The following is a 56,940-nucleotide window of genomic DNA, read 5'->3' as shown; positions in this document are numbered from 1 at the left end:
CGGGGTGAAGCCCTGGCTCACGTAGTAATCCACCAGGCGGCCATTGTTGCCCGCCCAGCAGTCCACGCGCAGCAGTTTGCCCCGACTGCTCTCCTTCGCGAAGTCGAGCAGGCCGCTGCCGACCTTCCGCCCGGCGAACCGGCGGGAGGTCACCAGCAGCCGCACGTAGAGCTCCGGCTCGTCGACCCGGGGGATCCACTCGTCCGGCTCGGCGGCGACGACCATCGCCCCGGCGGGCTCACCGTCCAGCTCGGCGATCCACAGGCCGTTCTCGACCAGCTTGGTGATCCGCTCCACCCGCTTCGGCTGCTCGGACCAGGGCTGGGTTCCCCACTGGCCGGTCTGCCCGCGTTCGACCATCCATGCCACGGCCTCGTCGAGGAAGCCCAACACCGTCGGCGCGTCCGCCGGTCCACCAGCCCTGATCCGCATGCCGCCGATTCAACGACGAAATCGTTCGCGATGCAAACGGCTTACCGCTCGATGAGCTGCTTCTGGTGCTCGTCGATGTGCTCGCCCGCGGCGGGCGGCAGGCTGTCGAGCCGGGCGATCTGCTCGGCGGACAGCTCGACGTCGTCGGCGCCCGCGTTCTCGACCACCCTGGCGACCCGCCGGGTGCCGGGGATCGGGGCCACGTCGTCGCCCTTGGCCAGCAGCCAGGCCAGCGCCACCTGGGCGGGCGTCGCGCCGACCTCGGCGGCGACGGCGGCCACCTCGTCGGCGATGCGCAGGTTCTGCCGGATGTTCTCGTCGGTGAAGCGCGGGTTGAACGCGCGGAAGTCGCCCGCGTCGAACTGGTCGGTCGAGCGGACGGTGCCGGTGAGGAACCCGCGGCCCAGCGGCGAGTAGGGGACGAAGCCGATGCCCAGCTCGCGCAGCAGCGGGAGCACCTCGGCCTCCAAGTCGCGCGTCCACAGGGAATACTCCGACTGCAGCGCGGTGATCGGGTGCACGGCGTTGGCGCGGCGGATGGTGTTCACGCCCGCCTCGGACAGGCCGATGTGGCGGATCTTGCCCTCGTCGACCAGCTCCGCGAGCGCGCCGACGGTCTCCTCGATCGGCGTGTTCGGGTCGACGCGGTGCTGGTAGCACAGGTCGATGTGGTCGGAGCCGAGGCGCACCAGCGAGCCCTCGACGGCGGTGCGGATGTTCGCCGGGCTGCTGTCGGGCACGCCGATGCCGTCGGTGGCGTGGGAGATCATGCCGACCTTGGTGGCGAGCACGACCTCGTCGCGCCTGCCCTTGATCGCCCGCCCGATCAGCTCCTCGTTGGCGTACGGGCCGTAGACCTCGGCGGTGTCGATGAGCGTCACGCCCAACTCCATCGCCCGGTGGATCGCCCGGATGGACTCGTCGTCGTCGCTGCCCGCGCCGGTGTACCCGAACGTCATCCCCATGGCCCCCAGGCCGATCCGGGAGACGTCCAGATCCCGCAACTTGATGTGCCGCACAGCTTCTCCTCCAGTGCCTGGCGGTTCCCCGGGCGCAACCGCTTTTCCGCTTGCCGCTTATTGTCCACCCTGCGATTCGGTGCGCTTTCTTCGAGCGTGCTCGGTTTGGTGGATTTGCTTGACATATGGTGAATTCGGGAATGGGCCTCGGGTTCTGGGTCTGTGCTGGCGGGACTTCGCCGTGTCGGCGATCGCTCCGGTTATAGCCCTTGCGCTGCTTGACGGAGTTCCTCGACCACCCTGGTGGTGTCCCGCTCCGATTGTCCATAGTGGAGTGTCGGTCACTCGTTCGGAGGTACTGTGCCGGTGACAGTGCCGGTTGGCCGGGTGCGGTTGCTTCGGGCGGGGTGGGCGGGTGTTTGGGGTGGTGGGTACGCCGTTCGTGCCCCGATGTACCGGAATCGCACCGCGATCAAACCGGTGGGATACCGCGCGGACGCAGCATTTCAGCATGGTCGTTCATCCTGGTGCACCAACGGTTCCGGCTACCGACCGTAGTCAGGGAGCCGTCCGGGCTTGCGTGTCGTGCCCCTCCCGAAGCGCCCGGCTGAGCGGTGCGCGGGTGCCCCTACCCCGGCCGATCGCCGCGGCACTCCCACTGGCCCCGTCACTGACCGCACGGGAGTTGGCCGCGTTCAAGCTGCTGGGCCTCGGGTTCGACAACCGCTCGATAGCCCGCCACCTCTCCATCAGCGAACGAACGGCAAAGCGGCACGTGACCGCCATCCTGGAGAAGTTGGGCCTGGAGTCCCGCCTGCAGGCAGGCCTGGCAGCCATGGCCATGAACCTGACCACCCAAACCGACTCGGCTCCCACCTGGCTCGAGGACCGCCCCGTCGACCCCCACGCCTGACCCGTCCAAATGCCCACACCATCTGAAACAACCCCAGATGTCCCGATCATCTGAACTGCCGCCCCAGCCGAATGACGAGACCATCCGACCGATGGGATCACATGGTCTCGGCATCGAGCGCGCTTCGGATGATCAGGCCATCTGGGATGGTAGATGATCTGATCATCTGACTCTTTTTCGAATGATCGCGCCATCTGCTCGACGGTTCAGATGATCGCGCCATCTGATCCGCGGTTCAGATGGTCGGGGCATCTGGTGGGGGTTCGGATGGTCGGGGCATTTGAGATTTGGATGATCAGAGCATGTGATCGCATCATCTGAGGGGTGGGGCTTGGTGGGTGGGTGGAAGTGGCAGGTTGCCGCCAACTATGCGGTTGCTGAACCCGGGTGGGTGGTTCGGGCGCATTGGCCGGTGGCGCAGGCGTTGGTGCGGGAATTGGGGGTTCAGGCGGGGGATCGGGTGTTGGACCTGGGGGCGGGAACCGGAGTGGCGGCGGGGTTGGTGGCGGCGCAGGGCGGGCACGCGGTCGCCCTCGACTTCTCGGAGGCGCAGGTTCGAGCGGGAAGGGCGGCTGTTCCGGCGGTGCAGGTTCGGGTGGGGGAGGTGGCCGTTCCGGCGGCGCAGGTTCGGCCGGGGGAGGCGTCCGTTCCGGCGGCGCAGGCTCGGCTGGGACAGGCGACCGTTCCGGTGGTGCAGGCTCGGGCGGGACAGGTGACCGTTCCGGCGGTGCAGTGGGTGGTGGGGGACGTGGAGGGGCTTCCCTTCCGGGATGGGGTGTTCAGGCATGCGGTGTCCAACCTGGGAGTGATCTACTCACCCGCCCCGCAGTTGGTCCTGCGCGAGATCTGGCGCGTGCTCGCGCCAGGCGGGCGCTTGGCGTTCAGTGCGCATGTGGCGCATGGGTTTGGCATGAGGGCGGCTGCCTTGGTCAACGCGCACATGGGAGTTCCGGCCGTGGTCCCGGAGGGCGTGCGGCAGTGGGCCGATCCGTCGGCGTTGCAGGCGCTATGGCCTGGCGAGGTCAGGACACGCTCGATCGTGGTGCACGAAGAACACGCGTCAGTTGAGGCGTTTTGGGACTTCTCGGTGCGGGAGCGGCGGCATGTGCGGCAGGTGGTGCGCATGCTTGCGCCGGACGGAGTCGAGGCGTTCCGGCGGGAGTTCCTTGATCTGGCCTCCCGCTACACCGGGCCGGACGGGTTCCGGGTCGCGCATGAATATCTGGTGGTCATCGTTGACAAGTGAGTGGCATACCGCATTCAAACCGGGCGCGCCTACCCTGGCCGGACACTGCCAGCGGGGAGGTCGCTATGTCGGAGACTCGACCGGAAGACGAGCTCGAGACGCCTGAGGATGAGGACGAGACCGAGGTTGTCGCGCACGCTGAACCCGGGACGCCCTGGTGTGTCGGGTGTTTCGGTTGAGCTGAAGGGGCGCAGGGGGCGCGCCCGAACGGCGCGAAACCGGCATTTCTGCCGGTCCAATGCCTCCTTCCCCCGCGGTGACCTCGGCGGTTTCGGGAACAATGCTCAGCTATGCGGGTTCCCGGGCCGGTCGGGGTCGGGTGGTGGGTACGGAGGGCAGTCCGTGGGTGACGGGGCGAGCTCGGGCCTGAGGTTCGGTGTGCTGGGGCCGCTCGACGTGCGGGACGGGGCCGGGGCGGTGGATCCGGGGCCGTACAAGCAACGCGTGCTGCTCGGCGTGCTTCTCCTGCGGGCCAACATGGTCGTGCCCGTCGACCAGCTCGTGCAGGCCGTCTGGCCGGAGGGCCTGCCGCGGACCGCGCGCAAGAACCTGCAGGTCTACGTCTCCGCCCTGCGCAAGATCATCGGTGACCGCATCCACCACGCGTCCTACGGGTACGTGCTCGACGCCGTGCCCGACGAGGTGGACGCGCTGCGGTTCGACACCCTGGCCAATTCCGGTTACGCCGCCTACCACTCCGGGAACCTGCACGAGACGCGGAAGCTGCTCGGGGAGGCCGTCGCCCTGTGGCGCGACGAGGTGCTGGCCGACCTCGCGGGCAACCCCGTCATCGCCGCGGAGGCCGACCAGCTCGGGCAGCGCTACCTGGCCGTCTACGAGGACTGGGTGGACCTGGAGATCGACGCGGGCCGCCACCTCGCGGTCCTCGGGCCGCTCGCCCGGTTGGCCCGCAGGCACCCGTTCCGCGAGCGCCTGACCGCGGCCACGATCACCGCGCTCTACCGGGCCGGACGACGGCGCGAGGCGCTGGCCACCTACGAGGTGCACCGCCAGCTGATCGCCAGGGAACTCGGCATCGCGCCCAGCCTGGTCCTCCAACAGCTCTACCAGTCGATGCTGGCCGACGCGTCGAACCGCTCCCTGGCGCTCGCCCCCGCGGGCCGGGGACGCGTGCGGCCCGCGCAGCTGCCGCGCGACGTGCCCGATCTCGTCGGCCGGGCGGACCAGGTCGACGACCTCGTCGGCGCGCTGACCGGCCCGGAGAGCTCCGACGTCGCCGTCATCACCGGCGCGGTCGGCACCGGCAAGACCGCGCTCGCCGTCCGCGTGGGGCACCGGGTGGCCGAGGCGTTCGAGGACGGCCAGGTCTTCGTGTCGCTGCGCGTCCCGGACGGACGCCCCAAGGCCACGCGCGACGTCGTCACCGAGCTGATGCGCGCCACCGGCCTCGACGTCCCCGTGCCGCGCGACGACGGCGAGGCGCTGGCGGTGTGGCGGTCGTGGATCGCCGACCGCGCCTTCCTCGTCATCCTGGACAACGCGGTGAGCGAACGGCAGGTCAGGGGGCTCCTCCCGGGGAAGGGCCGCAACCGGACGGTGGTGACCAGCTCGCACCGGCTCAGCGGGCTGGAGTCGGTGCACCGCGTCGAGGTCGGGGAGATCTCCGAGGAGGAGGCGGGCGAGCTGGTGGGCCGCGCGGTCGGACCCGGCCGCGTGCTGGGCTCGGCGCTGCGCCGCATCATCGGCCGGTGCGGCAGCACCCCGCTGGTGGTCAGGGCGGTGGCGGCGAAGCTCGACTCGCTGCGGCATCTGTCCATGGTGGACTACGCGGACCGGCTGGAGTCGGCGCAGTCCGTCCTCTATGAACTCGTCGCGGGCGGCACGCCGGTGCGCGAGCGGGTGGCCCGGGTGTACTCCGACCTCGCGCCGCCGCAGCGGCAGGCGGTGCGCGCCCTGGGCGGGCTGCCGGGCGGGCCGGTCGGCGCCGCCGAACTCGCCGAGGCGTTCGCCGCGCTGCCCGAGCCCGCGACGCGCATCATCGACCGGCTGGTCGAGGCCAACATCGTCGGCGCGCCCGACGCCGCCCACTACGCGGTCCCCGCGCTCGTGCGGCACTTCGCGGCCGACCTGGCGCGCTGATCAGCGCGCCATCCCCGCCAGCATCCCGTGCAGCGACTCGATCAGCGCGACGCCCCGGCCGCGCTGCTCGTCGTCCATGTCGGCCAGCAGGGCGGCGATCTTGGCCAGGGTGTCGTACTCGGCCCCCTCGCGGCGCAGACCCGCGCGCGCGGCGCGGTTGCGCAGCAGGATGTGCAGCGACAGCGCGGCCTGGTTGGCGAACATCGCGAGCAGGTCGAGGTCGGCGACGCTGTAGCGGGACTGCGGGTGCGGGTCGAGGACCTGCAGCACGCCGATGGGCGCCATCCGGTGCACGATCGGCGCGGCCATGATCGAGTCGGGGACGTAGCCGGTGCTCTCCGCCAGGTCCCTGGCGAACACCTGGCTCGTGGTCAGCTCGGTGGCCGACATGGCCTGCCCGGTGGTGATGACCCAGCCCGCGATGCCCCGGTCCGCCGGGAACCGGGTGCCGACCAGGAAGCCCTCGCCCTCGCCGGACACTGCCTCGAAGACCAGCTCGTCGGCCTCGGCGTCGAACAGGAACACCGAGCTGGCCGCCGCGCCGAAGATCGACCGGGCCACCCGCACGATCGAGGTGAGCAGCTCGCTGTCCTCAGTGGCCGCCTCGGCCAAGGCGTTCGAGACCGCCGCCCCGCTCGCCGTCGGATCCGTGGTGTGACTCATCGGTTCGCCCTCCTCGCACGTTGGCTGCCGTCAGGTAAAGGACCGTCTTGAGCTGGAACACCGTCAGTCCTGGGTGCTTGCCGACGATCAGCGCGCACCGGCCCGCGACGTGCGGTGTGGCGAAGCTGTTGCCGGAGTTGCGGCTCACGCTGCCGCGCAGGCCCGCCACCGGGACCGCCTGGCCGCGGGCGAAGAACTCCACCGGCGGGTTCGGGTTGTAGAGGATCCGGTCCGGGTCGGCGCTGGTGTGGCTGCCCACCGAGATCACCGAGGAGAACCGCCACGGGAAGCTCTCGATCTGCGAGTTGTGCGCCGAGGCCACGATCACCGACCCGGCGAAGTACGCCTCGTCGACGAGTTCGCGCAGCGCCTGATTGAACTCCGGGCGGGCCGTCGACAGGCTCATGTTGATCACTTTGAAGCGTTGGCGGATGGCCCATTCGAGCCCGGCGAGCAGCGCCCGGCCGGTGCCGCCGCCGCGCTCGCCGAGCACCCGCACGCTGTGGATCCGGCAGGCGGGCGCGATCTGGCGGACGATGCCAGCGCACGCGGTGCCGTGGCCGAAGGAGTCGGCGGCCTCGACCTCCTCCACCTCGTGCTTCCCGTCGCGCTTCACCACCGCGTGCGAGCTGGCCACCGGCCCGACCAGCGGGTGCCCCGGCTCGATCCCGCCGTCCACCACGCACACGTCGACGCCATCGCCGGTCGCGCCGCCCCACGCCCACTCCGGGGTGATCAGGCTCGGCTCGCCGAGGTCGACCTCGATGGCGCTCTCGTCGGGGTCGAGCAGCCGCCAGGTCAGTCCGGTCATCGCGGGCGCCCCCCGAGTTCGCTGATCATCCGCCGGGCCCGCGCCGACCCGACCGCGTGGCCCTTGGCGGCGAAGCGGCGTTCGGCGGCGCGGGCGGCCGACAGCGCCGGGACCGGCCTGCCCAGCCGGGCGTGGGTGTGGGCGAGGTCGAGCAGGGCGCGCCCGTGGTCGGCGGGGGAGTCGGTGCGCCGGGCGGTCGCCACGGCCCGGCGGGCCAACTCGGTGGCGCGTCCGGGGTCCGGCTCGACGCGCGCGGCGACGCCGAGCAGGTTGGCCAGGTCGGCGCAGTCGTCGACGGCCAGCCCCCGCACCAGCTCGGCGGCGGCGCGGGTGTCGTCATCGGCCAGGTGGACCCGGGCGAGTTCCAGCCGGGTCTGCCGGACGAGCGAGTCGGCGCGCACCGCGCTCGCCGCGCTCAGCGCTTCCCGCAGCTGCCAGCGCGCCTGGTCCCAGTCGTCGCCGTGGGCGGCCACCAGCGCGCCGAGCAGCGGCCGGAAGAACCGCGACTCGGCGTACGACATCGCCGCCATGGCCTCCTGGGCGTCGGCCAGCGCCGCGGCCGTCTCCGCCGTCCTGGCCTGGATGGCGTGCAGCATGGTCAGCGCGAACCCGAGCGTGGCCTGCACGGCACCGCGGTCGCGGTGGGCGGCCAGCAGCGCGCGGCACTGCTCGGTGGCCCGTGCCGCGGGCAGCGGGCCGTGCCACAGCGACAGCCCGATCGCGCCGAGCGCGTTGGCCACCTCGCGGTCCGCCGCTGCGGCGAGCGCGTGCCGCAGCGCGGGCTCCAGGACGTTCAGCGCCCGGCCCTGCTCGCCCCGCCGCTGGTGGGAGCGGGCCAGGACGCAGCGCACGCGCGACAGCCCGAGGTCGTCGCCGTGGGCGTGGAAGACGTCGAACTCCTCGGCCGCGACCCGGTCCAGCTCGGCCATGTCCTGGCGGAGCATGGCCAGGTGCAGGCGGGCGTGCGCGGCGGTGACGGGCCGGTCGGCCTCGGCGGCCGCGGTGGTGAACGCCTCCCGCGCCTGCTCGTGCCTGCCGAGGGTCAGGTGGACCTCGCCCAGCCGCTGCAGGCACTCCGGCCTGCCCGGGTCGCCCGCGGTGGTGAGGTCGGCGGCCTGTTCCAGGAGGGTGAGCGCCCACGGCAGGTCGACCCGGCGCAGGGCCTCCGCGCCCGCCCGGTCGAGGTGGCCGAACGCCCGCGAGCGCAACGTGTCGGCCGGGAGACCGACAGCGGACTGGTAGCGGTGCGCTTGGGCGAGATGGGTGCCGATGAGCGCGTCCGACGCGGCGCGCGCCGCCAGGTGCTCGGCGTACCGCTCATGCAGCTCGCCCCTGCGCCGCTTGGTCAGCCCGCGGTAGGCGACCTGGCTGGTGATGCCGTTGGCGATGCGGTAGCGGCCGTCGGCCACGGGCTCGACCAGCTTGCGCCGCACCAGCTCGCGCAGCGCCCGGTCGTGGTCGCCGCCGTCGGCCAGCGCGGCGAGGTCGGCCGCGGCGAAACCGTCGCCGTCGGGGTCGACCACCGCGCCGAGGCGCAGGGTCGAGCGCTCGGCGTCGCCGAGCCGGTCGATGCGGGCGGCGACCAGCGCCTGCAGGCTGAGCGGGAGCCCGCCCGCGGTCGCGTCGTCGTGCTCGACCGCGGCCACGAGCTGTTCGAGGTACAGCGGGTTGCCGCCCGCCTGGGCCACGATCCACTCGGTGGTCGCGGTGTCGTGCGTGCTGACGTCGGCGAAGTGCGCGGCCAGCCGGGCGGAGTCCGGCGCGGACAGCCTGCCGACGACGGCCGTCTCCGCGCTGGGCCAGGTGGTCTCCCAGTCGGGGAAGGCGTCGAGCAGGTCCGGGCGGGCCACGCACACCAGCAGGACCGGCAGCGCGCCCAGCCCGGCGAGCAGCCGGTCCAGCACGGCGACCAGGGAGGGCTGGGCCCACTGGCAGTCGTCGATCACCAGCAGCACGGGCCGGGTCCCGGCGACCGCGGCGAGCAGCCGCGCCACGGCGGCCGCGGTCGCGTCGAGCGACGGCGCGGGCGTCCCGTCGCGCAGCAGGCCGCGGCGCAGCAGCGCGAGCGCGGGCTCGACGGACGCGACGCGCTCCACCTCGTACACCAGCGGCGCGACGCACTCGGCCAGCGCGGTGAGGGTGCCGCCGTCGCCGACCGGCCTGCACCGGCCGATCACCACCGATCCGGTGTCGCGGCGCAGCCACTCGGCGACCAGCCGCGTCTTGCCGATCCCCGGCTCGCCCACCAGGGTCAGCAGCCGCGCGGCGCCCTCGTCCACCACCCGGCGCCACGCGGCGTCCAGCGCGGCGAGGTCGGCCTCCCGGCCGATGAACGGCACGTCGAAGCGGCGCGTGCGCTCTGGGTCGGCGGGCGGCACGTCGACCAGCCGGAACACCTCGACCGGCTCGGCGACGCCCTTGAGCGACACCCTGCGCGGGTCGGCCACGGTGACCGCGCCCGCCGCCGAGCGCGCCGCCGCGCTGACCAGCACCTCGCCCGGCCCGGCCGCCTGCTCCAGCCGCGCGGCGATGTTCACCACCTCCCCGGAGACGAACGCCTGGCGCTCGCCCGGGTCCGGCAGCGCCACGACCTCCCCGGTGTGCACGCCGATCCGGACCCGCAGCCGCACGCCGTGGTCCCGGCGCAGCTCGGCGTCGAACCCGGCCGCCGCCTCGGTCATGCCCAGCGCGGCGACGAGAGCGCGGCGGGCGTCGTCCTCGCGGGTCTCGGTGAGGCCGAAGACCGCCATCACCGCGTCGCCGATGAACTTCTCCACGACCCCGCCGTTGGCGGCGATCACGCCGGACATCAGCTCGTAGTAGCGCAGCAGGACCGTCCGCAGCAGCTCCGGGTCGAGCGCCCCGGACATCTCGGTGGACCCGGCGAGGTCGCAGAAGACGACCGACACCACCTTGCGCTCCTCCGCCCCCTTCGGGCGGACCACGACCGCGGTCCCGCAACGCGAGCAGAACCGGGCGTCGGCGGCGAGGTCGGCGGCGCAGGATGCACAGGTCATCGCGGCTGCTCCCGGTCCGGGGACGGCTGATCCCGTTCCCGCAGGCTACTTCCGGCGGTTGCGGATCGGTTTGCCGTCGGCATGGCGGCGGGCTCGCCGTGCGGCAGGCGCACGCGCGCGTAGAGCCCGGCGAGCACCAGCAGGACCGCGGACACGGCGAACACCGTGTCGATCTGCCCGAACCGCACGCCCGCGACGGACGCGCTGAAGTCGACCGGCACCACGCTGGCGAACCAGCCCGCCGCCGTCGCCGCGACGACCGACGCGAGCCGGGTGACCGGGTAGAACACCGCGAACACCCGCCCGGTGTACTCCTGCGGGGCCGCGGCCAGCAGCAGCGGCGACATCGCGGTGTTGAGGATCGTGATCGGCAGGATCGTGGCGAACAGCGCGACGACGCCGAAGGCGAACCCCGTCTGTCTGGAGTAGACGAACAGCAGGACGCCGCCGATGATGAGCCCGACCCAGGTCGTGGTGCGCGCGCCGATCCACTGCACGACCCGGCCCGCGCACAGCGCGCCGACGATCCCGCCGATGCCCAGGGTCGCGCCGAGGAAGCCGTAGAGGCCCGCGGGCGAGCCCAGGTTCCCGGTCAGGAAGAACAGGTTCAGCGTGTTCACCGCGCCCACGCCCAGCTGGCCGATCACCGCGATGGCCAGCAGCGCCACCAGGAACGGGCTGCCCGCGAACACCTTCAGGCCCGCGGCGAACTCCGCGCGCAGGCCCGGCCGCGCTGCCCGGGCGGCCCGATCGACGACGACCTCGTGGCGCACCGAGCGGATCGCGGCGTAGGAAACGGCGTAGGACACCGCGTTGAGGACCAGCGCCCACTGGAACCCGATGCCGAACATCAGCGGCGCGGCCAGCGGCGGCCCGGCGATCGTCACCGTCGCCGCGGTCGCTTGGGCGATCCCGGCCGCCCGCGCGCGGTCCGCCTCCCCGGGCACGGTCTCCCGGATGGTGGCGAACCGCGCGGGCGCGAAGAACTGGCCGGTGGCGGTGAGCCCGAACACGACGACGTAGAGCAGCGCGAGCCACGCCCAGACCGGCAACGCGTCCCTGGGCAGCAGGGACACCGCCGTCAGCAGCGCCACCAGCCCACCGCGCACAACCTCGGTGCCGAGCATCGTGCGCAGCGGGTCCCAGCGGTCGACGAACACCCCGGCCAGCGGCCCGAACACCAGCACGGCCGCGCCCACCGACAGCTGGATGCCCCCCACGGCGGCGGGCGCCCACGACCGGCCCTCGGCCAGGTCGGTGGCCACCCAGAGCACCAGGGTCGTGCTGAACACGAAGTCGCCCAGGGTCGAGGTGGCCTGCCCGAACCACAGCCGGGAGTAGGTGCGGTTGATCAGGAACCGGCGCCGCGCCGTGGCCACGGGGCTATCCGCCGCAGGCGGTGGACGGCGGGATCATCGACGCCAGCGCCGTGACGAGCGTGGTGTGGTAGGCCTTGCGGAACAGCTCGACCGGGGTGGCCGTGTCCGGCGGGCGCTGCGCGGCGAAGCGCGCGGGGATGGCGCCGTCGGGCTTCTGCACGTTCAGCAGGGCATCGATGGCGGCCTGGCCGGACGCGGTGTGCCGGGGGTCGAGGCCCAGGCAGGACTGGGTGAGGATGAACTCGGCGATGAGGTCCCAGTACTCGATTGCGATGAAGTGGTGCGTCAGCTGCTCGGCGACGTCGCGGATGCGCATCAGCTCCTCCGGCGGCACGCCCATGTCGCGCACGCCGAAGTCGGTGATGTGGAAGACGGTGTGGGTGATCCGGTAGGCCGTCTCGATGTCCATCGGCAGGACGTCGGTCAGGTTGGCGAGGATGCTGTCGGCGTAGAGCCGGTCGTACGGCTCGACGTCGTGGTCCAGTCCGGCCAGTTCGGCGTAGTAGCGCAGTTCGAGGCGGCCGGACGGCGACTTCTTGGCGATGTCGACGTGCCCGTCCGGCGCCAGCCGCGCGAGCGTCGCCGGGTGCGTCGAGCCGGTCAGCCCGGCCGGGGCGAGCGCGCTGTAGATGAGCGCGAAACCGCGCGTGTAGGCGGGATTGTCGGCGAACTGCTCGGGAAAGTCCGGGTCGCGCCAGATCTCGGCGACGGCGTCGCGGACAGCGGCTAACTCGGGGTCGTCCGGGCGGACCCGGCTCCACAGCCGGTTCAGCAGCCCGATCTCCATGCACGCCTTGGCCCTCGGCGTCACCGGCAGGTCGGCGGCCGACGGGCGCAGGTAGCCCACGTTGGCGCTCATCCAGCGGCGCGCGCCCGAGGACAGCCGCTCCATGCCGAGGAACGCCGCCGCGGCGCCGTCGGCGCTCATGACGGCCGTGGGGTGCGGGGATGCGTCGTCCATCGTCGGCTCCTTGTCGGGTCGCTAGTTCAGTGCCGGAAGCAACACGCCCGAGCGCTCGACGACGTCGGCCGCGCGGGCGGCGCTGTCGGCCGCGGCCAGCACGCTGCCCAGCCGCGCCGCCCGGTCGCGCGGGCCGGGGTCGTCCCAGGCCGCGCGCAGGGCGGCGGCCGGGTCGTCGTCGGTGAGCAGCGGGGTCCCGACGCCCGCGCGGACGCAGGCCGCGCTGAGCACCGGCTGCTCCGAGCCGTTGGGGGACAGGCCCAGCGGCTTCCCGGCCAGCAGGGCGGCCAGCACCGGCGCGGACGTGCCGCTGGTCAGCACGAGCCCGGCGCGGTCGAGGAACGGGCGCATCCACGGCTTGCGCACCAGCAGGATGTCCGCCCCGGGCACGGGATCGGGGTTGGTGGAGCGGCCCTGCTCGACCACGGCCTGGAACGGGCCGCCGGTGAACGCTGCGTTGAGCCGGGGCCACTGCGTCCGCCCGCCGAAGAAGCGGCCGAGGTGCACGTAGACGACCGGCTTGCCCACCTCGTCCAGCCGGGCGAGCTCGGCGTCGGCGCCCCGGCCCGGCGTCGGCTCCCAGGCCAGCGGGCCGACGTGCCGCACGCGGTCGGGCAGGACCGTGCCGGGGTACTCCAGCGACGGGTGGCCGCGCAGCAGCAGGGCCGTGCCGTGCAGCGGGTCCGCCGACAGCGGGCGTCTGCGGGCCGGGAGCCCGGTGTGGGCGCGCAGGTCGTCGTAGATCCGGAGGGTGTCGCGGGTCCGCGCGGCCCGGGTGGTCGCGGGCTGCGGCTCGTCGTCGCCGCCCGAGCGGTAGTTCCACAGGTACGTGGTCAGGCCGAGCACGAAGACCGGGAGGTCGAGGATCTCGCCCGCCAGCAGGGCGCCGTGGCACAGCACCGAGGTGACGAGCACGTCGGCGCCGACCTCGCGGGCGGCCTCGCGGGTCGCCTCGACCTGCGCCGCGCCGCCGTCGCGCCACCGCACGACCGAGAACCCGCCCGCGCCGCCGCGTTCCTCCGCGGCCAGGAACGGCAGCCCGGCGTGCGCGGCGACCGGGGCGGCCGCGGCGCGGCCCAGCACGTGCGCGGTGTGGCCCCGGCGGACCAGCTCGCGGCCGAGCGCGATGGCCGGGTACAGGTAGCCCGCGTCGCTCAGCGGGCACAGCAGGACGTTCACAGCCTGCCGGTCGCGTCGAGGTAGTCCAGCAGCGCGGAGTCGACGCCGTCGCGGAAGGCGGCCAGCACGTCCGCGCCGTCGGTCTGCCGGTAGGAGTCGCCGCAGCCGATCCAGCGGTCCCGGGTCTGCTCGGCGGGCAGGTAGCCCGCGTCGACGGTGCCGACCTCCCAGCCCGGCTTCCCGGCCGTCTCCCAGCAGCTGGCGAGGGTCCCGTCGGCGTTGACCACGCCGCCGCGGCTGCCGTCGCCCGGGCCGCAGGTCGCGCACAGCGCCTTGGGGCCGGGCCGGTTCACCGCGAACCCGCGGTCGAGGGCGGCGCGCTGCCAGCGGACGAACCGGGCGATGAGCTCGTCGGTGTGGGTCAGCTGGTTGTCGTATCCGATCCCGATGTCGCCGACCTGCGCGAAGTAGATCGAGCAGCGGGCGGTGTCGACGGCGTCGGCCAGCCGGTCGATCATCGCGTCGATGCCGTGGTGGTTGTGGTGGGAGACGTTGACCCGCAGCGTCCACCGGATGTCGGTGACCTCGGTCGCCCGCACGATGTTGCGCACGATGGTGTCGAACGTGCCGCCGGTGGAGCGGCGCACGCGGATGCGGTCGTGCTCGGCGCGGTCGCCGTCGAAGGTGACCTGGATGTGCTTGAGCCGCAACTCCGCGAGCTGGGCGGCCAGCTGGGGCGAGAGCAGCGTCAGGTTGGAGACCATCCGCGCCGAGGTCAGCCCGTGGTCGGCGGCCCTGGCCAGCAATTCGATGCAGCCCCTGGGGTTGAGCAGCGGCTCGCCGCCGAACAGCAGGATCCGCAGGTCGTCCAGGCCGCTCGCGGCCATCTGGCGATCGGTGAACGCCAGGATCGAGGTGATCGTGTCGGAGGTCAGCCGGGCGTGGGCGATGCGCGGAGGCCTGCTGCCGCCGCCGGTGTCCTGGCTGGTGTTCTGGAAGCAGTACCCGCACCCGAGGTTGCAGTCGGTGCTGGTCAGCACGGTGAGCGAGTAGGAGTTGTCGGCTCTGGCGGTCATCAGGCCGCTCTCGTCGAGCCGCCGCAGCGCCTCCGGCCGCACCGTGCCGTCCTCGGCGATGTGCCGCTCACGCAGCCGGGCGATCCCGCCGGGGCCGAGGAACCACCAGTTCCGCTCGCCCCTGAGGACCCGCTCCCCACCCGCCCGACTGATCTGGCCCAGGCTCACCGCGACCTCCGTGTGCATAGGAATGGCGGGCATCCGGCCCCCTCGCGGGAGCCGGACGCCCTGCGCGACGCCTGGCGTCAGAGCGCCTGGCTGTTGTTGACGACGCACCAGTCCTCGGCGTCCGCGCCGTGCGCGACGACCTCGACGTCCTCGGCGTTCTCCTCGGTCTGGGGGGTCTCGGGGCTCTTGTCCTCGGACATGCACTCTCCTCGTGGTGTCGCGCCGCCCCGCCGCTTGTCCGGCGGTTCGGCAGGATTGCCGGGGGTTTCTCCAGTCTTGCCCCGTTCCCGAACCCGGCTCCATGCGACTTTCGGGCAGTAGACGCGCGCCACGGGAGGCTATTAAGCTCAACGGTTTTGCTCGACGCCGCATTTGCTGGATGCGGCTGGTCCACTGTGGACGCTATTGGTCGAGCAGGCGCCAGGTGGCGAGGGCGATCCTGGCGCGCAGGAGGCCCGCCGGGTCGGTGAGGGGGATGCCGACGGTCCGCCCGAGCTGGTCGAGCCTGCGGACGACGCTGCTGTGGTGCAGGTGGAGGACGTCCGCGGCCCGGCGCGCCGAGCCCTCGGCGCAGTAGGCGTCCAAGGTGTCCAGGTCGTCGCGGGCCAGCCCGGCGATCGCGGCGACATCGGGATTGGCCCGCGCGGTGTCGCGGGGGATGTCGGCGAGCAGGGCCAGCGCGCCGAGGTCGTCGTGGTGGACGACGGGCTGGCGCGCGGTGCTGAAGCGCAGTGCGGTGCGGGCCTGCGCCCAGGACCGGTCGGGACGGTCGGCGGCGCCGATGCCCGCGCGGACGCCAGCAGGGAACGCGTCCGGGTCGACGGTGGCGGCGAGGATGACGCCCACGTCGCCCAGCGGCGCGGCCTTCACCGGGCGGGCGGGGCAGATCAGGCCGCCGACCCGGTCGAGGGGGACGGGCGACCGCAGGGCCACCACGCGGACCGGCAGGTCGGCGGGGAACCCCAGCAGCCGCAGCGCGCGGACTCGGGCGGCGTCGTCGTCGGCGCTGATCGCGAGTTCGACGAGAGCCGGGTCGGCCATGGTGGTGCGGGCGGGGCCGTAGCGCTCCACGACCGCGGCGGCGGCGATGGCGAGACGGTCGAGCAGCAGGTCGTCGAGCGGGCCGCGCGGGCGCTCCAGCCACACGGTGCCGATCTCCTCGTCGTCGAGGGTGATCGGCGTGGTCGTCGCCGGGGAGGGTGGGGTGGTCGCCGCGCTGCCGTCGGGGGAGAACCGGACGGTCCGGCCTGTGCCGTGCAGTCGGATGCCGACCACGCACTCGGCCAGGCCCGCCGACGCCCGGGCGAGGGCGGGGAGGTCGACCCGCCTGCGCATCAGGGTGTCGTAGAACATCACGAGGCGGATCGCGCCCTCGGCGTGCGAGTCCAACTGCGACAGCCGTTCGACCAGTGCCTCCATGCCTGGAGGATAGGCGCGCCGACCGGTGCGTGACCGGCTCGGGACCCGCGACGGACGGCGGGTGAACGCGGGGCGGGCGGTGGCGAGGATGGTCGCCATGGATCCCGAACTCGAAGCGTTCGTCCCGCTGTTCCCCCACGTCGATCTGAACGACCCGGTCGGCGCCCGCGCCAGCCTCGCCGCGCTGTCGGCCTCCGCGCCCGCGCCGGACCTGACGGGCATCGATGTCGAGGACCGGATGGCGGGCGACGTGCCGGTGCGCGTGTACCGCCCGCATGAGGCCCAGGGCGTCATCGTCTGGATGCACGGCGGCGGGTTCGTCATGGGCGACCTTGACACCGAGCACCCCTGGACCGCGCGGCTCGCCGCGGCGGCAGGCGCGGTCGTGGTCTCGGTGGACTACCGCAGGGCGCCCGAGAACCGCTTCCCCGCCGCCCTCGACGACGCCTACGCCGCACTGGTCTGGACCGCCGAGCACACCGAGGACCTCGGTGTCGCCCCGGACCGCATCGCCGTCGGCGGGCACAGCGCGGGCGCCGGGCTCGCGGCCGCCGTCGCCCTGCGCGCCCGCGACGAGCAGGGCCCGCCGATCCGCCACCAACTGCTCAACCAACCCCAGTTGGACGACCGCCAGGACACCTGGTCGGCCAGGACCTTCACCGACACCCCCTGGATGACCCGCGACAAGATCACCAGCGCCTGGCGCCACTACCTGGCGGACACCCCCGCCTCGCCGTACGCCGCCCCGGCCCGCGCGGAGGACCTGTCCGGCCTCCCACCCGCCTACATCGCCACCGCGGAATTCGACCCCCTGCGCGACGAGGGCATCACCTACGCCCTACGCCTGCTGCAGGCGGGCGTGCCGGTCGAACTCCACCAGTGGCCAGGCACCTTCCACGGCTCCCAGGCCATCCCAACCGCCGAGATCTCCCAGCGCCAGGTAACCGAACTCGTCACCACCCTCCGCCGCGCCCTGGCCGCGTGAGTGCCCCGTTGCCGGGGCTCGCGGTCCCTGCTGGCCGCGAGCCTTTCCGGCGGTACTGTCGGTCGACCCTGAGACCGAGGAGCACCGTGTCCCCCGAGGATGTCGTGGCCGAGCAACTGGCCGCCTACAACGCCCGCGACCTCGACCGCTTCCTGTCCTGCTACATCGAGGACGTCCCGGTCCACGCGTTCCCGTCGGGCGTGGAACTGACCGACCGCTCCGGCCCCCGTTTCCGCGAGCGGTACGAGGCGCTCTTCGCCTCCAGCCCCAACCTCCACGCCGAACTCCTGTCGCGAGTGGCCCACGGCCGCATCGTCATCGACCAGGAACTGGTCACCGGCTTCAACAACTCTGAAACCCGCGCCGCAGCGGCCATGTACGAGGTCCATGAGGACAAGATCACCCGAGTCTGGTTCATCGAGTGATATCCGCTTTGTCGGCGAATGGTGTGGCTATGGGAGGTGGGCGACCCCATTTCCCCCACCGATTTCGACGAGGGGACACCCGGCCACGCCCGCGTTGGGGTCGAAGGCCTCGGCGCGCCCTGCCCGAATTGCGGCTACGACGACGATCTCGGGTACGACATCGTCATCGAGTCCGACGCCATCTCCTCAGTCACCCTCACGTCCGGGGAAATCGATTACCTAGCGCAGCGAAATGCCTATTGGATTTTGCTCCCGGGCGAGCAAGGATCGCCCTGACCACCGCTCGTTGGCGATCGTCCTCAGGGACCGCCGCGAACCGGCGTCGTTAGGGAAGGACGTCGTGGCAACAACGATCGTGAACGCTACGGTGTTCGACGGGACGAAGCTGCGGGACTGGACCTCGATCCGGTTCGCCGAAGGGCTGATCACCGAGTGCTCGGCGACCTCCACCGCCCGAGAAGGCGACGTGGTGGTCGACGCGGGTGGCGGGACTGTGCTTCCCGGTCTGATCGACACGCACGTGCACCTCCTTCCCGGCGCTCTCGGGCAAGCGCTGGCCTTCGGTGTCACCACCGTCCTCGACATGTTCAGTAAGCCCGACATGGTGGCCACGGCCAAGGAGCAAGCGGGCTCCCGCTCGGACGTGGCCGACGTGCGCTCCTCGGGCATCGGCGCCACCGCCCCCGGCGGCCATCCGTCGATGCTCTACGCCCCGATCCCGACTTTGACCTCCGCCGACCAGGCCGAGCAGTTCGTCGCGGACCGCGTCGCGGAGGGCTCGGACTACCTGAAGATCATCTCCGGTGTCGGGGGCCTCTGGCCGTCGCTGGCCCCCGGGACGATCAAGGCGCTGGTCACAGCCGCACACGCCCGCGGCTTGATCGTCGTCGCCCACGTGAGCTCGACCGCAGGCGTCGAGGAGGCCGTGTCCGCCTGCGTCGACGTCGTGGCCCACGTCCCCGTCGATGCCGAACTGGACAGGACCCTGGTCGACCGCATCGCCGACGCCGGAATCGCGGTCGGCCCGACGCTGGTCACCATCGAGAGCACCCTCGGAAACGGCTGGACCTCGGCCCGGCCCTACTCGTGCGCCGAGGCCAACGTGCGCCGCCTGGCCGACGCTGGCGTCACCCTCCTGGCAGGCACCGACGCCCCGAACCCGGGAACGGTGTTCGGAGCGAGCCTGCACCGCGAACTGGAACTCCTTGTCCGCTGCGGCATCACCCCGGCACAGGCCCTGTCCGCCGCCACAACCAATCCGGCCCGAGTGTTCGCCCTCCCCGACCGAGGACGCATCGCCGCCGGCCACCGCGCGGACCTGATCCTCCTCTCCGGAGACCCCTTGGCCGACATCTCCGCAACCCGCGAGATCACGCGGATCTGGCGCGCAGGCACCCCCTGCGCCCCCCCACGCGTTCGTCCCCAGCGCGGCCGAGACCGAACAACTCACCGCCTTCAACGCCCAGATCGCCAAGGCCGTGACAGCCGTACGCAAACGCTGGTCTCCGAGGAAAGCCCCCTGACGTCGCTCCGCACAAACAGACTCACCACCGCGGCCGCTGGAGCATGTCAGGTGGGCGGAGGACGTGTGAGTCTGTGGCTTGTGGCCACGGAACGAGCGGTAGGGGAGTTGCTGCACCAGCGCGGTTGGCGGACGGTGTTCACCATCTCGGAAAGGGTGGGTGCCTGGGCGGCGCTGATCACCGCGGTCGAGCGCGGCTACCAAGACGAGGTCGTCGAGTACACCAACGACCTCTACTGCCGGAACTGGCTGCATGAGGCGTGGCTGTTGCTGGACGACCATCTCGTGCAGCTCTGGAGTCCGCAGGTCAAAGACCTCGACAACCGGTACAAGAACGCGACTGTCTACGACGACGGCCAGGCGCTGGAGCACTTCCACCGGTTACCCGGCCTCGACCTGTGGTGGTGGCGGCGTCACCCACGCATCCTCACCGGAAATCTAGGGCGCTCACTGCGCTCAGCAGGCGCGGTCGCGACCGATCCGAACCCGGGCTGACATCCCAGCCACGTCAGCCAAGGCAGCCTGGACCGTCAAACGCAGAAACCCGCCTGAACAGCAGAACCTGCATGTCCAGACGGGCGATCCACTTGTGGAGGTTAAGGGAGCTTACTCGAACATAAAAGACCAGGTCAGGTCCCTGGAAGAGCTCCGTGAGAAGCTTCCCAGCCTCGATACACCCGAGCCGTCGTCGATCAAGCGCGACCGGCCCCGGCGCGCTCGGCAACTCCGTGCCGAGCAAGTCGAAGAGTTGATCGCGGGCTACCAGGCCGGTGCGACAGTGTACGAACTCGGTGACCGGTTCGGCATCGAACGCCGAACGGTCAGCAACATCCTCCACCGGCACGGCGTACCGATGCGCCGCCGCGGACTCTCCCCCGAGCAGGTCGACGACGCCATCCACCTCTACAACCTCGGCTGGTCGCTGGCGCGAGTCGGCGACCACCTGGGTGTCAACCACACCACCGTGCTGAACAAGCTCAGCGAACGTGGCATCCCCACCCGAGACACCCACGGACGTCCACGCGTCGAAGCAAGCGGTCCTCGATGACCCGGCCGGCAGCAATGTCAACTCGATCAGGTTCGGACGGGACTGCTGTTGTTCAGGCCGTCACGATGATCTCGGGCGTCGTCAGTCTCACCTTCCTGTTCGGCTTCGGCAACGTCCTCAATCTCGCGCTCCGGCTCGGCGTGCCGCTTTGCTCGCGCCGCTGGTCGCTCCTGCGGTTGATCTTTCGATTCTTGGGCTTCCGCTCGGCACGCGGCACCTGGCGCTCAACGGCGTCCCCGGACGTGCTGCGACCCGCTCGCCGACTGCTGATCTTCGCGAGGGCGGTCACCCTCGCGCTGAACGTGGCCGACCCGATCGGGGCAGGCGAGCTTGGCACGGCGGCGTTCGACGCGGTAGGTCCCTCTTCTCCTGATCGGCTGGGCTGAAGACGGCCCTGGCCTCTTGCAGGCGATCAGCGCGACCACCATTAGGACGGAGAACCAGGATTCGTCCGATGCCGGCCAAGCAGCCTCGAAGGCTGGGATCGGTGTTGATGGCGCCAATGGACCAGTCCAGCCGCAGGTTGCATTGACACAGAGCCGCCGAAGGGCACACCTCAGCAGCACGCACCGGAGCGGCTCCTGGAACAGGCGAGGCAGGAGGACGCGGCTCACCGTGCTGTTCAGCAGAAACCGATCTCAGCGGACACGCTCAGCGCACGGCTTGGGATTGGCGCGACTCGGGCGCGACGGCTTGTCAAGGCCGTGCGCGAGGAACACCAAGCCGAGGCCGCACGGGATCCGGTCGACGCCGATACCGGGGATGCGGCGAGGGGTGTCCCGACGACCTTGGTGGCGTGACGTGACCGGCGAGCTTTCATAGGCATGGACGGTCACTTCGGCCGTGGAAGGATCGTCCGGTGATTACGAGCGGGTCCAAGCGCCTGCCCCGCTCCGGCTGATTGGTTGGAGAGCAAGATGGTCGGCTGTCGACGGCGACGGTCGGCCTGATCCATACCGGGCGCATCGCCTCGCGGGCGGCCGAGTTAGGAATGAGTGCTTCGGCGGGAACGTCGAGGTCAGGTATTCGCACGGAGGTGCGGCACCCATGCTCTGGCAGGGAGAGTCCTTGCGGGCTGTGGTAAGCGGCATAGCTCCAGTCGGATCCGACACCGATGAATAGCGCGGGCCCGGCCACGCTGTCGTAGAGACCGACCTCGACTGGGACGTACGCGGTGATCGGCGGTCTCCTTGGCGATGTAGTCCAGCGGCGCATCCAAATCTCCGATAGTCCTGATCGGCCAGGCTTGGTGACCGAATGTCCGGCACTGTGTCGCTGACGATGCACAGATGAGGTCATCGGGCACGATGTCGCGCCCTCGGGGTCAGTAGTACTCGCGGATGTAGGCGAGGGCGCGTTCGAAGACGTCGTTGTCGCGGATCTTAAACTTGACGTACAGAGTTTTGCGGAGGGCCTGCTGGACCAGGCGGCGGCCGTCGCGGGTGTCCTGCCATCCGGCGAAGCGGACGGTGCGCACGATGTTGTCGACCTCGTTGACGACGTTCTCGACGATGATCGGGGTGTCGTCGCCTTTGAGGGACTCGAACAGGTCGGTGAGGGCGGCCTTGCCTTGTTCCTCGCGGGGAATCTCGGCGGCTGCCTTTTCCGCAGCAACGGTGTCACGGGCGAGTTGGAAGAGTTCCTTGAGGAATTCGAGGCTTGCCTGTTGGGCGTGAGCGTATTTCTCGCGGAGCGCGTTGAGGCGTTTGCCGAGTTCGACGAAGACCGGGTTGCCGACGTGTTTGGCAATCCGAGCGGTTATCCACTTCTCCACCTCGACCGGGTCGACGTCGGTTCGCCTGCCGGTCATCAGGTCTTCGATGATCGTCGCATCGAGGACGATGATGTCCAGGTCGGTGCGGGGGACCTCGACAGTGACGTGCTCGTTGATCAGTTCCAAGGTCTTGGCGCCGAGGGCGTGCCAGACCAGGCGGCCGGTGACGTCGGTCGGACGGACGGACTCGTAGACGCTGGTGAGCCAGCGGTAGTCGTCCTCGTGGTCACGCAGTATCGAATCAGGGCTGAGCGTCTCCCACAGTTGCGCGACGACGCTGTACGCGGCGGCGAAGGCGTCCTTGGCCTCGTCGTCGGTTATCGCGGTCTGCGCCTGGATGAGGCCCTCGTAGCCGCCGACAGTACGGTCGACGCCAGGGAAGAACGCTAGCGCCGCCTCGATCGCCGGTTCCAGTTGGGCGCGGAGCACGGCGATGTTGCTAATGACCTGCTGCACGCTCTTGTCGTCGAACGCGATCGCCTTGGCCACGTCGTCGAAGATGCCGAGGTAGTCGACGATCAGGCCGTGCGTCTTGTGCGGCGGGTAGACCCGGTTGGTGCGGGTGATCGCCTGCAGCAGGTTGTGCTGCCTGAGCGGTTTGTCGAGGTACTGCGCGTACAGGATCGGCGCGTCGAACCCGGTGAGCAGCTTGGCCGTGACGATGAGGATCTTGAGTGGGTCAGCCGGGTCGTTGAACCGGGCGGTGATCCGTTCGAGCTGGTCGCGGTCCGGGGTGTATTTCTCCCGCCATTCCTGTGGGTCGCGGGCGTCGCGGCTCATCACCACGGTCGAGGCGTCTGGGCCGAGCAGCTTGTCCAGCTCTTTCTTGTAGGCAACGCAGGTCGGTTTGTCGTACACGACGACCTGCGCCTTGAGCCCCTGCGGCTCAACCTTGGCACGGAAATGTTCCGCGATGTCGGCGGCGATCTTGCCGATCCGCGAGTCGGTTTTGATCAGAGTCTCGATGGAGGCGGCCCTGCGCGACAGCGTGATCTTGTCGGACTCGGTGAGCTCATGCCGGTCGGCCAACTCAGCGAACGCTGCGTTGATCGCGTCCTCGTCGAGGTGGATCTCGGACAGCCGCGGCTCGAAGTGCAGCGGCAGCGTCGCGCCGTCGCGGATGGAGTCGGAGAACGTATAGCGGGACAGGTAGCCACCGTCGTCGGAGTCGGAGCCGAACCAGAGGAACGTGTTGCGGTCGCGCCGGTTGATCGGCGTGCCGGTGAGCCCGAACAGGAACGCGTTGGGCAGCGCGGCCCGCATCTTGCGGCCGAAGTCGCCTTCCTGGGAGCGGTGCGCCTCGTCCACCATCAGGATTATGTTGTCCCGGGCGTCGAGCACGCCGGGCGCCTCGCCGAACTTGTGCACGGTCGTGATGATCACCTTGCGGGCGCCGACGCGGAGCAGTTCCTGCAGTTCCTTGCGGCTATCGGTAGAGACGAGGTTGGGCACGTCGGAGGCGTTGAACGTGGCGGTGATCTGGGTGTCCAGGTCAATCCGGTCGACCACGATCAGCACAGTCGGGTTGGTCAGCCCGGCGGTCGCCCGCAGCTTCAACGCGGTGAACACCATCAGCAGCGACTTTCCGGAGCCCTGGAAATGCCAGATCAGTCCCTGCTTGACCCGGCCGTGCAGCACCCGCTCGACGATCAGGTTGGTCGCTTGGAACTGCTGGAACCGGGCAATAATCTTGATCTTGCGATGGTTCTTGTCGGTGGCGAACACGGTGAAGTACCGCAAGAACTCTAGCACCGCCCCCGGGTTGAGCACCCCGTCGACGGCCTCGCGCACCGTCGCCAACTCGGCGGACGCTGGCGCAGACTCATCACGCCATGGCCCCCACAGCGCCACCGGCATGCCGACCGACCCGTATCGGAAGTCTTTCCCCTCAGTAGCGAAGCTCAACACGGTCGGCACGAAGAACGCCGGCACGTTGACCTCGTAGTCCTCGCTGATCTGCGCCGCCGCGTCAATCCACGAGTACGCCGGCCGCACCGGCGACTTGACCTCCCCAACCACGAGCGGAAACCCGTTACACCACAACACAAAATCGAACCGCCGCTCCAACCGCCCAATCCCGTAGGTCACCTCGGTTGAGACAGTCCATTGGTTGGCACTCGGGTCCGCCCCGTTCTCAAAGTCGATCAGCCGAACCGTCGTATGCTCGCCGTTAGGCCCAAACGGCATCGACTTCTGTCCGGTCAACCAGGCGGCGAACTCCTCGTTAGCCACGACCGGATGCGGCGACCCGCGCGCGGACAGAATGATTGCCCGAAGCTGGTAGATGACTTCATCAGCCAGACGCCGATCGGCGGCTATCTCCGGGTTCAGCCGAGCAAGAGCGGCTACAGCCTCGCCTTCCAACAGGACGTCATCGGTGCGACGCGGGAGAGAGTTGCCGGGAATGAATTGGATGTCGTTGGAGGCGACCAGATCACGGACGAAGTCCCGAACAGTGTTGGCTTCATTGAAAGTCACGGAGTACCTCCAAAGATGTCAGCGGAATTCGACAAGCGAAGCCTCATAATGCTCGCCAACTCACTAGAGAGCGCCGACAATCCGTTATCGATCACACTAAGATCGCGCAACAACCTGTCTTGTTTCTCAAGCGTGACAATAGGTATTGGCATTTCTTTAAGAGCGGTACTATTGATCGTGTTCAATCCGCTAGTGCTCTTTGCGACTGTACGAATGTAGGCGCGACCTCTGGCACTGTTGATCCACTCCAGCAGAAACATTGGACGATAGCTCTGATTGGCCCGCACCCGGAACAAATGATTCTGATAAAGCGGAGAATCGTCACGATCCCAAATCGCCGCACGCCCGATATCCTCTATGGAGGCATGCCCCTCCACTACAAGAATGTCGCCAAATTCGAGGCTTTTTGTTTGGACTTCAGCTTCAGTTGCTCCGATATCCTTAATTTCAGACAGGTCAAGCTTTCCGCGTTGGACGTTGGCGACGCGAAGATAAGGAGCAGTGCGTATCATCGCACGACGAGCCGGTCCGAGCGTGATCCCGGAAGATATACTTGCGACTTCTCCCAGTGAAGTCATTCCTGCACCCAATGGCAAGTTTTGATCAACGAAAAGGCTTCTGAAAGCGTGAAGCGTTGCATTTCCCGAGACCAATTCACGCCGATGACGCTCGATAGCTCGAAGTAGGTCGGCGAGGCGCATTTGTTCGTCAAGGGGCGGGAGGTCGAATTCGTACCGTTGCATCTGACCCCAGAGGAGCCGCGGGTTCATGGAACCAGTTGCTTCCGCGGTTGCATACTCGATGAATCTGTCCGACGAGAGCACGAAGGGGAGGAACTCGTGCAGCAGTCCGTTTTCGGGGACCGCATCGAGAACGTAGGTCTTATCGGCGACGACGCCACTGAAGTCGGGGACGCCAACCTTGCGCAGGTATGGTCGAGCCGAGACGAAAAGCACTTGACCAGGCTCAAATACGTACCGGAATGTGGAACCCATTTGGCCGTCGCCGACCTGGCCCCATCGATTGATCGTGACACCTTCGGTGTCGACGTGTCCACCCGCCACATAGCGTTCGACGCCACTGGCCACCGGGTCAACCTGCTTCCGTGATCGACAAATCACATCCCCCAAGCGGACTCGTTTCCAAGTGGATTTGTCGAGGTTGAGGCTCATTTCTCCACCTGGTGACCGAGAAGTGCGAGTACGTCCGCAACGGCCGTGTCAGCCTGCGTGGCCGCGCTGCGCCATGTCGTGACCATACTGTCGATGCTATCCTCGGTGACTCGACGGCCGCTGACTGCCTTTACGTGCATTGGGATTGCGAGATTAAAATTCTTTTCTGCAATCTGTTCGCGAGTGACGACTGCGGCGAACCCGTCGTCGTTCGCGAAATTTTCGTATGCAACCAGAATTTTCTGTTGATGTTGTTTGCGCAAGAATGACTGCGATTGTTCGCGGGCGAACTCATTAACAGCGTTGACGAACAGCACCCGGCCACGACGATTTGCGGGTTTTCGGGTCCTGAGCACGAGAACGATTGCTTCCATCGTTGAGTTATAGAACAGGCCAGCAGCCAGACCGATCACCGCTTCGACAAGGTCCGACTCCACCATCGCGCGGCGCACGGCGGATTCCGAGACGCGGGTCAAGATGCCATGCGGAAGGAGGATGGCCGCTCGACCCGACTCGGGATCTAGGCTCCTCGCGATGTGCTGAACAAATGCGTAATCGGCGGCGTTCTGTGGGGGGATGCCCCACATGTTTCGGCCATGGGGGTCTTTGGTGAAGGCGGCGCGGTTCCAGTTTTTGATGGAGTAGGGCGGGTTGGCGAGGACCACGTCGAAGGTGCGGAGGCGGCCGTGGTGGTCGAGGAAGGCGGGTTTGGTAAGGGTGTCGCCGTGTTCGATGTGGCCGTCCTCGATGCCGTGTAGGAACAGGTTCATTCTAGCGATGGCGGAGGTTCCGTAGTTGAGTTCCTGGCCGTAGAGCTTGAGGTTGCGCCATTCTCGGCCTTGGCGGCGGAGTTCGGCGGCGGTCGAGATGAGCATGCCGCCGGTGCCGCAGGTGGGGTCGTAGACGCTCTCGCCTGGTTCGGGTTTGAGCATCATGGTCATCAGGTGGACCAGGGTGCGGTTGGTGTAGAACTCCTGGGCGGTGTGGCCGGAGTCATCGGCGAACTTCTTGATCAGGTACTCGTAGCCTTGGCCGAGTTCGTCCTCGGGCAGATTGGCCACGGACAGGGTCTTGGTGGAGAAGTGCTCGATCAGGCCGGTCAGGGTGGAGTCCGGGAGCAGGTCCTTGTTGCCCCAGTCGCCGTCGCCGAACACGCCGGGCAAGGTTTCCGGGTTGGCTTTCTCGATGGCGTTCATCGCTTTGCGGATCGCGGTGCCGACGTTGGTGGTGACCGCGCGGATGTCGGACCAGTGGGCACCGTCGGGGATGTCGAAGCGATGGTTCTCCGGGAGGTCGGCGAGTTCCTCGTCGTGATAGGTGTCCAGGCCGGCGGCGTGCTCCTCGTCGTAGACGTCGGAGAGGCGTTTGAGGAACACCAGCGGGAAGATGAACTGCTTGTAGTCGCCCGCATCGATCTGCCCACGGAGCAGTTCCGCCGCGCCCCACAGGTAGCTTTCCAACTCGCTCTGGGTTATGTGCCTGGCCACTGGTCTCACAACCCCCACTTCGCCAGTTCCGCTTCCAACGTCGCCCTGGTCGCCCGGGCGGCGGCGCGTGCCGCTTCAAGGTCCGACAGCGCCTGGTCCAAAGTGATCCGCTCGCCGATGTCGACTGGCTCGACGTAGAGGGGGATGTTGAGGTTGTGTCCGTTGGCAGCAATGTCGTCGAGAGTGGCGACGGTGGCCAGGCCGGGCTCGTCGGCGTATGCCTGGTAGGTCTTCAGCAATGTCTCGGCGTGTTCGCGTTCGAGGGTGTTCTGGTTGCGGCCGCGTTTGAACAGTTTCTCGCCGTTGATGAACAGGACCTTTCTCTTGCGGTCCTTGTCCTTGTGCTTGCGCAGGATCATTACCGAGGCGGCGAGACCTGCGCCGTAGAACAGGTTCGGTGCCAGTCCGATGACTGCCTCGATCAGGTCGGCCTCCAGCATGTATTCGCGGATGCGGCCCTCTGCGCCCTGCCGGAACAGCGCTCCCTGCGGCAGCACCACGGCTACCCGGCCACGACGACCTGGCAGTGTGGAGGCGACCATGTGCTGCACCCACGCCCAGTCGGCGTAGCCCTTCGGTGGCACGCCGCCCAGCTCAACGCGCCCCCATGGATCGGACGCCCATTCCTCATGACCCCACTTCTTCAGCGAGAACGGTGGGTTGGCGATCACGCAGTCGAACCTGGCTAGCCCGCCGTGGGTGTCGTGGAACCTGGGCGAGCGCAGTGTGTCGTCACGGACGATCTCGAAGTCCTGGACGCCGTGCAACAGCAGGTTCATCCTGGCGATTGCTGAGGTGGTAAGCACTCTCTCTTGGCCGTAGAGCTTGCCCCACAACGTTTCGGGCCGACCGCCTGCTGCCTTGACGTGCTCGATGACCTCGATCAGCATGCCGCCGGTGCCGCAGGCCGGGTCGTACACCGTCTCGCCCTCCTTCGGGTCGAGGATGTTGACCATCAAGGCCACCACTGAGCGCGGGGTGTAGTACTCACCCGCCTTCTTGTTCGACAGGTCAGCGAACCGTTTGATCAAGTACTCGTACGCTTGGCCGAACACGTCCGGCGACACCGACGCGTTGGACAGGTTCTTGGTGGAGAAGTGCTCAATAAGGTCCTTCAGCCGGGCGTCGGGCAGCTTGTCCTTGTTGGTCCAGCTCGCGGTGCCGAAGATCCCGTACAGCACGTCCTGGTTGGCGTTCTCGATCTCCCGGAACGCGGTGCGCAGCGCCTCGCCGATGTTCTGCGTGCGCTCCCGAACGTCCTCCCACCGGTGGCCTTCCGGCAGGCTGAAGCGGTGGAATTCGGGGAGCGAGGCGTACGTGCGGTCGCCGTCCGAGTCGTCCAGCGCGGCCTGGTACTCCTCGTCGTAAACGTCGCTGATCCGTTTGAAGAACATCAACGGGAAGATGTAAGCCTTGAAGTCGGCTTGGTCGATGCTGCCGCGCAACAGATCTGCCGCCTTGGCGAGGTACTGCTCGACCTCGGCGAGGCTCAGCGGCAGCGGTAGCGCCGCGTTATTGTCGGCTCGGACACGGGCTCGCACGGTGCGGTACTGCTCCTCGGTTCAAGTGACATGGATTGCCTCGCGGAGATTAGTGGACGTCCACCTCCGTTGACTCTCCGTGGCCTAGGTACAACGTCGTATTGATCTTTTCCATCAGTTCCTGCACGTGCTGCGCGTGGTCTGGAGATGTGGCGAGCCAGCGTGCCGCGTAGCCGACGATCTCGGTGACCTCGACACCGACGGCCTGACATAACGTTGCTGGCCGGTCGTGGCTGTCAACGCCTTCGACGACTCGCAAGCCTTTTGCGATCGCTTCCTCCGGCACGTCGAGGACGGTCGCCGCCGAGGACGGCGATGCCGCGACCGCGTCAAGTACGACGCTTTCCGGAGCGGCCAGGCCAGGCAAGAAGGCGAGATACGGCTTGTCGCAAAAGCTTTCCTTCTGCCGCGCGTCGCCGTCCAGTACGCCAAGCACCCGAATACCGATGTCGTTGTCCGAAAGCGCCTTGGCCGCTTGGGCGACCGCTCCTTCGCCGCCACTGAGGCTGCCGTGTTCCCGGCCGGCCTCGACAATGCCTAGCTCCATCCGCCACTCCGGGAACTGCCTGGTCAATATCGCCTTGAGCAGCAAGCGCGCGAAGGAGTCCTCGACCAGCAGCAGCACGTCTGGTCGCTCCTCGATGCCGATCGCGTGGGCCACTTGTGACGGGAACCTCATGCGATCGATGGCGACGCCGGTCCCCCGCAGATCTCGTTCGATCGTCCGCAACGAGGTTGCCGGCAGACGACGGGCCATCTCGATGGAATGCGAGGCGATCACGACGGACAGTTTCCGGTCGACCGCGTGCGACACGATGACGTCGAGCAAGCGTCGCCGTGCCTGCGGTGACAGGAAGTTTTCCGGTTCGTCGAGGAGCAGCACGCTGCCGTACCGTGCGGTTCGCAGCGCGCGGAGCACGATGGACGCAGCCAGCTCGCCGAGGCTCATTTCCCGTGGTCCGTAGGTCGCCCCCCGGTAGGTGAGTTCGTAGTAGTGCCAGGTGGACGTACCGGCACCGTCGGTGTCGTCCCGATCGAGCTCCTGCGCGGACGCGGAGTCGTAGTCTCGGTTCAGGATGAAGCCGAGCAGGGCAGCCGTCTGCTTGTCCATAGGTGGTTGGTCGCTGGCCGCGCGCTTTTCGTCGAGGCTAGGCGTGCGGGACACCTGGTTAACCGTGTCGAAGCATTCCCATCCGGTGTCGACATGCACACACTTCACCGCTTTCGCTATGGCATGCACGTCGACTTCGACGGTTGCGTCGCCGGTGTCGCCGCCGTCCAGGTGGGCCGAGAGGGTTTTCAGGAACTGCGTCTTGCCGACCCCGTTGACGCCGCAGAAGACCGTGACCCCCGACTCGAGCAACGCGGTCACCGTGCCCAGGTGAACATGCCCGTCGATCGTGACGGCACGCAGCGGATACGGGTGATCGGCACTGGAGAGCGTCTCGTAGTTGCGTTGAACGTTGCTCCGCCTCAAGCCCAGCGCCCCCACTCCACAGCGTGCACGGCGGCGGCGACCGACTCCAGGTCGGCGGAGTTCCGTATCTGGTCGTGCAGGACGAGTAGTTGCGGGACGGGCGGGCGGTCAAGCGTCGGGACACCGCCGACGGCAACCAGGAACATCCACAGCACGGCGTCCCGAATGCACAACGACTCGCTGGTCATCGTCTCCACCGCGGCCCGGTCGTTGAACACCACGAGCAGGTCGGCGGCGGGCAGGTCGGCCATAGGCTCGCCGCGAAACGGAGGCTCGGAGTCGAGGTCCAGGCCGGCCGCGAGCCTGCGGCGTTGCGGTTCCAGCCATTCCATCAGGTAGCCAACATAGTGTTCGACGCCGGGACCGAACTGGCGTTGTGCATAGACCATCAGCAACAGCCAGGACGCGAGCGTGGCCTTGCTGAACCGGACGGCGGGCTCCGCCAACTCCGGCCTGGCGACCAGGCTCTTAAGGGCATCGGACACCGCGGCGTACACATCTGGCGGCGCGGGATGACCGGCTCTGAGCCGCGCGGCCAACGGCGCCGAGTCGCTGCCTGCCACCCTGAGATCGCGCTGCTCCACCGCGACGATCACCCTGCCAAGCACGTCCTCGTAGAACAGCGAGACGTTGGAGAAACCAATTCGTTCGGTAGTGAGACCCCAGTCCGCGGCGCTACTGGTCAATTCGCGGATCTGCTCGCCGAATTTGCCAGCTTCCACCATGCGACGCTGCGCAGCGGACATTCGGTCAACATCATTGATCCGGAAAAGCGCCGGACGGATATCTTCCTGAGCTATCCCATCAAATTCGATAACCACGACAGGATAGTCATTGAACGCACTCCGCAGACCGCTTGACAAATCTTGATATGTCTTGCTGTCTATATCGGAAAGCGAATCGCTGTGTGGTGTCAGCCGGCCGTCCACGTCAAGCTCGTTCGCGGTGAACTCGCGCAGCGTCCCAAGCCGTCGACCACCATCGACCACTGTGCGTCGGCCGTCCTCGGCGACCAGGGCATACAGCGGACCGATCGGCCAGCCACGCAGGATGGAGTCGAGCAGCAGATGTTTGCGGTGCTCCGACCATTCTGCGGCACCTGTCCGGTCCAGCTCGATGCGCAGATTGCCGTCGTCGAGCTCGGCGAGTAGCTCGCCGACGGTCTGCACGCGTGGCCGTGCCACGCCGCGCAGCGCCCTCGGTGTCGCCATCGCCGCCCTTTCGCCTGTCGCCGACCGCTCAGTAGTACTGGCGGATGTAGTCGTATGCCTTGGTGAACAAATCTTCGTCGCGGTGCAACTTGTACTTCAACAACGTGCGGCGCAGTGCCTGCTTAACCTCTCGGGCGCCGCCGATGGTGTGCTGCCAGCCGGGAAACCGGATCTTCCGCACGATATCGTCGATGTCCGACACTATTCGTTCGACGGCGACCGCCGTGTTGCCGTTACGGGTCTGCTGGAACAGCCTCGTCAGCGCCGCTCGACCGCCTGCCACTCCGGTCTCGCCGACCGCCGCGGTTTCCAGCTCCAACGCGACGAAGTCCCGAGCCAGGCCGAGCAGCGCCTTGAGGTACAGCAGACTGCTGAGCTGACCAAGCTGGTGTTGCTGGCGAAGCTGCTCAAGCCGCTCAGCCAGCGACAGGAACCGTGGGTCGTCCCGGTGTGGCCGTAACCGCTCGGCGAGCTGCCCCGCCACCCGCCGAGAACTTATCTCCGGCGTCTGCTCCAATGCCTCCACCATCTCCGCGTCGAGGACGAGCGTGTCAAGGTCGTCGGCGCGCACGTCGACATGCACGTTCGCGTTGATGATCTCCATCGTCTTGGCGCCAAGCATTCGCCACAGCAGCCGGCCGGTGCTGCCGCCCGGCTGGACTGAGCGGTACACCTGGGTGAGCCAGACGTAGTCGGCGCGGTACTCGGTCAGCGCCGGATCGGGAGACAACGCCTCCCACAACTCGGCGAGCCGGCGGTAGGCCGCCGCGAACCTGTCCCGCGTGGCATCGTCCGGCAGGTACTGCTGAGCGGCGAACAACCCTTCGTGACCGTCGAGGGAACGATCCAGATAGGCGGGGAAGAAGGCCATACACTTGGCCATGGCAGCTGGCAACTCGTCAGCCAGTCGGCTGATATTCGTGACGACCTGCTGCATGGCCTGCTCGTCGAACTGGAGCGCCTTGGCCAAGTGATCGAACACCCCGAGGTAGTCGACCACCAGGCCGTGGGTCTTGGTTCGCCCGCCGTGCTCGAAGGGCCGGTTGGTGCGGCAGACCGCCTGCAGCAGGTTGTGGTTCTTGATCACCTTGTCCAGGTACATCGCCTGCAGGATGGGTGCGTCAAACCCGGTGAGCAGGCGGCCGGTGACGATGAGGATCTTCAGCGGGTCGTCCGGGTCGCGGAACCGGTTGAGCAATCGTTCCTCCGCGTCCTTCGTGCGGGCGAAACGCTCGTTGAGCCACTTGGGCGTGCCGGAGCCGGTCGAGATGACCACCGCCGACGCGTCCGGGCCGAGCAGCGTATCCAGCTCGTCCTTGTACCGGGCACAGGACTCCTTGTCGAACGTGACGACCTGCGCCTTGAAGCCGTTCGGCTCGACCTTCTCCGTGTAGTGCCTTGCGATGTCAGCACACACCCGCTTGATCCGCCGATCCGCCTTGATCAGCATCGCCATACGACCTGCTCGATCGGCAACGGCCTCCCGCTCCTCCTCGGACAAGTCGTCAGTCAATTGGTTGAACTCGGCGTCAAGCACGGTCCGGTCGATGCGGAACTCGGTGGGTCTTGGCTCGAAATGCAGCGGCAAGGTGGTGCCGTCGCGCAGCGAGTCCGCCTGGGTGTAGCGGGACAGATAGCGGCCAGGGTCCTCGTCGGCGCCGAACGTCCGGAACGTGTTGCGTTCCCGGTCGTTGATCGGCGTCCCGGTGAGGCCGAACAGGAACGCGTTCGGCAGCGCGTCACGCATCCGCTGGCCAAGGTCACCTTCCTGAGTGCGGTGTGCCTCATCGACCAGACAAATGATGTTCCGCCGCACCGACACCTCGGCTCGGGCGTCGCGGAACTTCTGGATTGTGGTGATAATGATCTTCCGCTGCTCGGTACGGAGCAGTTCGATCAACTCGTCACCTGACTCGGTGGAGACCAGATTCGGTATGTCCGCGGCGTTGAACGTTGCGGTGATCTGGGTGTCGAGGTCGATCCGGTCAACCACGATCAGCACGGTCGGCGAGCCGAGCCGGGGATGCCTGCGCAGTTTCTGCGCGGCGAACACCATGAGCAGCGACTTACCAGAACCCTGGAAATGCCAGATCAGTCCCTTATGGACAACGCCGTCCCGGACCCGCTCAACGATGTTGTTGACGGCCTCGTACTGCTGATACCGGCAGATGATTTTGATCTTGCGATGCTGGTCGTCAGTGGCGAAGACGGTGAAGTCGTGCAGGACATCGAGAACCGTCCGGGGCGTGAGCAGGCCACGAACGCCCTGCTCGACCAGGAGCGGCCCGGGAGGCTCCGTGCGCTCGCCCGTCCGCCAGGTACTCCAGAGATTTAGCGGCATCAGCACCGAGCCGAAACGCAACTCCCGGCCGTCCGTGGCGAACGAGAACACGTTGGGCACGAAGAACGCGGCCACGTCCCGTTCGTCTTCCTTAACCTGGAAGGCGCCATCTGCCCAGGTCACGGCCGGTCGCGGCGGGGTCGTGGCCACACCGACCACCAGTGGAACGCCGTTGACGTACAGCACGAGTTCGAACCGCCGGGTAACCCTCCCGTGTCGAAACGTGACGTCGGTAGCCACCCGGTATGTGTTCCGTGACAGGTTGTCGAAGTCGATCAGTGTCACCGGGACGTGCTGGTGTCCCTGGCCGTAGGGCATGGCCTTCTCGCCCAACAGCCAGGCGCGGAACTCCTCGTTGGCCGAGATCAGACCTGTGCTACGTGCCGAAAGCGTGATACCTCGAAGCCGGTACAACACCTCGTCAGCACGACTCGGCTCCTCGACGATCGCCGGATTCAACCGCACCAACGCGTTCCGAACGTCGTCCTCAAGTAACACATCGAGGTCGGCTCGCCCCAAGTCCGCACCACGGGCAGTCGGCCAGTCCCCGTGGTCGGACAGCAGACCCAGCACGAAGTCCCGCACGGTACTGCCTTCAATGACCGTCATGTCCACTCCGCGAGCGAGCGCCCAGCGACTCCGGCGGCAACCAGCCGACCGGCACCCGGCACTGTCGCTTAGCCCGTTCGATCACCGCCAGCCGCTCCCTCGTGTCCACCCATCGACGGACCACAATATCGCGAGAGCACACGATCTGTCCGGTACCGCGCCGCTGCTGAACCGGGCGGTGTCGTGGCTGGTGCAGGTGGCAACCATCCAATGGCTCTGCTGTTGCTGCCCGCCGCGGAGCAGGAGGCGGCATCGTGGGCGCGCGATCAGGTCCTGATCGCCGACGAGATCAGGTTCGGGCACGAGGACGGCGTGGTCCACTGCTGGCTGACCGGCCGTGGCCACGACTACCTCGCCGCGCTCCGGTACGGGGCGTCTTCGCGCGTGCTCGACCGGTCGGGCGGTGAGCGACGGTGACCGGACTACCCGAGGGCTTCCCCCGCACCAAGAGCCTGGTCGCCAGCGGCGCGCTGCGCTCGATCAAGGACGGCCACAACCGCCGCATCCTGCCCGTGTGGGTGGACGAGTACATCGCCGCCCGCGTGGCGGAGGCGTCCTGATGGCGGGCAAAGCACGCGGCAACGGGGAAGGCTCGATCTACCCGCACCGCAACGGCTACGCCGCCTACGTCTGGGTCACCACCCCGACCGGCAAACGGACCCGCAAGTACGTCTACGGCACAAACCGCGACATCGTGCACGCTAAGTGGCTCAAGCTGCACCAGGCGGCCGCGGCGGGGCCGGTCGCGACCACGGTGCCGAAATTGGGCGAGTACCTGCTTGAGTGGCTGGCGGAGGTCATCAAGCCGAATCGCGCTCCGCTGACGTACGTCAACTACGAACTGTTCGTGCGGCTATACATCGAGCCCGGCCTTGGTAACACCCGGTTGGACAAGCTTCAGCGCTCGCAGGTCCAGAAGTGGATCAATTCACTGCCGACGCTGTGCCAGTGCTGCAAGCAGGGCAAGGACGCCCGACGCCCGCCGCAACGTCAGCGCTGCTGCGCCAAGGGCCGCTGCTGTGGGCAATCGCCGTCCGCCCGCACGGTCAAGGACATCCGCGATTGCCTGCGCAACGCCCTCAACCACGCGACCAAGGACGAGCTGATCAGCCGCAACGTAGCTGCTTTGGTCACACTGCCCGCGGTCCGCAGGCCCATGCGCAAGGCGTGGACGAGCGAGGAGGCACGCGCATTCCTGGAGTCGGCCAAGGTCGACCGTGATCCGCTGTACGCGGCCTACCTGCTCATCCTGGTGATGGGCCTCCGCAAGGGTGAGGCACTCGGGCTGACGTGGGAGAGCGTCGACCTCGACCAGGGGGAGTTACTCGTCGCGCAGCAACTCCAACGGGCGCAACGGGAGCTGCTGCACCGCGACGTCAAGACTGACGCGTCCGAGGACGGCCTTCCGCTGGTAGAACCGTGCCTGTCGGGCCTGCGCGAACGTCAGCAAGAGCAAGAGACCGCGAAGTCGGGCGCCGGGCCCGCGTGGCAGAACGCCGCAGGGCTGGTCTTCACGACCCTGCTCGGTACGCCGATCGAGCCGCGGAACTTCAACCGGGCCTGGGACGCGCGGGTCAGGAAAGCGGGCGTCCGGAAGATCACCGTGCATGACGGGCGGCGGACCTGCGGCACGCTGCTGGTCGACCTCGACGTCCACCCGCGCCTGGTGAGGCGAATCCTTCGGCACGCCCAGTTCTCCGTCACGATAGAGATCTACGCGCAAGCGTCGTCCAAGAAGACCCGGGACGCGCTCAAGCGGTTGGGCGGCAGCCTCGGCTAGCTGCTGTACTTCGCTGCTGTACGCAACGTCAGAGGCCCATCCCGACACTGCGGAATGGGCCTCTGACCTGGAGTGGAGCTGAGGGGACTCGAACCCCTGACCCTCACACTGCCAGTGTGATGCGCTACCAGCTGCGCCACAGCCCCGGGTCAGTCACGCTGGAGTGCTCCCCGGCGTGCTGCGCATACGCTACACGACGGGGTGGGTGGGGGTGAAATCGGGGGGTCGGGGGCTTCCCTCGCTGGTCATCGGGGTGCTAGACCAAGTGACCGTGACCACACACTGCGACGAGGCGTTGATGGTGTCCCCTGAGGTCGAGGGGATGGCACCCGAGCGGCGGCGGGGGGTGCAGGAGGGGCGGTTGCGGGGGCTGGTGGACCGGCTGCTCGCGGCTGGTGGGCTGCAGGCGGCGCGGCTGCGGGACTGTGGGGTGCGGTCGGGCCTCGACGTCTCGTTGGAGGACATCCACCGGTTGCCGATGGTGCGCAAGTTCGACCTCTGGGAGCACTACCCGCACGGGCTCAGGGCGGTCGACGCCGAGGAGGTCGTGTGCGTCCACGGGTCCTCCGGGACCGGTGGGCGGCCCACGTTGGTGCCCTACACCGCCCGTGACCTGGAGATCTGGGCCGAGGTGATGGCGCGGGCGCTGGCGGCGGCCGGGGCGACGGCGCGCAGTGTCGTGCACAACGCCTACGGGTACGGGCTGTTCACCGGCGGGCTCGGGGTGCACCACGGGGCGATCCGGCTGGGCGCGACCGTCGTGCCGCTGTCCGGCGGGATGACCGAACGGCAGGTAGCGCTGATCAGGGATCTGCGTCCGGACGTGCTGACCTGCACCCCGTCCTACGCCGTCCACCTCGGTGAGGCGTGCGCGGCGGCGGGGGTGGAGCCGACCAGCCTCAAGGTGGGGGTGCACGGCGCCGAGCCGTGGACCGCGGAGCTCAAGGGGCAGATCGAGCGCCTGCTGGGGATCAGGGCCTACGACATCTACGGGCTCTCCGAGATCATCGGCCCCGGCGTCGCCTGCGAGTCGGCCGACTCCGGCGGGATGCTCACCATCGCCGAGGACCACTTCTACCCGGAGTGCGTCGACGCCGACGGCAACCCGGTGCCCGACGGGACGCCGGGCGAGCTGGTGTTCACCACGCTCACGAAGACCGGCATGCCGCTGCTGCGCTACCGCACCGGCGACGTCGCCACGCTGGCCGACGCCGTGCCGGGCTCGCCGAGGACGATGCGGCGGATGTCGAAGGTGCTCGGCCGCACCGACGACATGCTGATCGTGCGCGGCGTCAACGTCTACCCGACCGAGATCGAGGCCGTGGTGCTCGGCGACGACCGGGTCGGCCCGCACTACCTGATCATCGAGGACCGCCGCGCCGCGCGCACCGAGCTGCGGGTGGCGGTCGAGGCGGTCGTCGAGGCTGCCGGTCTGGGCGACGACCTCGCGCACGCGCTGCACGAGCGGCTCGGGGTCGGCTGCGACGTGCGGGTGCTGCCCCCGGGCAGCGTGCCGCGCACGGAGGCGGGCAAGGCCAGGCGCGTGGTGCGCTGGACCGAGGGGCCCGCGCCGCTGCCGGGCTTCTAGCCGAGCAGCTTCGCCAGCCAGGCGTCGTCGGCGGTGTCGACGAGGACACCGCCGGCGGCGACCGTGGGGGTGGCGAAGAGGCGCTCGCCGCCGCGGTCGCGCAGCAGGGAGTCGGTGGTGCGGGCGCGCTCGTACTCCGCGGCCACGACGTCGCCGAGCGCGCCGGACCGCACACCGTCGGCGAAGGCGGGGTCGGTGGTGCCGAGCGCGGCGCCCAGGGCGATGAGCTGCTCGCGGTCCCAGCCGCGGGCGTCCTCGTCGGGCTGCGCGGCGAAGAGGCTCTTGTGGAACGCCGGGAACACGCCCGCGTCGGCGGCCAGCAGGGCGGCGGTAGCCGCGTCGGTGGAGTAGCCGGGCGGGTCGGAGCGCTCGGCGAGCAGGTTGATCAGGTGGTAGCGGACCCGGGCGTCGCCATCGGCCACGGCGCGCTCGATGTCGTCGCCGTGCTCCTCCTCGAAGGAGCGGCACGCGGGGCAGAGGAAGTCCTCGTAGACGTCGATGGTCACCCGGGCGTCGTCCCGCCCGACGGTGACGACCGCGCCGTCGCGGGAGACCGGGACATCCAGCGTGGACGGCACCACGGCGATGGACTCGCCCTCCGTGGCGTTCTTCACGCTGTCGCTGTAGACGAAGCCCGCGATGATCGCGCCGACCGCGATGACCACGGCGACCGCGATGGCGATGCGCTTGCCGTCGACCGGCGCCTTGCGCGCGGTCGCGACCGGCGGCGGCGCGGCCTGCTGTGCCTGCCTGCGCTTGCGCTGGTTCCGCTCGGCTCCACCCACGTGTTCTTCCCTTTCGTCCGCTTCGAGGCTACCGGCCGCCACCTGAGAGGCTGGTGCGCATGTCCGACCTGCCCGTCAGCGCCGCCCTCCCGGAGATCGCCGCCGCGCTGGCCGCGCACGGCACGGCGGTGCTCGTCGCCCCGCCCGGCACGGGCAAGACGACGCTGGTGCCGCCCGCGCTGCCCGGCCGGGTCGTGGTCGCCGAGCCGCGCCGGATCGCCGCGCGGGCCGCGGCGGCGCGGATGGCGGCGCTGGCGGGGGAGCCGGTCGGCGCGAGCGTCGGGTACGCGGTGCGCGGCGACCGGAAGGTGTCGAAGGACACCCGGATCGAGGTGGTCACCTCCGGGCTGCTGGTGCGCCGCCTGCAGTCCGATCCGGAACTGTCCGGAGTGGACACCGTCGTGCTGGACGAGTGCCACGAGCGCCATCTCGACGCCGACCTGCTGCTGGCGCTGCTGCTCGACGCCCGCGACGGCCTGCGGCCCGACCTGCGCATCCTGGCGACCAGCGCGACCGTCGCCGCGGACCGCCTGGCCGTGCTGCTCGGCGACGCCCCGGTGATCCAGGTGCCGGGCGTCGCGCACCCGGTGTCGGTCGCCTATGTCCCGCCGGTGCGAGGGGAGCGGCTGGACGGCGTTGTGACACGGGCGGTGCGCCGCGCGTTGTCCGAAGGGGACGGTGACGTGCTGGTCTTCCTGCCCGGCGCTAAGGAGATCCGGTGGGTGGGTGCCGCGCTGGACGTGGACGCCGACGTGGTCGTGCTGCACGGGCGGCTGCCATCGGGCGAACAGGACGCCGCGCTGCGGCCCGGCGCGCGGCGGCGCGTGGTGCTGGCGACGGCGGTCGCCGAGTCCAGCCTGACGGTGCCCGGGGTGCGGGCGGTGGTGGACGCGGGCCAGGCGCGGGTGCCGAGGGTCGACCACGGGCGCGGCCTGTCCGGCCTGGTGACGGTCCGGGTGTCGGCCGCGGTGGCCGAGCAGCGCGCGGGCCGCGCGGGCCGGGAGGCGCCGGGCCGGGTGTACCGGTGCTGGCCGGAGCACGAGCAGTCGACGCTGCCGCGCTACCCCGAGCCGGAGATCCGCACGGCCGACCTGACCGGCCTCGCGCTCGAACTGGCCTGCTGGGGCACCCCGGACGGCGCCGCCCTGCGCTGGTGGGACGCGCCGCCGCCGGGTCCGCTGGCCGCCGCCCGGGCCACCCTCACCGCGCTCGGGGCCCTCCGCGACGGCGAGGTGACCGCGCGCGGTCGGGAGATGTCCCGCCTCGGCGTGCACCCCCGCCTGGCCCGCGCGCTGGTGGACTGTCCGGGCTCGGCGGAGGTGGTCGCGGTCCTGGACGACGACACCCTCGCCGCCGGCATCGACTTGGCCGCCGCCCTGCGCGCCCTGCGGCGCGGGTCGCCCAACACCCAGCGCTGGCGCCGCGAGGTCCGGCGCCTGGGCGGGAGGGAGAGCGGCAGGGACGTCGACCCGGCGCTGGTGACCGGGCTGGCGTTCCCGGAGCGGTTGGCGCGGCGGCGGGCGGTCGGGTCGCGGTCGTACCTGATGGCGGGCGGCACGGCCGTGGACCTGCCGGACGGGCTCGGCGAGCCGGAATGGCTCGCGGTGGCGTCGGCGGACTGGACCGGGCGGGTCGGGGTCGTGCGGCTGGCGGCCGCAGCCGACGAGGAGACCGCGGTCCGGGCCGCGCCCGCGCTGCTCGTCGAGGAGGACGAGGTGCGCTGGGCCGACGGCGACGTGGTCGCCCGGCGGGTGCGGCGGCTGGGCGCGATCGTGCTGCGGGAGCGGCCGCTGGCGGACCCGCCGTCGGCGGCGGTGCGGGCGGCGGTGCGGGATGGGCTGGCCAAGGAGGGTCTTGCCCTGGTGCGGATGAGCGACCAGGCGAAGTCGGTGCGGGCCCGCCTGGCGCTGCTGCACCGCGTCCTCGGCGACCCATGGCCCGCGATGGACGACGCCGCCGTGCTCGCGGCGGCCGAGACCTGGGCGGCGGGCGCCCGCAACGCGGCCGACCTGCGCGGCCTGGACATGGCCTCGGCCCTGCGCTCGCTGGTCCCGTGGCCGGAGGCGGGCCGGTTCGACGAGCTGGCGCCCGAGCGGATCACCGTGCCGTCCGGCTCCCGCGTCCGCGTCGACTACACCGCCGACCCGCCCGCGCTGCCGGTGAAGATCCAGGAGGTGTTCGGCTGGACCGCGAGCCCCACGGTGGCCGACGGTCGGGTGCCGGTCGTCCTGCACCTGCTGTCCCCCGCGGGCAGGCCCGCCGCGGTGACCGGGGACCTGGCCGGATTCTGGCGCACGGGCTACCGACAGGTCCGCGCCGAACTCCGCGGCCGCTACCCCCGCCACCGCTGGCCGGAGGACCCGACCGCCGCCGAGCCCACCCGGCACACGATCCAACGGCCGAGGCGGTAGGTCAGGAGGCGTTGGGGGGTAGGGCTGGGGTGGAGGGCGGGTGTGGTCGGCTGGGCTGGGGTGGTGGCGGCGGGTTGGTCGCGGCGGAGCCGGTGCTGCGTGTGGTGCGAGGGCTGGGTCGGCGGGTGGGTGTGGTCGGCAGGGTTGGGGTAGGGGGTGGATGGGTTGCGGTGGAGCTGATGTCGCGAGCGGTGCGGTGACTGGGTCGGTGTGATCGGCAGGGCCGGCGGGTTGCGGTCGTAGCGATGCCGCGTGGGTGCGGTAGCTGAGGCGGGGGGTGGTCGGCAGGGCTGGCGGGTGATGCGGGCGGGTCGCTCTGGAGTTGGTGCCGCGTGTGGTGCGGTGGCTGGGGTGGTGGGTCGGTGGTCGGTGACCGGCAGGGGGTGATGGTGGGCGGGTCGTCGTGGTGGCGATGCCGCGCGCGGAGCGGTGGCTGAGTGGTCGGGGGCGGGTCCATCGGGGGGTTGGCGGTAGGCGGGGCGGGGTGGAGGTCAGTGGGTGAGTTAGCGGTCGGCGGCGGGGTGGGGGTCAGTGGGTGAACCAGCGGTCGGCGGCGGGGCGGGTCTGTAGGACTACCGCGGTCGCCACTAGGAGCGCGGGCCACACGGTGATGTAGCCGAGCAGGCCGACCACGAGCAGGCCCGTGCGGGCGTCGGCGCCGCGACCTAGCCAGAGGCCGCGGCGCCAGAGGTAGACCCCGGCGGAGGCCAGCAGGACGGGGAGCACGAGCTCGAATAGCAGGCCCGCCCAGATCCGCTGGGAGAACAGGGCCAGGCCGATGAGGATCAGGAGGACGCCGCTGGCGATCCACAGCGCGCCCGCGGCGCGCAGGCAGCGGGGTGGGTAGTGGTATTCGTCCAGTTCGGGGGCTTGGGGGAGGTTCACGAACCCACGGTGGCAGCCCGGCGGGTCAGTCGGCCGCCGATGGCCGGTTGCTGCCCGCCAACCAGGCACGAGCCCGCGCCGGGGAAGCCTGGGACAGCCACGCGTCCTGGACGACCTCCGTCAGCTCGTCCACCGTCAGCTCGCCGATGCGGCTCTCGCGCAGCAGGACCGAGCGGTGGCCGTCGAAGTGCGGGGTGGTGAAGAACGGGCTGGACTCGTCCTGCACGAGCGCCTGCTTCTCGTGCTCGGACGCCACCCAGAAGACGATCACGTCCGGGTACCGCTCGCCGGTGTCGGGGTCGACCGCGTCCGGGCGGGGGTTGCGGAAGAAGACGAACGACTTCCTGCCGACCTGGTAGACGGCCTTGCCGTTCGCCGCGTGGGTCACGGTGACGTGCGGCATGGCAGCGGCGACGCGGTGCACGTCCGCCACCCTGGCTCGGCGTGGTGCCATGCGCGGCAGTCTAGAACCGCAGGTGGTCGCGCAGCGCCCGGGCGACGCGGGCCATGACCGCGTCCGCGCCCGGCTGCGCGGCCGCGGGCACCCGGGACTCGGTCAGCGCCGCCACCGCGAACGCCTGGCCGTCGGCGTGCTCGACCACGCCGATCTCGTGGCGCAGGTTCAGCAGCGTGCCCGTCTTGGACGACCACGTCGTGGCGTCGGAGGTGAAGTCCGGGGCCAGCCGGTGCCGCAGCACGTTCGCGCCCATCAGCTCGCGCACGCGCGCGGCGACCTCCGGTGTGACGCGTGAGGGCGTCCACAGCGCCGCCAACAGGTCCACGAACGCGCGGGCCGTCCCCGAACTGCCCCTGGTCACGTCGAGCTGGGGGACGGGGTGGCCGCCGCCCGCGGTGCCCGCGCCGATCGCCAGCGAGTGCGCCAGCGGGCCGGGCAGCCGGTCGGCCGGGGTCTCGCTCAGCTCCTGGATCGGATGCCGCACGGTGATGCCGCGCAGGCCGCGCTCACGCAGCAGCCCGGTCACCCGCTCGGGCGGGGTGAGCTCGAACAGCGCGTCGGCGGCGGTGCCGTCGCTGATGGCGACGCACAGGTAGACCAGGTCGTCGACGGCGATGCGGGCGGGGTGCCGGAACTGGCTGAGACCGGGCGTGCGGTCCCGCCCCGGCCGCACGAGCAGCTGCGCCGCGCCGTCGAGTTCGCCCGCGTGGACGCGCTCGAGGGTGGCGATCGCCAGCGGCACCTTGACCAGGGACGCCGAGGGCAGCTCCCGGTCGGGCTCGATGCCGATCTCCTCGCCGGAGCGCAGGTCGCGCACCAGGAACGAGCCGCGCAGGCCCGCGTCGTCGAGTTCGGCGCGCAGGTCGTCGATCACTGGGCCCCCTCCGCGCCGAGGCAGCGCGCGATGGCGTCGGACAGGTGCGTGTGGACGGTCCCGGTGGGGTCGACCAGGTCGTAGCCCCGGGCGAGCCGGAGCTCGCCGAGCGGCCGCCAGTGCAGGCCGAACTCGCGGGCCTGCGCCCGGGAGCACAGCAGCAGGTCCGTCGAGCCCAGGACCTCGGCGACGGCGGCCACCAGCGAGTCGGCCACGGCCACCTGGGACGGCCGCAGCCCCACCGCGTCGCGGACCTGCTGGAGCCGGTCGCGGACGTGCGGCACGTCGTCCTCGGGCTGGATGAGCACGCGGCGGCGGGTGGTCGTGGTGCGGTCCATGCGCAGCGACTCCAGGTGCACCGCGCCGGGGCGGGCCGGGGCCACGCCCGCCACCCCGAGCGGGACCGCCCAGTCGCCCTCGTCCGGCGGGACCGCGAGCAGCGCCATGGGCACCTCCCTGGCCCGCACGAGGTCGGCGCGCTCGGCGGGCGGGGCGCGGTGGAAGTCGATGACGACGTCGTGGGCCCGCGCGTCGGCGTCGAGCCAGGCCAGGTCGAGGGTGGCGCAGGTGTCCGGGACGGCCATCCGGACCGGCCTGCGCTTCGCCCGCCTGGCCTCGTGCTCGACCGACTCGGCCAGCCGCACCAGCCGTTTCGCCGACGGCAGCAGGTCGCGGCCGAACGGGGTGAGCGCGGCCCGCCGCGTCGAGCGGTCGAACAGCCGCCCGCCGAGGTGCTCCTCCAGCGCGGCCACGCGCCTGCTGGCCACCGACTGCGGGATGCCCGCCGCCGCCGCGCCCAGGGTGAAGCTGCCGCGCTCGGCGACGTGCGCGAACGCGCGATACGCGCCGATCAGGTCCACGCCGCGATCCTATGCGATTCCGGCATGGAAGTGCGCGCTTCCGTCTTGGACAGCATCAATCGCGCTCGCGAGACTGGCGTGGACCGAAAGGGGATCTTCCATGGGGAACATCAAGCGAGGGCTGGCGGCGGCGACGGCGGCGCTGGCCCTGGCGACCGGCTGCACGACGACCGCCGAACCAACGCCGTCGACGACAGCGACGACCACACCGGTCACGACGACCGCCGCCCCGGTCTCCCGCGACGGCGAGTTCGCCGCCCTGGAGCAGCGGTTCGACGCCCGGCTCGGCGTGTACGCGATCGACACCGGGAGCGGCCGCGAGGTCGCCTTCCGCGCCGACGACCGCTTCGCCTACGCCTCCACCTTCAAGGCCCTCGCCGTCGGCGCGATCCTGCGCGCGGGCACGGACCTGGACCGGGTGATCCGCTACGACCGGGACGACCTGGTCCCGAACTCGCCGATCACCGGCGAGCACACCGAGATGACCGTGCGCGCCCTGTGCGACGCGGCCATCCGCTTCAGCGACAACACCGCAGCCAACCTGCTGCTCACCGAACTCGGCGGCCCGAGCGGCTTCACCGAGGCGATGCGCGCCGTCGGCGACCGCACGCTGCGCGCCGACCGCTACGAGATCGAGCTCAACACCGCCGTCCCCGGCGACGACCGCGACACCAGCACCCCGCGCGCGCTCGCGACCACCCTGCGCGCGTTCACCCTCGGCGACGCGCTGCCCGAAGACAGGCGCGCGATCCTGGTCGAGATGCTGCGCGGCAACACCACCGGCGCGAAGCTGATCCGCGCCGGGACACCTGAGGGCTGGATCGTCGGCGACAAGACCGGCGCGGGCGCCTACGGCACCCGCAACGACATCGCCGTCCTCTGGCCGCCGGACCGCGCGCCGATCGTCATGGCTGTCATGACGACCCGCCCCACCCCGGACGCCGAGTACCGCGACGCCCTCGTCGCCGAGGCGGCCGAGGTCGCCATCGCCGCGCTCGGCTGAGCCCGGTCAGGACGGGTAGGGCTGTGCGGGCGCGGTGCCGACGTTGGTGGTGAACCACTCCGCCGCCAAGGAGGCGACCCGGTCCAGCGTGCCGGGCTCCTCGAACAGGTGCGTCGCGCCCGCGACGATCTCCACCCGCGCCATCGCGCGGAGGTGCTCGGCGGCCTGGCGGTTGAGCGGGATGACCGGGTGGTCGAGGCCGCCGACGATCAGCAGGGTCGGGGCCAGCACCCGGCCGAGCGCGTCGCCCGCCAGGTCCGGGCGCCCGCCCCGGGAGACGACCGCCCGCACGGCGGCGGGGCGCTCGGCAGCGGTGACGAGGGCCGCGGCCGCGCCCGTGCTCGCCCCGAACAGCCCGATCGGCGTGTCGGGCAGCCGGTCAGCCAGCCAGTCGACGACGCCCGCGAGGCGGCTGGCGAGCAGCGGGATGTCGAAGCGCAGGTCCTCCTCCTCCGGTGTCAGCAGGTCGGTCAGGACGGTGCCGTGGCCAGCGTCCCGCAGGGCGGCGGCGACCCGCTGGTTGCGCGGACTGTGGCGGCTGCTGCCGCTGCCGTGGGCGAAGACGATGGCGCCGCTGGTGCGCCGGGGCAGGGCGACGTGGGCGGGCAGCCCGACCCCGTCGACCGGTATCCGCACTTCCTCGTCGATGAACACGGCAACCTCCCTCATCCCGCCCAGGACAGCAGCGGGGTGTCCGGGTCGCGCAGCTTGGCGAGGGCGATCTTCTCCAGCTGCCGGATGCGTTCCCTGGTGAGCCCGAGCCGGTCGGCGACCTGCTGCAGCGTGCACGGCTCGCCGCCGTTGAGGCCGAACCGCAGGGTGATGATCATCGCCTCGCGCGGGGGCAGGGCGTCGACGAGCGCCCGCAGCTCCCGCGCCAGGCCCTGGTAGGCGACGATGTCGGAGGCGTCCATGATCTCGCTGTCCTCGATCAGGTCGCCCACGGTCATGTCGGTGTCGGCGGCCACGGGCGTGTCGAGGCTGATCGCCGTCCGGTCCACCCGGCGCAGCTCGATGACGCGCTCGGGCTTGGCTCCCAGCTCGGCGGCCACCTCGTCGACGGTCGGCGGCCTGCCGAGGGTCAGCTGGAGCTTGCGCTCGACCCGGCCGAGCTTGGACAGCTCCTCCACGACGTGCACGGGCAGGCGGACCGTGCGGCTCTGCGTGGTGATGCCGCGCTCCACCGCCTGCCTGATCCACCACGTGGCGTAGGTGGAGAACTTGAAGCCCTTGGCGTAGTCGAACTTCTCCACCGCGTGGATCAGGCCGAGGTTGCCCTCCTGGATCAGGTCGAGCAGCGGCAGCCCGCGGTGCAGGTGCTTCTTCGCGATCGACACGACCAGCCGCAGGTTGGCCCGCACCATGTGGTCCTTGGCCCGCTGCCCGTCGCGGGCGATCCTGGTCAGCTCCGACTTCGGCACGGGCGGTTCGCCGCGCAGCAGCTGCTCGGCGTAGACGCCCGCTTCGATCCGCTTGGCGATCGACACCTCCTCGTCGGCGGTCAGCAGCGGCGTCGCCGCGATCTGCCGCAGGTACTGGTTGACGAGGGTGTGCTCGCCGTCGCGCTCCGGGGGTTCCGCACGTGAGGTCACGGGGGTGGGTAACCCGTCGCCGGGACTTCGACACCTGGTGGGGTTTTCCGCCCGGCCCGCTCGGGTAGCCGATCGGACATGGCGGACCGACTCTTCCGCGACCGCCAGGACGCCGGGCGGGTCCTGGCGGGCCTGCTCGCGCACTACCGCGACCGCGGCGACGTCCTCGTGCTCGGCCTGCCCCGCGGCGGCGTCCCCGTGGCCTACGAGGTGGCCACCGCGCTGGGCGCGCCGCTCGACGTGTTCCTCGTGCGCAAGCTCGGTCTTCCCCAGCACCGGGAACTGGCGATGGGCGCGCTGGCCAGCGGCGGGGTGATGGTGCTCAACGACGACGTGGTGCGCGGCTACCGGGTGCCCGCCGACGTGGTCCGGCGGGTCGCCGACGAGGAGTCCCGCGAGCTGCGCCGCCGCGAGCGCGCCTACCGCGGCGACCGGCCGCCCCTGCGGGTCGAGGGCCGCACGGTGATCCTGGTCGACGACGGCCTGGCCACCGGCGCGAGCATGCGGGCCGCCGTGCGCGCCCTGCGGGAACTCGGGCCGGGCAGGCTGGTCGTGGCCGTGCCGACCGCGTCAGCGTCGACGTGCGAGGAGTTCGGACGCGAGGTCGATGAGGTGATCTGCGCCACCACGCCGTCGCCGTTCCACGCGGTCGGTCAGTCCTATTGGGACTTCGCGCAGACCGACGACCGCGAGGTGACCGACCTGCTGCGGGCCGCGCCCGCCCCGACCGTCCGCGACGAGACCGACGCGGACGTCGTCCGGGCCTGCGCCATCCCGGTCGAGGGCGGCGTCCCGGCCGATGACGTGCTGTTCGACCTGGTCGGCGACGCGCGGTTCGTGCTGATCGGCGAGGCGTCCCACGGCACGCGCGAGTTCTACGGCGCGCGGGCCCGCATGACCCGGCGGCTCATCGAGGAGCGCGGCTTCCACGCCGTCGCGGTCGAGGCCGACTGGCCGGACGCGTACCGGGTCAACCGGTGGGTGCGCGGCCACGGCGAGGACCGCGACGCGGTGGAGGCGCTGGGCGGGTTCGAGCGCTTCCCGGCGTGGATGTGGCGCAACACCGAGGTGGTCGAGTTCCTCACCTGGCTGCGCGGGCACAACGAGCGCCGGGACCAGGTCGGCTTCTACGGCCTGGACCTCTACAGCCTGCACCGCTCCGCCGAGCAGGTGATCGCCTACCTCGAGGGCGTCGACCCCGAGGCAGCGGCCCGCGCCCGCGACCGGTACTCGTGCCTGGACCACAGCGACGACGGCCAGGGCTTCGGCCTCGCCGCGGCGTTCGGCGCCGGGGAGGACTGCGAGGGCCGCATCCTCGACCAACTGCTGGACCTCCAGCGGCACGCGGACCGCGACGGCCTGCTCGCCGAGGACGAACGCTTCCACGCCGAGCGCAACGCGCATGTCGTCCAGTCGGCGGAACGCTACTACCGCACCATGTTCGGCGGGCGCGTGTCGTCGTGGAACCTGCGCGACGAGCACATGGGCGACACCCTCGACGCGCTCGCCGAGCACATCGGGGCCACCGCGGGCGAGCCAGCGAAGATCGTGGTCTGGGCGCACAACTCGCATCTGGGTGACGCTCGTGCGACGGAGATGTCGCTGCGGGGGGAGTTCAACCTCGGGCAGTTGGTGCGTGAGCGGCATCCGGACGACTGCAGGCTGATCGGGTTCACGACGTATACCGGCACGGTTACCGCCGCCGACGATTGGGGCGGTCCGGCTGACCGCAAGCGGGTCCGGCCCGCGTTGGACGACAGCGTCGAGCGGCTGTTCCACGACACGGGGCTGGTGGAGTTCATGCTGGACTTCACCAAGCCGGGGCGGGCGGCGGGCATCCTGGAGTCAGCGCGGCTGGAACGCGCGATCGGCGTCATCTACCGGCCGGGCACGGAGCGGCAGAGCCACTACTTCCGCACGCGTCTGCCCCGCCAGTTCGACGCGGTGATCCACGTCGACGAGACCCGCGCCCTGCAACCCCTGGAGCGCACGGCCCGGTGGGAGGCCGGGGAACTGCCGGAGAGCTACCCGCACGCGGTGTGACTCAGGCCCATTCGGCGAGCTTGGGCTGCACGGCGGCGAAGAAGGCGGGGTCCAGCGCCATCCCGGTGTGACTGCTGGACACCTCGACGCATTCCGCGCACGGGTCGAGGCACAGCTCCCAGGGGACGATGGCGTCCTGGCGGGAGTACACGGCCAACGCGGGCACCGGCAACGCGGCCCCAAGCGCGGCGCGGTGGGTGCGCATGCAGTCTCCGGAGAGGCAGGCGGCGTTCAGCAGCCCCGGGACGCCCATCGCCGACAACCGGGCCAGGAACCGGGCGACACGGACGACCTTGCTGTGCGCGCCGAGCGGGTCGAGGACGGGGCTGCCTGCCATCACCAGCCCCCGCACCAACTCCGGCCTGCGCACGGCGACCAGCCTGCCGAGCCAACCGCCGCGACTCTGCCCCAGGAGGACGACCCGCCGTCCGGTGCGGTCGGCCATCTCCTTGACCCGCCGCTCGAGCCGCTTCACGAGGTCGGTGGTGCAGCCGACGTTCAGCCCGATGCGCGCCCCAGCGGGTTTGTAACCGCGTGCGGCCAGCCAGGAGTGCACGAGCGCGAGACTGCTGCCGCCGACACCGAAGCCGGGTATCAGCACCACACCCCGCCCCCGCCCCTGCTCGGGGTCGGCGCGCCGCCACACGGGGTGGCGGATCAGCGCGGGAATGCCGAGCATGGCGGCCAGAACCCGCTCACGCTCCAGAGGAAGCGGCGTGCCCCGCTCCAGGGCCATGGTCTCTGCATGCATGACGGCGCTCCATTCAACCTCTGCTGAATGAGTACCCCGCCCCGCCGGAAATTCACGCCCGAGTCCGGATCTGGTGTGGAGGGAGGTCAGGCCGAGCGGCGCGTCCCCGGTGGCTTTGTGAGGGGTGAGGGGAGGGGAAGGGGGAAGCGGGGGAGCCGGGAGGGAGCCTGCGGGGAAGCCGGGGGGAGCCAGCAGGGAGGTGGCGGGAGAGAGGGAGCGGCAGACCCGGCGGCAGGTGGCGGAGATGCGGCGGGAGGCAGGCGGTGGCAGGGAAGGAATGGGGGAGAGGCAGCGGCAGACAGGCGCGGCAGGGAGGCAGCAGCGAGGCAGCGGGAGGCAGGCAGGCGCAGCGGAGAGACGGCAGCGAGATGGCGGCAGCGAGGGAGTGGGAAGAGGCTGCGGGAGGCAGGCGGCGGCGGAGAGCGGCAGGCAGGCAGGCGAGGTGGCGGCAGCGAGGGAGTGGGAAGAGGCTGCGGGAGGCAGGCGGCGGCGGAGAGCGGCAGGCAGGCAGGCGAGGTGGCGGCAGTGAGGGAGTGGGAGGGGCGGCGGGAGGCAGGCTGGCACGGCGGGGAGGCAGCAGCGAGGTGGCGGCAGTGAGGGAGTGGGAGAGGCGGCGGGAGGCAGGCTGGCACGGCGGGGAGGCGCACCGAGGCGGCGGCAGGCAGGCGGCGGCAACGAGGGAGCGGGAGAGGCGGCGGGAGGCAGGGCGGCGGCGGAGAGGCGGCCAGCAGGCAGGCGGGCCCGGCGGGGAGGCAGGCAGGCGCGGCGGAGAGACGGCAGCGAGGTGGCGGCAGCGAGTGGCGACTGCGGGGGAGCGGGAGAGGCAGCGGTAGACAGGCGGCGGCAGGCAGGCGGCGGCAGCGACAGAGCCGGAAATATGCGGTGGCGCGACGGCAGGAGAGGCAGCGGCAGGGAGGAAGTGGCAGCGAGGGAGCAGGAGCGCAGAGGGCGAGGAAGAGCGGGAGGGAAGCGAAAGTGGGAGAAGCGGAGGGCGGTGGGGAAGCTGGCGTGGAGGAGAAGCCAAAAAGGGAGAAGCGGAGGGGGTGGGAGAGCTGGCGTGGGAGAGGGAGCCAGGGTGGGAGAACGGGGGCGGCAGGGGGAGCGGAGGTGCCAGGGGAGCGGAGGTGCCAGGGGAGGGAGCGGAAACGCCTCGAGGAGCTGCGCAACCTCAACAACTGCCCGCTGGGGAGCGCAGGCGCCAGTGAGCGGAGGTGCCAGTGGGAGGGAGCGAAAGTGGCAATGGGGGAGTTGGTGTGGCAGAGGAAGCGAGCGTGGGGACCAGGAGAGGGGTTCGTCGCCTCGCAGACGTCTGGCCCGGGCCTTGCCTCGCCGTAATGGTGTCGGTGACCGCCGGGTTCTTCTGGCTGGCGGTCACCGACCTCCTCATGGGCGCCTCAGGCCACGACTACCGTGTTCTGGTTTGCCGTCAGGCGCCAGTGGCCGTCCTCCTTGGACATGACGTACATCGGTGAGCCCTCGGGTGCGTCGGGTAGCGGGGTGCCGTCGTGGGTGGTTTGGCGTTGGCGCACCTTCACCGCGGCCACGTCCGGTCGGATGAACAGGACGTGGGTCACCTCGTATGTCGCTGTCGACTCCTTCATCGCGCCCGGGAGGACCTTTGCGGTGAAGGCGGCGATCTCCTCCCGGCCCTTCAGGAACTTCCCGTGGCCCGTCGTCCAGATCGCGTCTTCGCGGAAGAGGGAGACGAAATCCTCCACCGATTCCGTTCGCTGTGCCTGTTCGATGGCCGCGACAACCTGCTTGATCGCCTCGATCTCGTGCTCCATGCGATCAGCCTGCATCCTCCACCTTGGTCGAGGTCAACTCCCCGCCGATCCGGGGGAAGGGCTTCGTGGAGAACACCAGCTCGACCGGGACCTCGAAGTACTCCGCGATCCGCAAGGCCAGGTGGAGGCTGGGGCTGAACTCGCCGCGCTCCAGGTAGCCGACCGTCTGGTAGTGCACGCCGAGCGCCTCCGCGAGTTGGCGGCGGGAGACCTGGCGCTCGGCGCGCAGGACGGCTATGCGGTTGTGGACGGTGTCGCTCATGGGCTGATTCTCGGTCCTCGGCTCACGTGCGCTGCATCGCCTGGGCGCGGCGGGCCTCCATGGCCGCTCCGGACTCCCGGCGGGCGGTGCGGCGGAGCAGGATCGGGCCCGCGATGAGACCCAGCGCCGCCCACGCCCCCAGCACGCCGAGCGTCTCCAGCGTCCGCCACGACTCCGTCAGCTCGTAGGCCGCCGCCGCGTCCGGCAGGAACACCGAGCGCATCCCCAGCCCGAGCCAGTACAGCGGAAGTGCCTGCACCAGCACCTGCACCCAGCCCCACAGGTCCTGCATGGGGAAGAACAGCCCGGACACCATGGCCAGCCCCATCGTGATCAGGAAGCCGAAGCCGCCGATCACCCTCGGGCTCTGGATCGCCGACCCGATGAGCACGCCCAGCGGCAGGCAGGCGATCAGGCCGAGCACGACGTACCCGATCAGGCCGATCCACATCCCCAGGTCACCCACCGGCACGCCCGGCACGATGAACATGCCCGGCACCAGCACGATCGCCAGCGACACCAGCACGTCCATCACCGCGACGAACGCCAGGCCGACGACGTAGGCCGACATCCCGCGCGGCACCGCCTTCGCGCGCAGCAGCGTCCCGTCCTCGCGCTCGGTCGACAGGTAGTACGCCGTGCCCATCACCGAGAACACGACCATCAGCGCGAGCATGCCCGGCAGGAGCTTGGCGCCCAGCGCGATGTCCGTCCCCGGCAGCGTCGAGTCGCGCGAGACGATGAGGAAGACCAACGGGATGGCGTTGTAGAAGAAGAGGTTGAACAGCCCCTCCCGGCTGGAGTTCGTGCTGCGCCAGGTGATCCAGCCCCGGTTGACGCCCAGTGCGATCGCGTTCGCGTTCACCGCTCCCCCTCCTGGCGCTGCACCATCGCCATGTACGTGTCCTCCAGCGAGGTCCGCCGGACCTCCAGGTCCGCCACCGGCTCGCCGGGTTCGTTCAGCAGGTCCCGGACGTACGCCGTCGCGTCGTCGGTGGTGTGGACGAACCGCTCGCCCGCCCGGGTCCAGCGGACCTCGGCCTTGCCCTCCACCGAGCGGGCCAGCTCGTCGGCGCTGCCGTCGGCCAGGATGCGCCCGTCGGCGAGGATCAGGATGCGGTCGGCCAGCTTCTCGGCCTCGGCCAGGTCGTGCGTGGTCAGCAGGACCGTGGTGTTCTCCACGTCGACCAGCCGGTGCACCAGGTCGTGGAACTCGCGGCGGGCCTGCGGGTCGAAGCCGGCGGTGGGCTCGTCCAGGAACAGCAGCCTCGGCCTGCCGACGATGCCGATCGCCACGTCCAGCCTGCGCCGCTGCCCGCCGGACAGCGTGCCGACGCGCTGCCCGCCCTGCTCGGTCAGCCCGACCAGGGCGAGCAGCTCGTCGACGTCGAACGGGTCCGGGTAGTACCGGCCCAGGTGCCCCAGCAGCTCGCGGACCCGCCATTTGGCGTGGTCGCGCCAGGACTGGAGCACCACCCCCAGTTGGCCGCGCCAGCGCTCGTCGCCGTGCGCGGGGTCCTTCCCCAGCACCTCGACGTCGCCGCCGGAGCGGGTCCGGAAGCCCTCCAGGATCTCGATGGTCGTGCTCTTCCCCGCGCCGTTCGGGCCCAGCAGGGCGACCAGCTCGCCGGTGCGGACGTCGAAGTCCACACCGTGCAGCACGTCTTTGGTGCCGTAGCGCATGCGCAGCCCACGCACCCGCACCGCGACGCCTGCTACCGGTTCCCCCTGCCGCACCCGGTCGGCGGCGACATCGGTAGTTCTCATGCTGCGGACGATAGCAGGTGTACTACATCCGTCGCCGCCGATCGGGTGACCTCAGCGCAGTGGCGGCTCGGCCAGCCTGGCCAGCTCCAGGGCCTGCTCCGGCCACCAGCGCCCGGCGGGCGGCCCGCCCTGGCACTCGCCGTCGGACTCGCCGGGGCGCTTGGTCCAGACGAACGCGTCCACCAGCGGGATGCCGGTGTTCGCCGTCGGCCGCTCGCCCAGGCCGCGGCCCGGCGGGTTGCACCAGTCGGTCTCGCCATCGCCCGGGGTGTAGTGGCCCCGGCCGTTGCGGGAGGTGTCGAGGACGAAGTGCTTCATGCGGACGGGGTGCACCCGCGTCGCGTCGAGCTCCTCGGCGGACGGGCACGACTCCGCGCCGCGTTCGCGCAGGTAGAGGCACTTGGACACGCGCGTGCCGTACTGCACCAGGTCCTCGGTGAACCGGTAGTTCGACGTGTTGAGCGCGAACCCGTCGGCCTCGGCGATGTTGCCGAGGCGCAGGCGGTTGACGATGCCCAGCTGCTGGCGGGGCTCGCCGTAGCCAGCGTCGTAGTCGTTGAGCGCCTGCCAGGCGCTGTGGCCCGCATCGAGGTAGACCTTGGTGTGCTTGCCGCGCTTGAGCGCGGTCACCGCGTGGCTGATCTCCCGGAACCGCTGCGGGACCAGCTCGTCATCGGGGCCGATCGTGCACCACGGCTCGCTGGTCAGCAGCGCGAGGCCGTCCGGCTCGACGATCACGACGGCCTTGTGGTCGCCGATCCCCTCGGCGAAGGCGTCGATCCACTCCTTGTACTCCTGCTCGCTGCGCGCGCCGCCCGCTGACCACTGCGAGCAGTCGCGGTAGGGCACGAAGTACGCCACCAGCACGGGCACCTGGTGCTGCGCGCGGGCGGCCTCGACCACGGCGCGGACGTCGGCGCGCACCTTGTCCGCGCCCGCGGTGGTGAACCAGATGGCCTGCGGCTGCGCGGCCATCGCCGCCATCAGCTCCGCGTCGGCCGTGCGGCCCTCGGCCAGGTACACCTCGGCCTGGCGGGCGGCGTTGCTGTCCGGCTCGACGTAGAACTGCGTGCCCCTGGGCAGGTGCGGCGGGGCGGCCTGCGCGCTCCCGGCCGTCACCACCGCGCCGAGTGCCAGGGCCGCGGTCACGGCGGCCAGCCATTGCTGTCGTCTCACGGGCATGCTCCTCATCGGTCGCTTGGGAGCGCTCCCAAGCGGCATCAGCATGCTCCGCCGACAGCGTGATCACAAGGGGCTCGGTTTCGCGGAGAGCGCGGCCTGGGTAGTAGGAGGGCATGGTGAAGCTCTTGTACCGGCCGCTCAGCCTGCTCTCCGGCGTGCTCGGCGGCCTGCTGGCAGGCGTGCTGTTCAAACGGCTGTGGAAGGTGGTGTCGGGCCAGGAGGAGGCGCCCGAGGCGACCTCGCCCGACCACAGCACCAAACAGGTCCTCGTCGCGGCGATGCTGCAGGGCGCGCTGTTCGGCGTGGTGAAGGCGGCGGTCGACCGGGCGGGCGCGAAGGGCTACCGCAGGCTCACCGGCGACCACCTCGACGACTGATACGGACGGCTGGACGCGCGTGTGTGAGCGGCGCCGGGGACGTCCCCGGCGCCGCTGGCGGGCCCGGCGCTACCAGACCGGCTTCTCCCACCTCGGCGGGATGCTGTCCACGATGGACTCGGCGTCGATGAGGTCCACCCCGGGCGCCTGGCCGGGACGGTCGGCGGGCAGGCGCACGCCGACCCACCAGCGGCCGGTGTCGAGGTCCGGGTACACCGGCCCGACGACGACGCCCGACCCGATGGGCTCGGGGACGGGGGAACCGCGACGCACGAAGGTGACGATGGCGCCTGCCGATGGCACGCCATCGGGGTCGAAATCGGCGGACACGGTGACCACTCCTCGGTGGGGAATGCGAGAGACATCCCGGTAATGCCCCCGGGTGGGGGCGGCAAAACCTGGTTTCCCCGCATGGCGGTCAGGCAATCCGACCGACTATGAAGGCACTCACCTGGCACGGCCGCCGCGACGTCCGCGTGGACACCGTCCCCGATCCCGTCATCACCGAGCCGACCGATGTCATCGTGCGGGTCACCTCGACCGGGCTCTGCGGTTCGGACCTGCACCTGTACGAGGTCCTCGGCCCGTTCCTCGACGAAGGCGACATCCTCGGCCACGAGCCGATGGGCGTGGTCGAGGAGGTGGGCTCCGCGGTCACCGCGCTCTCGGTCGGCGACCGGGTCGTGGTGCCGTTCAACGTCTCCTGCGGGACCTGCGCGATGTGCGGGCAGGGCCTGCAGTCGCAGTGCGAGACCACGCAGGTGCGCTCGCAGGGCAGCGGCGCCGCGCTGTTCGGCTACACCAAGCTGTACGGCCAGGTCCCCGGCGGCCAGGCCGAGTACCTGCGGGTCCCCTTCGGCAACACCCTGCCGATCAAGGTCCCGGACGGTCCGCCGGACGACCGCTTCGTCTACCTCTCCGACGTGCTGCCCACGTCGTGGCAGGCCGTGGAGTACGCCGCCGTCCCGCCGGGCGGCAGCCTCGTCGTGCTCGGCCTCGGCCCGATCGGCGACATGTGCGCCCGGATCGCCCGCCACCGCGGCGTGGAGACCGTGATCGGGGTGGACCTGGTGCCCGAGCGGCTGGAGCGGGCGGCAGCGCGCGGCGTGGACACGCTCAACCTGCGCGCCCTCGGCTCCGGCATCGCCGACGAGATCCGCTCGCGCACCGGAGGGCGCGGACCGGACGCGGTGATCGACGCCGTCGGCATGGAGGCGCACGGCTCCCCGGTCGCCGAGCTGGCGCAGAAGGCCACCGGCCTGCTGCCCGACCGGATGGCGGCGGGGTTCATGAAGACCGCGGGCGTGGACCGCCTGCACGCGCTGCGCCTGGCGATCGACGTCGTCCGCCGCGGCGGCACGATCTCCGTGGTCGGGGTGTACGGCGGCATGGCCGACCCGCTGCCGATGCTCACCCTGTTCGACAAGCAGATCCAGCTGCGCATGGGCCAGGCCAACGTCCTGCGCTGGGTCCCGGACATCCTCCCGCTGCTCACCGACGACGACCCGCTCGGCGTGGACGACTTCGCCACCCACCACCTGCCGCTGTCGGAGGCGCCCGCGGCCTACGAGATGTTCCAGAAGAAGCGCGACGGCGCGGTGAAGGTGCTGCTGCGGCCGTGATCCCCGACGACGACCCCCGCCGCGACGCGGCCGGGGAGACCCTGGACCCCGCCCGCACCGCAGACCGCACCCCGACGACCCCGTGGGCGTCGGCCGACGCCCCGCTGGTCGACCGGGCGCTGCTGTCCCAGCGCAGGCACGCGCCCGGCTGGGGCGCGCGGGCGGCCAACGCCCTGGTGCTGCTGGCCGGGCTCTGGCTGCTCGCGGCGCCCTTCGTGCTCGACTACCCGCCGTGGAACGACGTGGTGGTGGGCCTGCTGCTGGTGGCCACGGCCGTGCCCCGCGTGCTGCGGCCCGCGTCGACGCCGTGGACCGGCGTCGCGCAAGCCCTGCTCGCGCTCTGGCTGATCGCCGCGCCGTCGGTGTTCGGCTACCGCGGCGACGCCGACGTGGTCACCGGGATCGCGGTCCTCGTCATCGCCGGGTCGACGGCCGCCCTGGCGTTCGCGGGCCGGGGCGCGCGGCCGCCGGAGGCGGGCCCGCGCTGATCACGAGCCGAAGCTGATGGTGCCGTTGTTGTCCTTCATCTGCAGGACGTTCCCGGTCACGGTGCCGGTGATCCGGTTGGACACGCCGCCGCC

52 protein-coding genes and 1 tRNA gene (2 of these 53 cut by a window edge) are annotated in these 56,940 nt (G+C 70.3%); 19 read left to right on the top strand and 34 right to left on the bottom strand.

Translation table 11 applies throughout. The features are described from left to right. Positions 1-432: the 5' portion of a GNAT family N-acetyltransferase gene (locus IEY98_RS21850; protein WP_373292422.1), read on the bottom strand. 57 nt of this gene lie to the left of the window's left edge; only the first 432 of its 489 coding nucleotides appear in the window; it begins with the start codon at positions 430-432; the stop codon falls past the left edge of the window. A 41-nt stretch (positions 433-473) separates the two neighbouring features. Beyond that, positions 474-1,451, bottom strand: coding sequence for an aldo/keto reductase (locus IEY98_RS21845; protein ID WP_189212415.1), 978 nt, complete (start codon positions 1,449-1,451; stop codon positions 474-476). A 451-nt stretch (positions 1,452-1,902) separates the two neighbouring features. Between IEY98_RS21845 and IEY98_RS33170 the strand changes: the two genes are divergently transcribed. From IEY98_RS33170 to IEY98_RS21830, 3 genes are all read left to right on the top strand, one after another. Beyond that, the gene (locus tag IEY98_RS33170) at positions 1,903-2,304 is read left to right on the top strand and encodes a response regulator transcription factor (protein WP_268244602.1); all 402 of its coding nucleotides are present in this window, start codon (positions 1,903-1,905) and stop codon (positions 2,302-2,304) included. Between the two features lie 412 nt (positions 2,305-2,716). Next, complete coding sequence (locus IEY98_RS21835; RefSeq protein ID WP_189212413.1) at positions 2,717-3,550, top strand: methyltransferase domain-containing protein; 834 nt, start codon at positions 2,717-2,719, stop codon at positions 3,548-3,550. Between the two features lie 342 nt (positions 3,551-3,892). Then, positions 3,893-5,650 (top strand): AfsR/SARP family transcriptional regulator, encoded by a 1,758-nt coding sequence (locus IEY98_RS21830; protein WP_189212412.1) that lies wholly within the window; start codon positions 3,893-3,895, stop codon positions 5,648-5,650. On the opposite strand, the gene IEY98_RS21825 is transcribed toward IEY98_RS21830, so the two are convergent. From IEY98_RS21825 to IEY98_RS21790, 9 genes are all read right to left on the bottom strand, one after another. Continuing rightward, positions 5,651-6,313 carry a GAF domain-containing protein gene (locus IEY98_RS21825; protein WP_189212411.1) on the bottom strand — a complete coding sequence of 221 codons (663 nt, stop codon included), beginning with the start codon at positions 6,311-6,313 and terminating at the stop codon, positions 5,651-5,653. Next, positions 6,243-7,124, bottom strand: coding sequence for a S8 family serine peptidase (locus tag IEY98_RS21820; protein ID WP_189212410.1), 882 nt, complete (start codon positions 7,122-7,124; stop codon positions 6,243-6,245). Before IEY98_RS21820 ends, IEY98_RS21825 begins: the two co-directional genes overlap by 71 nt. Continuing rightward, positions 7,121-10,141 carry an adenylate/guanylate cyclase domain-containing protein gene (locus tag IEY98_RS21815; RefSeq protein ID WP_189212409.1) on the bottom strand — a complete coding sequence of 1,007 codons (3,021 nt, stop codon included), beginning with the start codon at positions 10,139-10,141 and terminating at the stop codon, positions 7,121-7,123. Before IEY98_RS21815 ends, IEY98_RS21820 begins: the two co-directional genes overlap by 4 nt. Next, complete coding sequence (locus IEY98_RS21810) at positions 10,138-11,520, bottom strand: MFS transporter (protein ID WP_189212408.1); 1,383 nt, start codon at positions 11,518-11,520, stop codon at positions 10,138-10,140. The genes IEY98_RS21815 and IEY98_RS21810 overlap by 4 nt, the downstream gene beginning before the upstream one ends. A gap of 4 nt (positions 11,521-11,524) precedes the next feature. Then, positions 11,525-12,481, bottom strand: a complete 957-nt coding sequence (locus IEY98_RS21805; protein ID WP_189212407.1) for a DUF6895 family protein — start codon at positions 12,479-12,481, stop codon at positions 11,525-11,527. Positions 12,482-12,502: 21 nt separating this feature from the next. After that, positions 12,503-13,660 (bottom strand): glycosyltransferase, encoded by a 1,158-nt coding sequence (locus tag IEY98_RS21800; RefSeq protein ID WP_189212406.1) that lies wholly within the window; start codon positions 13,658-13,660, stop codon positions 12,503-12,505. Beyond that, the gene (locus tag IEY98_RS21795; protein ID WP_229787162.1) at positions 13,657-14,877 is read right to left on the bottom strand and encodes a radical SAM protein; all 1,221 of its coding nucleotides are present in this window, start codon (positions 14,875-14,877) and stop codon (positions 13,657-13,659) included. Before IEY98_RS21795 ends, IEY98_RS21800 begins: the two co-directional genes overlap by 4 nt. 44 nt (positions 14,878-14,921) lie before the next feature. Continuing rightward, entirely contained in the window at positions 14,922-15,044 is a 123-nt protein-coding gene (locus IEY98_RS33165) for a hypothetical protein (RefSeq protein WP_268244601.1), read from the bottom strand. A 202-nt stretch (positions 15,045-15,246) separates the two neighbouring features. Further along, entirely contained in the window at positions 15,247-16,263 is a 1,017-nt protein-coding gene (locus tag IEY98_RS21790) for a PucR family transcriptional regulator (RefSeq protein WP_189212405.1), read from the bottom strand. 97 nt (positions 16,264-16,360) lie between these two features. Between IEY98_RS21790 and IEY98_RS21785 the strand changes: the two genes are divergently transcribed. The 6 genes from IEY98_RS21785 to IEY98_RS33505 all read left to right on the top strand — a co-directional run bounded on the left by IEY98_RS21785 (position 16,361) and on the right by IEY98_RS33505 (position 20,629). Further along, complete coding sequence (locus IEY98_RS21785; protein WP_189212404.1) at positions 16,361-17,248, top strand: alpha/beta hydrolase; 888 nt, start codon at positions 16,361-16,363, stop codon at positions 17,246-17,248. Positions 17,249-17,334: 86 nt separating this feature from the next. Further along, positions 17,335-17,673 carry a nuclear transport factor 2 family protein gene (locus tag IEY98_RS21780; RefSeq protein ID WP_189212403.1) on the top strand — a complete coding sequence of 113 codons (339 nt, stop codon included), beginning with the start codon at positions 17,335-17,337 and terminating at the stop codon, positions 17,671-17,673. A gap of 36 nt (positions 17,674-17,709) precedes the next feature. Continuing rightward, positions 17,710-17,949 (top strand): hypothetical protein, encoded by a 240-nt coding sequence (locus IEY98_RS21775; protein WP_189212402.1) that lies wholly within the window; start codon positions 17,710-17,712, stop codon positions 17,947-17,949. Positions 17,950-18,013: 64 nt separating this feature from the next. Next, positions 18,014-19,690, top strand: coding sequence for an amidohydrolase family protein (locus tag IEY98_RS21770; RefSeq protein WP_189212401.1), 1,677 nt, complete (start codon positions 18,014-18,016; stop codon positions 19,688-19,690). 94 nt (positions 19,691-19,784) lie between these two features. Then, on the top strand, positions 19,785-20,243 hold the full coding sequence (locus IEY98_RS21765) for a helix-turn-helix domain-containing protein (RefSeq protein ID WP_189212400.1): 459 nt from the start codon (positions 19,785-19,787) through the stop codon (positions 20,241-20,243). Between the two features lie 65 nt (positions 20,244-20,308). Beyond that, positions 20,309-20,629 carry a hypothetical protein gene (locus IEY98_RS33505; protein WP_229787160.1) on the top strand — a complete coding sequence of 107 codons (321 nt, stop codon included), beginning with the start codon at positions 20,309-20,311 and terminating at the stop codon, positions 20,627-20,629. Positions 20,630-21,567: 938 nt separating this feature from the next. On the opposite strand, the gene IEY98_RS21755 is transcribed toward IEY98_RS33505, so the two are convergent. From IEY98_RS21755 to IEY98_RS21725, 7 genes are all read right to left on the bottom strand, one after another. After that, positions 21,568-24,495 (bottom strand): type I restriction endonuclease subunit R, encoded by a 2,928-nt coding sequence (locus IEY98_RS21755; protein WP_189212399.1) that lies wholly within the window; start codon positions 24,493-24,495, stop codon positions 21,568-21,570. Continuing rightward, the gene (locus IEY98_RS21750) at positions 24,492-25,667 is read right to left on the bottom strand and encodes a restriction endonuclease subunit S (RefSeq protein WP_189212398.1); all 1,176 of its coding nucleotides are present in this window, start codon (positions 25,665-25,667) and stop codon (positions 24,492-24,494) included. The genes IEY98_RS21755 and IEY98_RS21750 overlap by 4 nt, the downstream gene beginning before the upstream one ends. Then, on the bottom strand, positions 25,664-27,127 hold the full coding sequence (locus IEY98_RS21745) for a type I restriction-modification system subunit M (RefSeq protein ID WP_229787158.1): 1,464 nt from the start codon (positions 27,125-27,127) through the stop codon (positions 25,664-25,666). The genes IEY98_RS21750 and IEY98_RS21745 overlap by 4 nt, the downstream gene beginning before the upstream one ends. A gap of 32 nt (positions 27,128-27,159) precedes the next feature. After that, positions 27,160-28,695 (bottom strand): type I restriction-modification system subunit M, encoded by a 1,536-nt coding sequence (locus IEY98_RS21740; RefSeq protein WP_229787156.1) that lies wholly within the window; start codon positions 28,693-28,695, stop codon positions 27,160-27,162. 49 nt (positions 28,696-28,744) lie between these two features. Further along, entirely contained in the window at positions 28,745-30,187 is a 1,443-nt protein-coding gene (locus IEY98_RS21735) for an ATP-dependent nuclease (protein WP_189212396.1), read from the bottom strand. Then, complete coding sequence (locus tag IEY98_RS21730; protein WP_189212395.1) at positions 30,169-31,341, bottom strand: DUF262 domain-containing protein; 1,173 nt, start codon at positions 31,339-31,341, stop codon at positions 30,169-30,171. Before IEY98_RS21730 ends, IEY98_RS21735 begins: the two co-directional genes overlap by 19 nt. 70 nt (positions 31,342-31,411) lie before the next feature. Beyond that, complete coding sequence (locus IEY98_RS21725; RefSeq protein WP_189212394.1) at positions 31,412-34,333, bottom strand: type I restriction endonuclease subunit R; 2,922 nt, start codon at positions 34,331-34,333, stop codon at positions 31,412-31,414. Between the two features lie 210 nt (positions 34,334-34,543). Here IEY98_RS21725 and IEY98_RS21720 point away from each other — a divergent pair, with 210 nt between their 5' ends. Genes IEY98_RS21720 through IEY98_RS21710 form a run of 3 tightly spaced genes read left to right on the top strand, consistent with a single transcriptional unit; the run spans position 34,544 to position 36,113 of the window. Next, the gene (locus IEY98_RS21720) at positions 34,544-34,750 is read left to right on the top strand and encodes a hypothetical protein (RefSeq protein WP_189212393.1); all 207 of its coding nucleotides are present in this window, start codon (positions 34,544-34,546) and stop codon (positions 34,748-34,750) included. Next, a complete protein-coding gene (locus IEY98_RS21715; RefSeq protein ID WP_189212528.1) occupies positions 34,747-34,893 on the top strand; it encodes a hypothetical protein in 147 nt (48 codons plus the stop codon). Before IEY98_RS21720 ends, IEY98_RS21715 begins: the two co-directional genes overlap by 4 nt. Then, positions 34,893-36,113 carry a tyrosine-type recombinase/integrase gene (locus tag IEY98_RS21710; protein WP_189212392.1) on the top strand — a complete coding sequence of 407 codons (1,221 nt, stop codon included), beginning with the start codon at positions 34,893-34,895 and terminating at the stop codon, positions 36,111-36,113. Before IEY98_RS21715 ends, IEY98_RS21710 begins: the two co-directional genes overlap by 1 nt. 73 nt (positions 36,114-36,186) lie before the next feature. Here the strand turns inward: IEY98_RS21710 and IEY98_RS21705 are convergent. Then, a tRNA-Ala gene (locus IEY98_RS21705) sits at positions 36,187-36,259 on the bottom strand. Positions 36,260-36,384: 125 nt separating this feature from the next. Here IEY98_RS21705 and IEY98_RS21700 point away from each other — a divergent pair. After that, positions 36,385-37,701, top strand: coding sequence for a phenylacetate--CoA ligase family protein (locus IEY98_RS21700; protein ID WP_229787154.1), 1,317 nt, complete (start codon positions 36,385-36,387; stop codon positions 37,699-37,701). Here IEY98_RS21700 and IEY98_RS21695 read toward each other — a convergent pair. Next, a complete protein-coding gene (locus IEY98_RS21695; RefSeq protein ID WP_189212391.1) occupies positions 37,698-38,486 on the bottom strand; it encodes a DsbA family protein in 789 nt (262 codons plus the stop codon). The two genes, IEY98_RS21700 and IEY98_RS21695, sit on opposite strands and share 4 nt — an antisense overlap. A 53-nt stretch (positions 38,487-38,539) precedes the next feature. On the opposite strand from IEY98_RS21695, the gene hrpB reads away from it, so the two are divergent. Then, entirely contained in the window at positions 38,540-40,897 is a 2,358-nt protein-coding gene (hrpB, locus tag IEY98_RS21690; RefSeq protein WP_444541830.1) for an ATP-dependent helicase HrpB, read from the top strand. 528 nt (positions 40,898-41,425) lie between these two features. Here hrpB and IEY98_RS21685 read toward each other — a convergent pair. The 4 genes from IEY98_RS21685 to IEY98_RS21670 are packed head-to-tail and all read right to left on the bottom strand — an operon-like array spanning position 41,426 to position 43,973. Then, complete coding sequence (locus tag IEY98_RS21685; protein WP_189212389.1) at positions 41,426-41,782, bottom strand: hypothetical protein; 357 nt, start codon at positions 41,780-41,782, stop codon at positions 41,426-41,428. Between the two features lie 25 nt (positions 41,783-41,807). After that, positions 41,808-42,236, bottom strand: coding sequence for an MmcQ/YjbR family DNA-binding protein (locus IEY98_RS21680; protein WP_189212388.1), 429 nt, complete (start codon positions 42,234-42,236; stop codon positions 41,808-41,810). A gap of 10 nt (positions 42,237-42,246) precedes the next feature. Then, positions 42,247-43,113, bottom strand: coding sequence for a serine hydrolase (locus tag IEY98_RS21675; protein WP_189212387.1), 867 nt, complete (start codon positions 43,111-43,113; stop codon positions 42,247-42,249). Continuing rightward, the gene (locus IEY98_RS21670) at positions 43,110-43,973 is read right to left on the bottom strand and encodes a LysR family transcriptional regulator (RefSeq protein ID WP_189212386.1); all 864 of its coding nucleotides are present in this window, start codon (positions 43,971-43,973) and stop codon (positions 43,110-43,112) included. Before IEY98_RS21670 ends, IEY98_RS21675 begins: the two co-directional genes overlap by 4 nt. Before the next feature lie 100 nt (positions 43,974-44,073). Here IEY98_RS21670 and bla point away from each other — a divergent pair, with 100 nt between their 5' ends. Further along, positions 44,074-44,976, top strand: coding sequence for a class A beta-lactamase (bla, locus tag IEY98_RS21665; protein WP_189212385.1), 903 nt, complete (start codon positions 44,074-44,076; stop codon positions 44,974-44,976). Between the two features lie 6 nt (positions 44,977-44,982). Here the strand turns inward: bla and IEY98_RS21660 are convergent, their stop codons facing one another. Continuing rightward, entirely contained in the window at positions 44,983-45,645 is a 663-nt protein-coding gene (locus IEY98_RS21660) for a dienelactone hydrolase family protein (RefSeq protein ID WP_189212384.1), read from the bottom strand. Beyond that, positions 45,642-46,568: a sigma-70 family RNA polymerase sigma factor gene (locus IEY98_RS21655; RefSeq protein ID WP_189212383.1), complete on the bottom strand. Its 927-nt coding sequence runs from the start codon at positions 46,566-46,568 to the stop codon at positions 45,642-45,644. The genes IEY98_RS21660 and IEY98_RS21655 overlap by 4 nt, the downstream gene beginning before the upstream one ends. A gap of 78 nt (positions 46,569-46,646) precedes the next feature. Here IEY98_RS21655 and IEY98_RS21650 point away from each other — a divergent pair, with 78 nt between their 5' ends. Then, the gene (locus IEY98_RS21650; RefSeq protein WP_189212382.1) at positions 46,647-48,611 is read left to right on the top strand and encodes an erythromycin esterase family protein; all 1,965 of its coding nucleotides are present in this window, start codon (positions 46,647-46,649) and stop codon (positions 48,609-48,611) included. A 1-nt stretch (position 48,612) separates the two neighbouring features. On the opposite strand, the gene IEY98_RS21645 is transcribed toward IEY98_RS21650, so the two are convergent. From IEY98_RS21645 to IEY98_RS21620, 6 genes are all read right to left on the bottom strand, one after another. Then, positions 48,613-49,362 (bottom strand): alpha/beta hydrolase, encoded by a 750-nt coding sequence (locus IEY98_RS21645; protein ID WP_373292421.1) that lies wholly within the window; start codon positions 49,360-49,362, stop codon positions 48,613-48,615. A 1,394-nt stretch (positions 49,363-50,756) separates the two neighbouring features. Continuing rightward, positions 50,757-51,149 (bottom strand): SgcJ/EcaC family oxidoreductase, encoded by a 393-nt coding sequence (locus IEY98_RS21640; RefSeq protein ID WP_229787152.1) that lies wholly within the window; start codon positions 51,147-51,149, stop codon positions 50,757-50,759. 4 nt (positions 51,150-51,153) lie between these two features. Beyond that, entirely contained in the window at positions 51,154-51,411 is a 258-nt protein-coding gene (locus IEY98_RS21635; protein ID WP_189212380.1) for a helix-turn-helix transcriptional regulator, read from the bottom strand. Between the two features lie 22 nt (positions 51,412-51,433). Further along, a complete protein-coding gene (locus IEY98_RS21630; RefSeq protein WP_189212379.1) occupies positions 51,434-52,276 on the bottom strand; it encodes an ABC transporter permease in 843 nt (280 codons plus the stop codon). Beyond that, on the bottom strand, positions 52,273-53,094 hold the full coding sequence (locus IEY98_RS21625; protein WP_189212513.1) for an ABC transporter ATP-binding protein: 822 nt from the start codon (positions 53,092-53,094) through the stop codon (positions 52,273-52,275). The genes IEY98_RS21630 and IEY98_RS21625 overlap by 4 nt, the downstream gene beginning before the upstream one ends. Before the next feature lie 135 nt (positions 53,095-53,229). Further along, positions 53,230-54,354: a glycoside hydrolase family 6 protein gene (locus IEY98_RS21620; protein WP_229787150.1), complete on the bottom strand. Its 1,125-nt coding sequence runs from the start codon at positions 54,352-54,354 to the stop codon at positions 53,230-53,232. Positions 54,355-54,476: 122 nt separating this feature from the next. On the opposite strand from IEY98_RS21620, the gene IEY98_RS21615 reads away from it, so the two are divergent. After that, entirely contained in the window at positions 54,477-54,737 is a 261-nt protein-coding gene (locus tag IEY98_RS21615; protein ID WP_444541829.1) for a DUF4235 domain-containing protein, read from the top strand. 69 nt (positions 54,738-54,806) lie between these two features. On the opposite strand, the gene IEY98_RS21610 is transcribed toward IEY98_RS21615, so the two are convergent. Beyond that, positions 54,807-55,067 carry a hypothetical protein gene (locus IEY98_RS21610; protein ID WP_189212376.1) on the bottom strand — a complete coding sequence of 87 codons (261 nt, stop codon included), beginning with the start codon at positions 55,065-55,067 and terminating at the stop codon, positions 54,807-54,809. A 107-nt stretch (positions 55,068-55,174) separates the two neighbouring features. Here IEY98_RS21610 and IEY98_RS21605 point away from each other — a divergent pair, with 107 nt between their 5' ends. Then, positions 55,175-56,359 (top strand): zinc-dependent alcohol dehydrogenase, encoded by a 1,185-nt coding sequence (locus IEY98_RS21605; protein WP_189212375.1) that lies wholly within the window; start codon positions 55,175-55,177, stop codon positions 56,357-56,359. After that, a complete protein-coding gene (locus tag IEY98_RS21600) occupies positions 56,356-56,847 on the top strand; it encodes an SPW repeat domain-containing protein (RefSeq protein WP_189212374.1) in 492 nt (163 codons plus the stop codon). The genes IEY98_RS21605 and IEY98_RS21600 overlap by 4 nt, the downstream gene beginning before the upstream one ends. On the opposite strand, the gene IEY98_RS21595 is transcribed toward IEY98_RS21600, so the two are convergent. Further along, on the bottom strand, positions 56,848-56,940 hold the 3' portion of the coding sequence (locus tag IEY98_RS21595; RefSeq protein ID WP_189212373.1) for a hypothetical protein. 255 nt of this gene lie beyond the right edge of the window; only the last 93 of its 348 coding nucleotides appear in the window; its start codon lies beyond the right edge, outside the window; the stop codon is at positions 56,848-56,850.

Origin of the sequence: Actinokineospora fastidiosa, assembly GCF_014648415.1 — a bacterium.
In the GTDB taxonomy this organism is placed as follows: domain Bacteria; phylum Actinomycetota; class Actinomycetes; order Mycobacteriales; family Pseudonocardiaceae; genus Actinokineospora; species Actinokineospora fastidiosa.
The sequence above is the reverse complement of the archived record's forward strand: the minus strand, read 5'-3'. Positions and strand labels throughout refer to the sequence as shown.

What these genes read in the sequence shown, in the direction of transcription:
- IEY98_RS21815 (WP_189212409.1), bottom strand. Translation starts at nt 10,141, where the DNA reads ATGACCTGTGCATCCTGCGCCGCCGACCTCGCCGCCGACGCCCGGTTC.
- IEY98_RS21625 (WP_189212513.1), bottom strand. Translation starts at nt 53,094, where the DNA reads ATGCGCTACGGCACCAAAGACGTGCTGCACGGTGTGGACTTCGACGTC.
- IEY98_RS21635 (WP_189212380.1), bottom strand. Translation starts at nt 51,411, where the DNA reads ATGAGCGACACCGTCCACAACCGCATAGCCGTCCTGCGCGCCGAGCGC.
- IEY98_RS21650 (WP_189212382.1), top strand. Translation starts at nt 46,647, where the DNA reads ATGGCGGACCGACTCTTCCGCGACCGCCAGGACGCCGGGCGGGTCCTG.
- IEY98_RS21805 (WP_189212407.1), bottom strand. Translation starts at nt 12,481, where the DNA reads ATGGACGACGCATCCCCGCACCCCACGGCCGTCATGAGCGCCGACGGC.
- IEY98_RS33505 (WP_229787160.1), top strand. Translation starts at nt 20,309, where the DNA reads ATGATCTCGGGCGTCGTCAGTCTCACCTTCCTGTTCGGCTTCGGCAAC.
- bla (WP_189212385.1), top strand. Translation starts at nt 44,074, where the DNA reads ATGGGGAACATCAAGCGAGGGCTGGCGGCGGCGACGGCGGCGCTGGCC.
- IEY98_RS21720 (WP_189212393.1), top strand. Translation starts at nt 34,544, where the DNA reads ATGGCTCTGCTGTTGCTGCCCGCCGCGGAGCAGGAGGCGGCATCGTGG.
- IEY98_RS21725 (WP_189212394.1), bottom strand. Translation starts at nt 34,333, where the DNA reads ATGACGGTCATTGAAGGCAGTACCGTGCGGGACTTCGTGCTGGGTCTG.
- IEY98_RS21785 (WP_189212404.1), top strand. Translation starts at nt 16,361, where the DNA reads ATGGATCCCGAACTCGAAGCGTTCGTCCCGCTGTTCCCCCACGTCGAT.
- IEY98_RS21795 (WP_229787162.1), bottom strand. Translation starts at nt 14,877, where the DNA reads ATGCCCGCCATTCCTATGCACACGGAGGTCGCGGTGAGCCTGGGCCAG.
- IEY98_RS21790 (WP_189212405.1), bottom strand. Translation starts at nt 16,263, where the DNA reads ATGGAGGCACTGGTCGAACGGCTGTCGCAGTTGGACTCGCACGCCGAG.
- IEY98_RS21680 (WP_189212388.1), bottom strand. Translation starts at nt 42,236, where the DNA reads ATGGCACCACGCCGAGCCAGGGTGGCGGACGTGCACCGCGTCGCCGCT.
- IEY98_RS21750 (WP_189212398.1), bottom strand. Translation starts at nt 25,667, where the DNA reads ATGAGCCTCAACCTCGACAAATCCACTTGGAAACGAGTCCGCTTGGGG.
- IEY98_RS21645 (WP_373292421.1), bottom strand. Translation starts at nt 49,362, where the DNA reads ATGCATGCAGAGACCATGGCCCTGGAGCGGGGCACGCCGCTTCCTCTG.
- IEY98_RS21640 (WP_229787152.1), bottom strand. Translation starts at nt 51,149, where the DNA reads ATGGAGCACGAGATCGAGGCGATCAAGCAGGTTGTCGCGGCCATCGAA.
- IEY98_RS21605 (WP_189212375.1), top strand. Translation starts at nt 55,175, where the DNA reads ATGAAGGCACTCACCTGGCACGGCCGCCGCGACGTCCGCGTGGACACC.
- IEY98_RS21660 (WP_189212384.1), bottom strand. Translation starts at nt 45,645, where the DNA reads ATGAGGGAGGTTGCCGTGTTCATCGACGAGGAAGTGCGGATACCGGTC.
- IEY98_RS21825 (WP_189212411.1), bottom strand. Translation starts at nt 6,313, where the DNA reads ATGAGTCACACCACGGATCCGACGGCGAGCGGGGCGGCGGTCTCGAAC.
- IEY98_RS33170 (WP_268244602.1), top strand. Translation starts at nt 1,903, where the DNA reads ATGGTCGTTCATCCTGGTGCACCAACGGTTCCGGCTACCGACCGTAGT.
- IEY98_RS21820 (WP_189212410.1), bottom strand. Translation starts at nt 7,124, where the DNA reads ATGACCGGACTGACCTGGCGGCTGCTCGACCCCGACGAGAGCGCCATC.
- IEY98_RS33165 (WP_268244601.1), bottom strand. Translation starts at nt 15,044, where the DNA reads ATGTCCGAGGACAAGAGCCCCGAGACCCCCCAGACCGAGGAGAACGCC.
- IEY98_RS21710 (WP_189212392.1), top strand. Translation starts at nt 34,893, where the DNA reads ATGGCGGGCAAAGCACGCGGCAACGGGGAAGGCTCGATCTACCCGCAC.